The 42,974-nt window shown below is 72.5% G+C and carries 19 protein-coding genes and 1 pseudogene; 16 read left to right on the top strand and 4 right to left on the bottom strand.

Features of this window, described 5'->3' with window-relative positions:
* Positions 1-803: 803 nt before the first annotated feature.
* The 3 genes from GWK61_RS21585 to GWK61_RS21575 are packed head-to-tail and all read left to right on the top strand — an operon-like array spanning position 804 to position 2,901.
* Positions 804-1,067, top strand: coding sequence for an acyl carrier protein (locus GWK61_RS21585; RefSeq protein WP_194910785.1), 264 nt, complete (start codon positions 804-806; stop codon positions 1,065-1,067).
* A 32-nt stretch (positions 1,068-1,099) separates the two neighbouring features.
* Entirely contained in the window at positions 1,100-2,068 is a 969-nt protein-coding gene (locus GWK61_RS59640; protein WP_194910784.1) for a 3-oxoacyl-[acyl-carrier-protein] synthase III C-terminal domain-containing protein, read from the top strand.
* The gene (locus GWK61_RS21575) at positions 2,065-2,901 is read left to right on the top strand and encodes a hypothetical protein (RefSeq protein ID WP_194910783.1); all 837 of its coding nucleotides are present in this window, start codon (positions 2,065-2,067) and stop codon (positions 2,899-2,901) included. Before GWK61_RS59640 ends, GWK61_RS21575 begins: the two co-directional genes overlap by 4 nt.
* A 144-nt stretch (positions 2,902-3,045) precedes the next feature.
* Here GWK61_RS21575 and GWK61_RS21570 read toward each other — a convergent pair whose 3' ends face one another.
* Positions 3,046-4,173 carry a helix-turn-helix domain-containing protein gene (locus GWK61_RS21570; RefSeq protein ID WP_194910782.1) on the bottom strand — a complete coding sequence of 376 codons (1,128 nt, stop codon included), beginning with the start codon at positions 4,171-4,173 and terminating at the stop codon, positions 3,046-3,048.
* Positions 4,174-4,397: 224 nt separating this feature from the next.
* On the opposite strand from GWK61_RS21570, the gene GWK61_RS21565 reads away from it, so the two are divergent.
* Genes GWK61_RS21565 through GWK61_RS21550 form a run of 4 tightly spaced genes read left to right on the top strand, consistent with a single transcriptional unit; the run spans position 4,398 to position 7,857 of the window.
* Positions 4,398-4,676, top strand: coding sequence for a phosphopantetheine-binding protein (locus GWK61_RS21565; RefSeq protein WP_194910781.1), 279 nt, complete (start codon positions 4,398-4,400; stop codon positions 4,674-4,676).
* Positions 4,669-6,264, top strand: coding sequence for an acyl-CoA ligase (AMP-forming), exosortase A system-associated (locus GWK61_RS21560; protein WP_194910780.1), 1,596 nt, complete (start codon positions 4,669-4,671; stop codon positions 6,262-6,264). The genes GWK61_RS21565 and GWK61_RS21560 overlap by 8 nt, the downstream gene beginning before the upstream one ends.
* Before the next feature lie 2 nt (positions 6,265-6,266).
* Positions 6,267-7,100 carry an ABC transporter ATP-binding protein gene (locus tag GWK61_RS21555; RefSeq protein WP_194910779.1) on the top strand — a complete coding sequence of 278 codons (834 nt, stop codon included), beginning with the start codon at positions 6,267-6,269 and terminating at the stop codon, positions 7,098-7,100.
* The gene (locus GWK61_RS21550) at positions 7,090-7,857 is read left to right on the top strand and encodes an ABC transporter permease (RefSeq protein ID WP_194910778.1); all 768 of its coding nucleotides are present in this window, start codon (positions 7,090-7,092) and stop codon (positions 7,855-7,857) included. The genes GWK61_RS21555 and GWK61_RS21550 overlap by 11 nt, the downstream gene beginning before the upstream one ends.
* A gap of 8 nt (positions 7,858-7,865) precedes the next feature.
* Here GWK61_RS21550 and GWK61_RS21545 read toward each other — a convergent pair whose 3' ends face one another.
* Together GWK61_RS21545 and GWK61_RS21540 are read right to left on the bottom strand one after the other, a co-directional pair.
* The gene (locus tag GWK61_RS21545) at positions 7,866-9,962 is read right to left on the bottom strand and encodes an AfsR/SARP family transcriptional regulator (protein WP_194910777.1); all 2,097 of its coding nucleotides are present in this window, start codon (positions 9,960-9,962) and stop codon (positions 7,866-7,868) included.
* 46 nt (positions 9,963-10,008) lie between these two features.
* Complete coding sequence (locus GWK61_RS21540) at positions 10,009-11,241, bottom strand: pyridoxal-dependent decarboxylase, exosortase A system-associated (protein WP_194910775.1); 1,233 nt, start codon at positions 11,239-11,241, stop codon at positions 10,009-10,011.
* Between the two features lie 476 nt (positions 11,242-11,717).
* On the opposite strand from GWK61_RS21540, the gene GWK61_RS21535 reads away from it, so the two are divergent.
* From GWK61_RS21535 to GWK61_RS21500, 8 genes and pseudogenes are all read left to right on the top strand, one after another.
* Complete coding sequence (locus tag GWK61_RS21535; RefSeq protein ID WP_194910773.1) at positions 11,718-20,108, top strand: type I polyketide synthase; 8,391 nt, start codon at positions 11,718-11,720, stop codon at positions 20,106-20,108.
* Positions 20,109-20,164: 56 nt separating this feature from the next.
* A pseudogene (locus GWK61_RS21530) lies at positions 20,165-25,591 on the top strand (type I polyketide synthase); the annotation flags it as partial.
* Between the two features lie 39 nt (positions 25,592-25,630).
* The gene (locus tag GWK61_RS21525) at positions 25,631-34,150 is read left to right on the top strand and encodes a type I polyketide synthase (protein ID WP_194910759.1); all 8,520 of its coding nucleotides are present in this window, start codon (positions 25,631-25,633) and stop codon (positions 34,148-34,150) included.
* Positions 34,151-34,227: 77 nt separating this feature from the next.
* A complete protein-coding gene (locus tag GWK61_RS21520) occupies positions 34,228-35,073 on the top strand; it encodes a 3-hydroxyacyl-CoA dehydrogenase family protein (RefSeq protein ID WP_194910758.1) in 846 nt (281 codons plus the stop codon).
* 19 nt (positions 35,074-35,092) lie between these two features.
* Positions 35,093-35,347, top strand: a complete 255-nt coding sequence (locus tag GWK61_RS21515; protein WP_194910756.1) for an acyl carrier protein — start codon at positions 35,093-35,095, stop codon at positions 35,345-35,347.
* Between the two features lie 10 nt (positions 35,348-35,357).
* On the top strand, positions 35,358-36,581 hold the full coding sequence (locus GWK61_RS21510; RefSeq protein WP_194910754.1) for an acyl-CoA dehydrogenase family protein: 1,224 nt from the start codon (positions 35,358-35,360) through the stop codon (positions 36,579-36,581).
* On the top strand, positions 36,578-37,651 hold the full coding sequence (locus GWK61_RS21505; RefSeq protein ID WP_194910745.1) for an HAD-IIIC family phosphatase: 1,074 nt from the start codon (positions 36,578-36,580) through the stop codon (positions 37,649-37,651). The genes GWK61_RS21510 and GWK61_RS21505 overlap by 4 nt, the downstream gene beginning before the upstream one ends.
* Positions 37,648-38,424 (top strand): thioesterase II family protein, encoded by a 777-nt coding sequence (locus GWK61_RS21500; protein WP_323747678.1) that lies wholly within the window; start codon positions 37,648-37,650, stop codon positions 38,422-38,424. The genes GWK61_RS21505 and GWK61_RS21500 overlap by 4 nt, the downstream gene beginning before the upstream one ends.
* Positions 38,425-38,477: 53 nt before the next feature.
* Here GWK61_RS21500 and GWK61_RS21495 read toward each other — a convergent pair whose 3' ends face one another.
* Entirely contained in the window at positions 38,478-41,639 is a 3,162-nt protein-coding gene (locus GWK61_RS21495) for a polyketide synthase (RefSeq protein WP_194910743.1), read from the bottom strand.
* 383 nt (positions 41,640-42,022) lie between these two features.
* Here GWK61_RS21495 and GWK61_RS21490 point away from each other — a divergent pair.
* Positions 42,023-42,974: RsbRD N-terminal domain-containing protein (locus tag GWK61_RS21490; protein ID WP_194910742.1), on the top strand; the 952-nt coding region annotated here is incomplete at its 3' end.

The raw sequence follows: 42,974 nt of genomic DNA, 5'->3' as shown, positions 1-42,974 counted from the left end.
TGGCTGGACCTGGCCGAGGCGCTGGCCGCGGGTGCGATCGCCGATGGTGAGCGGATTCTGATCGAGGTGCGCACCCCGTTTCGCGAAGGCTGGGTGCTGATTCGCGCTGAAGCTGTCGCGGATGTGCGGGTGGCGCGCGTTGGGGAGTTGGAGTTGGTTCGGTAGCTGGAGCTGGAGCTGGAGCTGGAGCTGGAGCTGGAGCTGGAGTCGGTTCGGTTCGGTTCGGTACGCGTGCGCGGGACGCCGGCGGTGTTCGTGTCCACGACCGCGCACAGGTCCGAGTCACTGCGCACACGTCATGCAGGCGGCCGCCTGCCGCGTTTAGTGGGCACCGAAGATCAAAGACAGGTGCCTCCGGCGGGCACTCGAGACTCTGAGGGATCCCCAAGCCCCGCCGACAGCGACAGGGTCCAGGACGCTAAAGCTGCGTGTAAGAAGGATCCACCGAACCACACCACCAGCCCGGCTGCCCCGTCACCACCCGAGGTCGCCAAAACCAGCCAGAGGCCTGTCACCGAGACTGGCAGCGCGGCGCGGCACCGGCTCGGCTACCGTGTCGCCGCCGCCCGCCGCCCGCCGCCCGCCCGAGCGCCTGCGTGGAGGCTCGCAGCGCCGCGCGGCCGTGTTCGCGCGCGGTGTCGGGCGCCAGCTCAGGCGGGGGGCGCCGCAGGGGGTGAAGGAGCGGCAGAAAGCTGTCAACGGCCTGGTCATTGACGGTGTGTGGGGCGTGCTGGCTAGATGAGGACGGGCCCGCAGAACTGCACGAGATCGGCCTGTTCGCCTGTCGAGGGGAGTGAGTTGTGATGGACCGTGCCGAGATTCTTGTCCGGCTGCGCGGCAGCCTGTCGGAGGTGCTGAATCGGGAGGTTCCTGAGCTGGGGGAGGATGCGCGGTTGTTCGAGGATCTGGCGTTGGACTCGACGGGGGTCATCGAGTTGCTGATGGTGCTGGAGGACTCCGTCGGGTTGGAGATCGATCCTGAGGAGTTGGGGCCCGAGGTGTTCAAGACTGTCGGGAGTCTGGCCTCGTACGTTGCGGCTGGGCTTGCCAAGACCGCGAAGGTCTAGCGGCCGTGCCGGGTCAGGCGTGTGCCGGTGCCGTGGGTTCGGCTGCGGGCGTCGGGCTGTCCCGGGTCACGGTGCGGCTGCCGGGCTGTGTCGAGTCGGTGGATGGGATCCTGGAGCGGACCGGTAGTGGGCCGCGGGAGCGGCGGATCTTCGCCAAGCTGCACGGGTTGCGCGACAGTCCGACGCTGGCTGAGGGTGAGCGGCTGGAGGACCTGCTTGTGCAGGCCGGCCGTGACGCGCTTGACGGGCGGGCGGCCCAGCTCGTGCTCTACGGACACACGCTGCTGGTCAGCGAGTTCGAGCTGTCCGGTGCGTTCCGGGACCGGTTGCGGGAGCGGCTCGGCCTGCCCGGCGCCTTCCTGTCCGGGGTCTCGCACGTCAACTGCACCTCGGTGCTGCGCTCGGTGGAACTCGCCCGCCGCTTCCTGGGCCGGGCCGGTGCCGATCCCGCGGAGCGGGTGCTGGTGCTCGGCGGGGATCAGGGCAGCCGGCACGAGCGGGCGCGGGTCGTGCCCGGGCTCACCGTGGCCGGGGACACTGTCGCCGCCGTGGTGGTGCAGGGGCCGGGTGCCGGGCGTCCGCGCTACCGGTACCTCGGCGGCGCGCAGGTGCGGGACGCTCGGTTCCACCGCAACCTGCGGATGTCGTCGGCGGAATCCGCGGCCTTCGCCGAGGCCGTGCGGATCCAGATCGTGCACTGCGTTCGCGGCGCGGCGCGTGCCGCGGGTCTGGACCTGGAGCAGCTCGACTGGGTGATGCCGCACCTGTCCAACCGGACGATGTGGCGGGGCTTCAGCAACGACGCGGGGTTCGCCTGGGACCGGATCTGCCTGGACCTGGTCGCCGAGCGCGGGCACAACTTCGGGACGGACGCGCTGATGGCCCTGGAGCACGCGGACCGCATCGGACGGCTCAGTCCCGGCGACCGGTGCGCACTGGTGGCAGTCGGTCAGGGTATGTATATTCAATCACTGATTGTCGAAGTTCTGGAGGACTCGTGAGTGGCGGCGAGCCGCAGTACGCCGCGATCGCGAGGGCGGGTCTGAGCGTCGAGGCGATCAGCGCGGCGGCGCTTCCGTTCGAGAACTACCTGCCGCTGGACGCCGTCCCGCCGGACCTGGTCGTGCTGGCCCGGCTGGAGCTGGAGCACGGCATCCCGCCCGAGCACGTCCTGGTGCTCTCCCCGCAGGATGCGGATGGCACCGGGGGCGGCACCGGGGACGGCACCGGGCACGGGCCCGGCGTGAGCGCGCTGGCGCTGGCCGGCCTCGGCGTTCCGGCGGTGGCGCAGCCGCTGTTCCTCGTGCGCTCCGATCCGCTGCGCGAAACGATGGTGGCGGCGCTGGCCGAGCTGGTGCACGGGTCGGGCTGGGCCGGCGAGGACGTGGGGCTCACCTTTCTCGAAGAGCTGAGCGGGACCACCGTCTTCGAACTGCTGGAGTGGGCCGTCCCGCCGGAGACCGGGGCGACCGTGGTGGTCTGCGACGAGCCGCTGTTCGTCGACGCCCGTGTGCCGGGCCGGTTCAAGGCGGTGGGTCTGCGGCTGCGCCGGGGCTCCGGTCCGCTGCGCGTCCTGGGCTGCGGCGAGGGCTCTCCGGGTGCCGGCCCCGGCCGGGCGGAGCACCGGTTCTCCGGCCGCGGCCCGTGCGACGGCTGGCTGGGGTTGCACGCGGCGCTGGCGGCACGAGCGGTGCGGGACGGGGAATGGGTGCTGGTGCACGTGCGCGGCCCGCTGCGGGAGGGCTGGTTGCTGCTGGAGGCGGCGGATACCGAGTCCGTGCGGCTCGGCGGCGATGGTGGGGGATCGGCCCCGAGCTGTGACCAGGAGCTGTGACCGGGAGCTGTGACCGGGAGCTGTGACCGGGAGTCGTGACCAGGAGCTGTGACCAGGAGCTGTGACCGGGAGTCGTGACCAGCTGCGTGGACGCCGGCGGTCTGTGTGCTCGATCCACACCGCCGGCGTCCGCGAAGGCAGCGCTCAGGCCGTGGTCGGCCCGCTGATCGCGAACCGGCCGGCGGCCTGGACGCCGGCCTGGAACCGGCTGACCGAGTCCAGGTCGCGCAGCAGTGCCGCGATGTGGCGCCGGCAGGTGCGGACCGACATGCCCAGGCGCCGCGCCACGACGTCGTCGGTCAGGCCTTCGGCCATCAGCCGGGCGATGGACTGGTGCAGGCTGTCGGTGACGTCGGCGTAGCCGGGCTCGGCCACGGCGAACGGCGCGGCGCCCTCCCACAGCTGGTTGAACAGATCGACCAGGTACCGCACGACCTCGCCGTCCCGGATCCGGCGGGCGGTGGGCGGCTCGCCGGATCCGGGCAGGGTGAGCATCACGGCCAGGGAGTGGTCGAAGACCACGGCCGCCTGTGGGAGATAGCTGACTGTGCGGATCTGCGCGCCGTCCTCGATCAGCCGCTTGGCTTTGGCCCGGGAGGCGAATCCGGCCCGGCTGCGGTGCGGGCTGACCATCCGGACCTCGACGCCGAGGCCCAGCGTCCGGTAGCAGGGCTCGAGCAGGTGGTCCAGGAGGTCCTCGTCCTCATGGCTGGGCCGCTGGATCAGCACCTCCTTGCGGCAGGTTTCGCCGACCAGCTTGAACAGGCCGCGGATCTCCGCCGCCCCGTCGAGGCCGTCGATGGCGCCGACCGGCGCCGCGCCGCCCGGCGGCCGGGCGATGGCCTCGATGCGGTCGCGGAGCCGGTCGGCCAGCTCCCGCCGCTCGTACATCGCGCGTTCGACGGGGGAGACCAGCGCGGCGGCCGCCGCGCCCGGATCCACCGGCACCAAGCGGTGTCCCGCGGTGTCGTCGGTGCGCAGCAGGCGCAGTTCGATCAGCCGGTTGATCGTGGCGAACATCTCGGTGACCGGCAGGCCGAGCAGGGTCGCGGCGTCCTCGAGCGATTCGATCGCACCCTGCTGGACGGCGTGGCGGTAGACGTCGGCCTCGGGCCCGTCGTCGTGCGCCAGGACCAGCCGGGCGAGTTCGACGGGCTCGACGAGTCCGACGAGTCCGACGAGTCCGACGAGTTCGATGGGCTCGACGGGTTCAGCGGGCTCGATGGCGACAGGTGCGGCCTCAGCGGGCAAGGCCGGCATGGTGGTGGGCACGCTGCCTCCGGTAGGAGTGAGATGTCTTCAGATGCCTCGGTCGGAGTCACCGTGACAGAGCGATCCCTCAACCCGCTATCGAGCCGGCCACGGTCGACCCGTGGTCCTCTCATTCCGCTCTCGTGGCGGCCTTTCTCCTCTCATCCGGTCGATAGCGGTTCGAGGGCTGATCGAGTGCGGGCCGTGGTGGACTGCGTCGCAGACAGGTGACGAAGCCCGAGCCCATGGAGATCACGTTGACCACGAACATCCCGGTCGCCTTCCGCAAGACCCTGCTGGCCCACCTCCCCTATGCCGACGGCGCCGAGTTCGCCGCCACGGACGATCTCGCGGCGCTGGGCCTGAACTCGATGGGCGTAGTCCAGCTGCTGACCGATCTGGAGGAGACCTTCGGTCTGGAGCTGCCCGATGAGCTGATCACCGAGGAGACCTTCGGGACGGTCGGCTCGCTGTGGGACGTCGTCGGCCGGCTCGTCGGAGCCGACCGCTTCGCCGATGTCTGAGCAGGCCGGCCGTCGGCCGTCCGCGCCGGTCCGGCTGGACCACGTGCTCGGCGGCGGCGACCCCGGGCGGCCGGCGCTGACGTTCGGGGACCAGACGCTGACCTACGCGCAGCTCTCCGATCGGGTGGCGCGGGTCGCGAACGGCCTGCACGCCCGGGGCGTACGCCGTGGCGACCGGGTGGTGGTCTACGCGGAGAAGCGGATCGAGACGGCGGTCGCCCTGCTCGCGATCGCCGCGGCCGGCGCCGTGCTGGTGCCCGCCAACCCGCTGCTGCGGACGCCGCAGTTGGCTCATGTGGTCAAGGACTGCGCTCCCCGGATGGTGATCACCACCGCCCGGCGGTGGGAGACCGTCAGCGCGGCGCTGACCCCGGACGTTTCCGTGCGCTCCGCCGTGCTGATCGGCGCCGACGGTCCGGGACCGGCGGGGGCGCAAGGCGTCCAGGTGTCGCTCTGGGGTGAGGTGGAGGCCGCCGAGCCGAGCCCCGTTCCCGACGGCGCCGCGGTCATCGACCAGGACATCGCAGCCCTGATGTACACCTCCGGCAGCACCGGCAGTCCGAAGGGCGTGGTGCTCTCGCACCGCAACATGCTCACCGGCGCCGCGAGCGTGGCCGGCTACCTGGGGCACCGGCCGGACGACGTGGTGCTGGCCCTGCTGCCGTTCAGTTTCGACGCCGGGTTCAGCCAGCTCACCACCGGGCTGATCGCCGGCGCCCACGTGGTGCTGGCGAACCATCTGGTGGCTGCCGACGTCGTCCGGCTCTGCGAGCGGCACCAGGTCACCGCGCTCACCTGCGTGCCTCCGCTGTGGCTCCAGCTCGTCGCGCAGGAGTGGCCGCGCGAGGCGACCGCGCGCCTGCGCTACTTCGCCAACACCGGCGGCCGTATGCCGAAGGCGGTCCTCGCCCGGCTGCGGGAGATCTTCCCGCAGGCCGCGCCCTACCTGATGTACGGGCTCACCGAGGCGTTCCGGTCCAGCTATCTCGACCCCGCCGAGGCACACCGCCGTCCGGACTCGATCGGCAAGGCCATCCCGAACGCCGAGCTGCTGGTGGTGCGGCCGGACGGAACGCTGTGCGACCCGGGGGAGCACGGCGAACTGGTGCATCGCGGCGCGCTCGTGGCCCAGGGCTACTGGCGCGACCCAGAGCGCACCGCGGCCCGCTTTCGTCCGGTGCCGGGGGCGGATGGCGCGTTCCCTCCGGAGATCGCGGTCTGGTCCGGCGACACGGTGTACCGGGACGAGGAAGGCTTCCTGTACTTCGTCGGCCGCGACGACGAGATGATCAAGACCTCCGGATACCGGGTCAGCCCGACCGAGATCGAGGAGGCGGCCTACGCCACCGGTCTGGTGCGGGAGGCGGTGGCGCTGGGAGTGCCGGACGAACTGCTGGGCCAGCGCGTCGTGCTCGCCGTCGCGATGGCTGATCCAGCCGCGCTGTCCGAGGCGCTGTCCAAGGCGCTGGCCAAGGAGCTCCCGGCCTACATGCTGCCCACGCACGTCGAAGTGCTCGAACAACTGCCCAGGTCGGTGAACGGCAAATTCGACCGGGTGGGGCTGCGCCGGATTCTGGAGGAGGAGTGACCGTGCTGCAGGCAACCGACCTCACTAAACGCTACGACGACGTCCAGGCCCTGGACGGCTTCAGCCTGGAGGCCGCGGCCGGGGAGATCGTCGGCCTGGTCGGCCACAACGGCGCCGGGAAGACGACCTTCGTCGAGATGGTCTCCGGGCTGCTCAAACCGGACGGCGGCGAGATCCGCATCGACGGGCGCACGCCGGCGAAGGCCCGCGACCGGATCGGGATATCGCCCCAGCACATCGCCCTCTACCGATCCATCACGGTGCGTGAGCACCTGCGCTTCTACGGCAGGCTCGCCGGACTGCGCGCGCCCGCGCTGCGCGCCCGGATCGACGACCTCGCCGCCGAACTGCGGATGACCGGGTTCCTGGACCGGCCGGCGGGCCTGCTCTCCGGCGGTCAGCAGCGGCGCGCGCAGGCGGCGACCGCCCTGATCCACTCCCCGGGGCTGCTGCTGCTCGACGAGCCGACCGCGGGCGCCGACCCGGAGACCCGCCAGGCCCTGCTCGAGGCGGTGAAGCGGCGGGCGGGGGAGGGCGCCGCAGTCGTGTATACGACCCATTATCTCCATGAGCTGAGCGAGCTCCAGGCCACCATCGCGGTCGCCTCCCACGGCCGGATCGTGGCCCGGGGCAGCGCCGCGGAGCTGCTCGACGGGCTGCCCGGCGAGGTCCTGGTGGGCGCGGCGGACGGCGACCTGAAGGTCACCACCACCGACGTCACCTCGACGCTGCTGGAGCTGCTCGGCACGGTGCGCGGGCCGGTCGAGTCGATCGAGCTGCGGCCGGCGAACCTCGACGATCTCTACCGATCCCTGGCGGTGTCCGATGTTCGGTGACGTCCCGTATCGCACGGGTGCGCTGGTCAAGCACAACCTGATCCTCCGGCTGCGCGACCCGGGCCAGCTGATCAGCTATCTGGTCACGCCGATGGTGTTGATGGTGCTGCTGAAACCGCTGTACACCAGGGCGTACTCGGACACGCGCAACGGCGGCGTCGTCCAAGCGGTCACCGGCCAGATGGTGATGTTCTCGGTCTTCGCCATGGCCATCGTCGGCAACTCCATCTTCATCGAGCGCGAATGGCGGACCTGGGACCGGCTGCGGGCGAGCCGGGCGACGAGGGGCGAACTGCTCGTCGGCAAATCGCTGCCGGTATACGGGGTGCTGATGCTCCAGCAGATCGTGCTGATCTACTACGGCTGCCTCGTGGTCGGGATGCCCGCTCCCAAGTCGGTGGCGCTGTTGGTGCTGGCCGTGGCGGTCTGGGGCTTCGCGCTGATGGCGATGGGCTCCGCCCTGGCGACGCTGGTGCGCAGCCGCGGCGATCTCATGATGGCCTCGGACGTCGGGTCCATCGCGGTGAGCGCGCTCGGCGGGGCCCTGCTGCCGGTCGGTCTGATGCCCGGCTGGGCGCGGGACATCGCGCCGTTCTCGCCCGGCTACTGGGGGCTGCGCGTGATCCAGGCGGCGGTCGACGGGCAGACGGGCGAGACCGCGCGCGCCGCGCTGGTCTGCCTCCTGATCGGGCTCGCGACCGGAGCGGTCGCCGCTTACCGGCTGGCTCGCGGCTGGGGCCGCAGCCGGCTGGCTTGACCGGGTCCTCAGCCGGAAGCGCCCATCCCGTTCCGGAAGACGCACTCGCGGGCGAAGACGCGGACCAGTTCGTCCATGCGATAGTGCGTGGCGGTACCGGTCCTGATGACGATGTCCGCCAGCCGCGCGTCGACCAGGCTCTCCAGCGCCTCGCTCGCCAGACCCGCGTCCGGGGCGAGCAGTTGCGCGGCCACCTGTGCGCTGAAGGTGCTGGACTTCAGCAGGCCGAGCTGGGCGAACAGGTGCCGCGCGACCGGGGACAGGCCGAGGCAGCTGCGCCGGAAGGCGTCCCGGATGTCGAACCCCCGGCTGTCGAGCTGGTCGAGGCGGCCGCGGTCGTCCCGCAGCAGCGCCACGAAGGCCCCGATGGTCCAGTGCGGGCGCGCGACGAGCCGGGAGGCGGCGCTGCACACCGCCAACTGCAGCCCGCCGCAGTACCCGACCAGCTCGACCGCCGCCGGGGTCTCCGCGTCGATCCGCTCCCGGCCGATCATCGCGGCCAGCAGCTCGACGCCTTCCTCCGGGCTGAACACGTCCAGCTCGAAGACCGCCGAACCGAGCAGCGGGGCGGTCCGGGCCCGGGTGGTCACCAGCAGCCGGCAGCTGGACGTGCCCGGCACCAGCGGACGCAGCAGCGCCTCGTCGGCGACGTCGTCGACCACGGCCAGCATCCGGCGTCCGGCGATCGCGCTGCGGTAGACGGCGGCGCGGTCGTCCATCTCGGCCGGGATCTGCTCGGGCGCGAACCCGAGCGCGTAAAGGAACTGCTTCAGGACCTTGGAAACGTTCTCGGTCCGGTCCCCGCCGGCCGCCATCCGCGCGTAGAGCTGGCCGTCCGGGAACTCCTCGGCCACCTCGTTCGCCGCCTCGTTCGCGACCGCCGACTTGCCCACTCCGCCGCGCCCGGTGATCACCGTCACCAGTCCCGCGCCCGAAACCTGGTCTTCCACCAGACGGGAGCACAGGATCTTGAGGAGTTCGTCGTGGCCGGTGAAGTATGGGATGCGGGCCGGCAGCATGCGCGGCACCGGAATCGACACCGACACCGACAGCGGAACCGGCGCCGGCACTGGCATCGGCACCGGCACCGGTACCGGCTCAGGAACCGGCGTCGGCACAGCCGCCGGCTGCCGGGGTTCGCCGAGCCCGTGCCGCGCCGGGGGCGCCTGCTCGTCGGCCGGCGAGCCGCTCAGGATCTCCTGGTGCGCCCGGCTCACCAGGTGGCCGGGTTCGAGCCCCAGCTCCTCGACGAACCGCTGCCGCACGTTCCGGTACACGGCCAGCGCCTCGGCCCGCCGGCCGCACTGGTGCAACGCGGTCATCAGCTGTTTGACGAGCCGTTCGCGCAGGGGGTGTTCGGCGACCATCGTCGAGATCTCGCCGACCACCTCGTGGTGCCGGCCGAGCTGGAGCTCGGAGTCGATGCACTCCTCGATCGCCTCGACCCGCCGCTCGCCGATCCGCAGCTTGTGGGCCTGGATCGCGCCGCTGTCGACACCGGCCAGCGGTTCGCCGCGCCACAGCGACAGGGCCTCGCGGAAGGCGGCACGGGCCTGCGCCGGACGGTTCGCGGCGGCCGCGGTCCGGCCGACGGCCATCAGGCGCTCGTAGACGAGCAGGTCGAGTTCCGCCGGGCCGACGGCGATGTCGTAGCCGCCGCCCCGCAGCTGGATCCGGTCGCCGAGGCCGACCCCGAGCAGCGCGCGGCGCAGCGCCGAGACGCAGGTCTGCACCTGGGCGCGGGCGGTCGTCGGGGGAGCGCAGTCCCAGAGCGCGTCGACCAGGGTCTCCACCGGCACGGTCCGGTTGCCGTTCAGCAGCAGCAGGCCGAGCACGATCTGCTGGCGGCGGGCCGTGATCGGGACCGGCCGGTCGCCGCGCACCTGCAGCGGTCCCAGGACGCTGAAGCGCGGTGGCTGTGTCGGGAACTGCGCGGGGAACTGCGCAGGGAACTGTGTGGGCGACTGCACCGGCCTGTCGGCCGACGACTGCGGGGACGGCGGGGACGGCACGGACGGCACGGACGGCACGGACGGGACGGACGGGACGGACGGGACGGTCGCGATAGCCGGAGTGCCGGTCGCCGCTTGGAGTGTGGTCTGCATTCTGACCTCCGCTTGGGGACTGGCGGGCATCGCGTCGTTCCGTTCGTCAGACCAGGACCTCGGCCGGTGCCGGATGGCCGAGGAACGCGGTCGGACTGGCCGTCAGCCCGTACGCGCCGGCGCAGAAGATCGCGACCAGGTCGCCGATCCGCGCCGCCGGCAGGCTCACGCGGTCGCCGAGCAGGTCCAGCGGCGTGCACAGGCACCCGACGACGTCGACCGTCTCGTTCGAGGCGTCGCCGGTCCGCGCGGCCAGCTCGACCGGATAGTTGCGCCGGATCTTCTGGCCGAAGTTGCCCGAGGCCGCGAGCTGGTGGTGCAGGCCGCCGTCGACGACCAGGTAGGTCCGGCCGCGCGATTCCTTGCGGTCCACCACGCGGGTCAGATACACCCCCGCCTCGCCGACGAGGTACCGGCCGAGCTCGATGACGACGCGCGCCGAGGGCAGCTCGGACCGGATCGCGGTGTCCATCAACGTGGCGAGGTTCGCGCCGATCGGGGTGAGGTCGAGCGGCCGGTCGCGCGCCGCGTACGGGATGCCGAACCCGCCGCCCAGATTCAGGTAGCGCACGGGTCCCGGCGCCGCGGCGGCGAGCTTGACGATCAGCTCGACCGTTCGGCGCTGGGCCTCGCAGATGCTCTCGGCATCCAGGTTCTGCGACCCCGCGAAGACGTGGAAGCCCTCGAAGCCGAGCTCGGCGTCGGCCACCGCCGCGAGCACCGCCGGTATCCGCTCGGCGTCGATGCCGAACTGCTGCGGACCGCCGCCCATGTGCATGCCCGCGCCGCGCACCGCGAAGTCCGGGTTGACCCGGAGGGCGACCCGGGCCCGGACGCCGAGCAGGTCGCCGACCTCGCGCACCCGGGCGAGTTCGTTCTCGGACTCCACCTCGACCGTCACCCCGGCGGCGACCGCCTGCCGCAGTTCCGGCGTGGTCTTGCCGGGGCCGGCGAAGGTCACGTGCTCCGCGGGCATCGTGCTGTTCAGCGCCTCGCGCAACTCCCCGGCGGAGGCCACGTCGAAGCCGTCGACCAGCCGGCTCAGGTGCTGGAGCACCGCGGGCATGGGATTGGCCTTGACGGCGTAACTCAGCCGGATGCCCTCGGGCAGCGCGGCGCGGACCGCCGACACCCGCTCGCTGATCAGGGTCCGGTCATAGGCGAAGAACGGTGTCGTCCCGACGCGCTCGGCCAGCCGGTCCGCCGGGATTCCGCCCACGAGGAGGACGCCGTCGTCGCGCTCGAACGGCACTGTCCTGTCCGGGATCGCATTCGTCATGGGAGGCCCTTGTGTCGGGAAGCGGATTTGTTGGAAACCGAACTACTCGGTGGGACTGGGGTTAAGCTCGACGGACCTGGACGACGTCGGCTGTGGTGGCTTGTCAACGCATATCGAAGAACGCTGATTCGGACAGCAGGAAGGCTAGCCTCCGCCCGCCGATCGCGCCTCGTCCGGCGCGGACAAGTCGCCGGGTGCAACCTGTCCCGCGCGGCTAAGTGCACGCCCCGGTTGGCGCATTCTGCCGAAAATGGCTGCGCCGGAATGTGTATCGCATTTTCGACGTCGGCGGAAAACGCCCGGCAAACCCGCCTCAGAGTATTGCCACTGGCAGCTTCCTGCCAGCCGTAATGTGCCATCGGCCTGCGGCTTTGTCTGCCTTGACGGTGGATCGAATGTTCAACAGGATTTTTTTGGGCCCGTCGGCCCACTTCTCCGACCGGTTTCGAAGAACGAACTGCGACGGTGGGTGTTCTATGTCTTCCCGGAAGAGCGGGCGAAGCGGCACGCCGGTGCGCGAATCGGCGTCCGCGGCGCAGATAGCGGTGATTGGCATGGCCTGCCGGCTGCCTCGCGCGTCGGACCCCGAAGGGTTCTGGACGCTGCTGCGCGACGGCGTGGACGCCGTCGGCGAGGTGCCCGCCGGGCGCTGGCCGGAGGGCACCGCGGCCGGGTACCGGCGCGGCGGGTTCCTGGACCAGGTCGACCGGTTCGACGCCGGCTTCTTCGGCGTCTCCCCGCACGAGGCGGCAGCGATGGATCCGCAGCAGCGGCTGATGCTGGAGCTGGCCTGGGAGGCCTGCGAGCATGCCCGGATCGCGCCGGACCGGCTGCGCGGCAGCGACACCGGCGTGTTCGTGGGCGCCATCGCGGCCGACTACGCCGCCCTGGCCGACCGGCTCGGCGCCGCCGCGCTGAGCTCGCACACGCTGGCCGGCGTGCAGCGCGGCATCATCGCCAACCGCGTCTCCTACGTGCTCGGCCTGCGCGGCCGCAGCATCACCGTCGACACCGGCCAGTCCTCGTCGCTGGTGGCCGTGCAGAGCGCCTGCGAGGACCTGCGCCGCGGCGACTCGCGGATCGCCCTGGCCGGCGGCGTCAACCTCAACCTCCTGCCGGAGACCACCGAGGCGATCAGCCGCTTCGGCGCGCTCTCGCCCGACGGCCGCTGCCACACCTTCGACGGGCGCGCGAACGGCTACGTCCGCGGCGAGGGCGGCGCGCTCCTGGTGCTCAAGCCGCTGCCCGACGCGCTGGCCGACGGCGACACAGTGCACTGCGTCATCCTCGGCGGCGCGGTCAACAACGACGGCGGCGGCGCGGGCCTGACCGTCCCGGACGCGAACGCGCAGCGCGAGGTCATCCGCAGCGCTTGGCGGCGGGCCGGGGTCGGCGCGGCCGAGGTGCAGTACGTGGAACTGCACGGCACCGGGACGGCGGTCGGCGACCCGGTCGAGGCGGCCGCGCTCGGCGGCGCCCTGGCCGAGGGACGCGACACTGCTGAGGGTTCTGATAGCGCTGAGGGATGTGACAGTACCGAGGGACGCGATGGCGCCGACCCGCTGCTCGTCGGCTCGGTGAAGACGAACATCGGCCACCTCGAAGGCGCCGCCGGCATCGCCGGGCTGCTCAAGGTCGTGCTCAGCCTCGCGCACCGGGAACTCGCCCCCAGCCTCAACTTCACCACCGCCTCGCCGCGGATCCCGCTGGCCGAGCTGAGGCTCGACGTCGTGCGCGAACCGCGGGCCTGGCCGCGCCCGGACCGGCGGCTGGTCGCCGGGGTCAGCTCCTTCGGCATGGGCGGCACCAACTGCCACCTGGTCCTCGCCGAAGCGCCTGCCGAGGCGTTCGCGGCGGTGGCCGAGCCGGTCCCCGCGGCGACCCGCCCTGGCGCTGTGGTGCTCTCCGCGCGCTCCGCCGATGCCCTGCGGGGCCAGGCGCGCAGCCTCTCCGACCGCCTGGATCCCAGTTCGAACACTGACACTGACACCGACGCCGAAACCGCCGACGTGGCACTCTCCCTGATCCGTACCCGGACCCGCTTCGAACACCGGGCCGTACTCCTCGGCACCGAGCGCAGCGCGCTGAAGGCAGGCCTCAATGCGCTGGCAGAGAACCGGCCTGATCCCGCAGTGGTCACGGGACGCGCGGCCCCGGGCGGGGTCGCCCTCGTCTTCCCCGGCCAGGGCTCGCAGTGGCCCGGCATGGCCCGCGGCCTGCTCGACGGCTCCTGCCCGGTGTTCGAACGCCGCCTCGACGAGTGTGCCCAGGCGCTCGAACCGCATCTCGGCTATGCGCTGCCGGACGTGCTGCGCGAGCGTCCGGGCGCCCCGGACCTGTCCCGGGTCGAGGTGGCGCAGCCCGCGCTGTGGGCGGTCACGGTGGCGCTCGCAGAGCTCTGGCGCTCCTGGGGCGTGCGGCCGGACATCGTGATCGGGCACTCCGAGGGCGAGATCGCGGCGGCGACCGCGATCGGTGCGCTCAGGCTGGAGGACGCCGCTCTCGTCATCGCGCAGCGCTCCCTGGCACCGGAGGAGAAACTGCTCGCGGCCCTCGCGTCGATCCGGCCGAAAAGCGTGCCGACTACCTTCGTCTCCTCCGTGACCGGCGAGCCGATCGACACCGCCGAGCTGGATGCCGATTACTGGGTCGGAAACCTGCGCCAGCCGGTTCGCTTCGGCGAAGCCGTGCGCCGGGCCATCGCCCTCGGTGCCGGACTGTTCATCGAGTCCAGCCCGCATCCCGTGCTGGTCGCGGCCGTCGAGGAGGCCGCGGAAGCGGACGGCGTCGCCGTGGTCAGTACCCTGCGCCACGAGCAAGACGGGCCTGATCGGCTACGCCTTGCCCGCGCCGAGGCCTTCGTCGCCGGGGCCGACATCGTCTGGGACGAAGACTGCGCGGTCCCCGGAGCCCGGCTCGTCGACCTGCCCACCTACGCCTTCCACCGCGAGCGCCACTGGCTCGCGGGTGTTTCGCGGCCGGTCCAGCCGGCCGCCGCCCCCGCCGCCGTCCGCAGCCGCACCGAGGTCCGCGAGCTGGTGGCCGACAGCGCGGCGCTCGTCCTCGGGCACGCCGACCGCCGCGCGATCGACCAGACCCGCAGCTTCAAAGACCTCGGATTCGACTCGGCGGGCACCGTCGAACTGTGCCAGCGGCTGCGTTCGCTCACCGGCCTGAGGCTGACCACCTCAGCGGTCTACGACTTCCCGACCCCGAAGCGGCTCGCCGACCATCTGCACACCAGACAGGCTGAAACGGCCGGCCGCGCCGAGCCGGGCGCGTCGAGTGCATCCAGCGTGTCGAGCCTGCTGAGCGCGTCCAGCACATCGAGCACATCGCGCGCATCGATCGCCCCGCCGGTCCACGACCTCCCGGCACCGGCGGACTCCGACGCGATCGCCGTCGTCGCGATCGGCTGCCGCTATCCCGGCGGCGTCGAATCGGCCGCCGACCTGTGGCGCCTGGTGTCCGGCGGCACCGACGCGATCACCGCGCTGCCGGCCGACCGCGGCTGGGACCTCGACGCGCTGCTCGGCTCCGGCCCGGACCGTCCGGGCACCTGCGCCACCGGCTTCGGCGGCTTCCTGCACGGCGCCGACCGCTTCGACGCCGCGTTCTTCGGCCTGAGCCCGCGCGAGGCGCTGGCCATGGATCCGCAGCAGCGCCTGCTCCTGGAGACCGCGTGGGAGGCGCTGGAGCGCGCCGGCCTGGACCCGACCGGGCTCGAGGGCTCGCCGGTCGGCGTGTTCGTCGGCGCGATGGCCGCCGAGTACGGCCCCCGGCTGCACCGGCCCACCGGCGTCGCCGACGGCCACCTGCTCACCGGCACCGCGCTCAGCGTCGCCTCCGGCCGCATCGCCTACACCTTCGGGTTCCAGGGCCCCGCGCTCACCGTCGACACGGCCTGCTCCTCCTCGCTGGTGGCCGTGATGCTCGCGGTCCAGGCGCTGCGCCGCGGCGAGTGCCCGCTGGCGCTGGCCGGCGGGGTCACGCTGATGGCGAACCCGGGCCACCTGGTGGAGTTCAGCCGGCAGAACGGCCTGGCCCCCGACGGCCGCGCCAAGGCGTTCTCGGCCTCGGCCGACGGCACGGCGTTCGCCGAAGGCGCCGGCATGCTGCTGCTGGAACGGCTCGGCGACGCCCGCCGGGCCGGCCACCCGGTGCTCGCCGTCATCCGCGGCGGCGCCGTCAACTCCGACGGCGCCAGCAACGGCCTGACCGCACCCAACGGCCGGGCCCAGCAGGACGTGATCCGGCGCGCGCTGGCCGACGCCGGGCTCGCGGCGCACGAGGTCGACGTCGTCGAGGCGCACGGCACCGGCACCGCGCTCGGCGACCCGGTCGAGGCGCACGCGATCGCGGCGACCTACGGCCGCGCGCACTCCGACGCGGCGCCGGTGTGGCTCGGATCGGTGAAGTCGAACATCGGCCACACCCAGGCCGCCGCGGGCGTCGCCGGCGTCATCAAGATGGTGATGGCGATGCGGCATGAGCTGCTGCCTCGCACCCTGTACGTCGAAGAGCCCACACACGAAGTGGACTGGGACGCCGGCGGCGTCCGGCTGCTCGCCGAGGACCGTCCCTGGCCGCGCCAGGACCGGCCCCGGCGCGCGGCCGTGTCCAGCTTCGGGATCAGCGGCACCAACGCGCACCTGATCATCGAGTCCGTCGACGGGGAACCGTCGCAGACCCTCGCCGAGGCCGAGCCCGCCGGCGATCCGACCGTCGCCGGGCCACTGGTGTGGATGTTCTCGGCACGCAGCGCCGCATCCCTGCGGAAGTACGCCGATCGGCTCGCGGCGTTCGCCAACGACACCGGCGACGATGATGACGCCGACGACAGCACCCTGATAGCCACCGGCCCCGCGCTGGCGCGCCGTACCCTGTTCCCGCACCGCGCGGTGGTCGTCGCCGGAGACCGCGCGCAGCTGTGCGCCGCGCTCGAAGACCTCGCCGCCGAACGGCCGAACCCGGCCGCCTGGACCGCGATCGCGTCCCCGCACGCCGAGCCGGTGTTCGTCTTCCCGGGCCAGGGCTCGCAGTGGCACGGCATGGCCGCCGAACTCGCGCGCACCGACGAGGTCTTCGCCGCGAACCTGCGTCGCTGCGACGAGGCCCTGGCCCCGCACACCGGATGGTCGGTGCTCGACGTTCTGCACGGGGCCGAAGACGCCCCGGCGATGCAAGGCTCCGACGTCATCCAGCCGGTGCTGTTCGCGGTCACGATCGCGCTCGCCGCACTCTGGCAGGCGGCCGGGATCCGGCCCGCAGCCGTGGTCGGGCATTCGATGGGCGAGATCGCCGCGTCCCACCTCGCCGGCGCGCTGAGCCTGGCCGACGCCGCGAAGCTGGTGGCGGCGCGCAGCCAGGTCATCGGCTCGATCGACGGCACCGGCGCGATGCTCTCCGCGGTCTCGTCGGCCGCGCGGATCCACGAATTGCTCCAGCCGTGGGCCGACCGGCTGTGGATCGCCCTGCGCAACGGCCCCAACAGCACGGTGATCGGCGGTGATCCGGACGCGGTCGAGGAGTTCACGCAGCGCTGGGGCGAGAGCATCCAGCTGCGCCGGGCCGCCCTCGCCTACGCGGCGCACACCCCGCACATCGCCCGGGTCCGCGACGAGCTGTACCGGAAGCTCGGGGTGATCACGCCGTCCGGCGCCGACATCCCGATCCTGTCCTCCTACCTCGGGGGCCGCGTCGATCCGGCCACGCTCGGCACCGACCACTGGTACGAGAGCCTGGCCTGCCAGGTCCGGTTCGACGAGGCGGTCCGCGCCGCTTCCGCCGGCCTGGAGTCGCCGCTGTTCATCGAGGTCAGTCCGCACCCGATCCTGTGCGGCGACGTCGAGGACATCCTGGCCGAGGCGGGAGTGGACGGCGCGGCCGTCGGCTCGCTCCGCCGCGATTCCGGCGGCCGACGCCAGTTCCTCGCCGCGGCCGCGCAGGCCTGGGTCCGAGGCGCCGCAGTGGACTGGCATGCGCTGCTGGGTTCCGCGGACCGGCACCGGCACGTCGAGCCGCCGGCGTACGCGTTCGACCGGCAGCGTTTCTGGTTGGCGAGCACCGAGGGTACCGAGAGTACCGATCACGCATCGACCACGGCCCCGCGGCACCCGCTGTTCGACTCGATCGTGGCGGTCGCCCAGGACGACCGGATCCTGCTGTCCGGCCGGCTGTCGCTCCCTGCGTCGCCATGGCTCGCCGAGCACACCATCGGCGGTGTCGTGCTCCTGCCCGCCACCGGGTTCGCCGAACTCGCCCTACAGGCCGCGGACGCGGCAGGGGCCGAGTGGATCGAGGAGCTGACCCTGCACACCCCGCTGGCGCCGCGGGAAACCGGGGCGATGGACGTCCAGGTCACGGTCGGTGCCGCCGATGCCTCCGACCGGCGCTCCCTGTCGGTACATTCCCGCCCCAGCGACGACCCCGGCGCCGAGTGGACCGCGAATGCCAGCGGACAGCTGGGCACCGGGGACCGTGCTCCTGCTGCGGAAGCGGTGCTCGCGGCCTGGCCGCCCGCCGACGCCGTCCCGGTCGATCTCGAAGACCTCTACCCGCGACTGGCCGACACGGGCTACGAATACGGGCCCTTGTTCCAAGGACTGCAGGCCGCATGGCGCACCGAGGACGGGTTCTGCGCGGAGGTGCGATTGCCCGCAGGCGCCGTGCCCCACGCCGGTGCGTTCGCGCTGCACCCCGCACTGTTCGACGCCGTCCTGCACATCCTTGTGCTTGACGCGATGAGCGCCGCGCCTGACGCCGGTCTGCTGCTCCCGTTCTCCTGGTCGGGTCTGGACGTCGCCGTCACCGGCGCCGAGAGCCTGCGGGTGCGCCTGACCGGGCGGTCCGACAGCGCGGTCACGCTGGATCTCTTCGACTCCGCCGGTCGTCGCGTCGGTGGTGTCGAGAGCCTGGCGCTGCGTCGCGTCCCGGCTGATCGTGCCCTCGGCGGGTCCGCCGCCTCCGGTCTGTACGACTTCACGTGGTCCCCGACCCGCTTGAGCGAAGCAGAGCTCGAAGGACGCCACTGGGCCGTGCTCGGCGACGGCGCGGAATCCGCGGCGATCACCGCCGCGCTGAAGGAATTCGGCGCCGATATCGAGCACTTCGACGACCTGTCGGCTCTGGCATCGGCGCCCCGCCGGGAGCTGCCCGCGGTAGTGATAGTGCCCTGCGCGGCAGACGCTGTCCGCGAAGCACTCCTACCTATGCTCGAACTCGTCCAGCAATGGGCTGCCGACGAGCGCTTCACCGAACCGCAGCTTCTGGTCCTCGCCGACCGGACCACCCCCGCCGGCGCAGCTGTCTGGGGCCTGATGCGGTGCGTGCAAGCCGAGTACCCGGGACGCTTCGTCATCGCCGACCCCGGCCTGCTCGGCGGTCAGGTCCGCGACCGCGCGGCCTGGCGCCTCGTCGCCGCCGGGCTCGACGCCGCCCAATCCCAGTTCGCCGTGGACGGTGGACAGCTGCTCACTCCGCGCCTGGCACGGCATTCCGCGACGGTAGCCCCGGCAGAGCTTTCCGAAAGTACAGATCTTTCCGAGGGCACCGTCCTGGTCACCGGAGCGACCGGAGGCATCGGCGCCCTCGTCGCGCAGCGGCTCGTCACCGACCACGGGGTCAGGGATCTGCTTCTCGTCTCCCGCACCGGCGACGCGGCACCCGGTGCGGGGGACCTGGCTGCTCGACTCACAGAACTCGGCGCGCGGGTCAGGATCGAAGCCTGCGATGTCGCCGACCGCGCGGCCCTGATCGCCCTCCTCGACTCCGTGCCCGCCGACCGGCCGCTGGTCGGCGTGGTGCACGCGGCCGGCGTGCTCGACGACGCGCTCGTCGCGGGGCTGACCCCGGACCGGTGCGTGACCGTCCTGCGCCCGAAGGCAGACGCCGCATGGCTGCTGCACGAGCTGACCGCCGACCTGCCGTTGCGTGCCTTCGTGCTCTTTTCCTCGGTCGTCGGCGTGCTCGGCAACGCCGGACAGGCGAACTACGGCGCGGCGAACGCCGTCCTCGACGCGCTGTCCGCGCACCGGCGCTCGCTCGGCCTCCCGGCGATCGCGATCGCCTGGGGCCCGTGGACCGTCGGGATGACCGCGGGCCTGACGAAAGCCGACGAGGCACGCTTCGCCCGCTCCGGACTCGCCGCGCTCGACGCCGCCGCAGGCCTCGAACTGTTCGACGCCGCACTGGTTTCCAGCGCGACCGGCGTCGTCGCGGCGAAGTGGGACCGCGAGGCGCTACGGCGTGCCGCCGATCAGGGCACAGAGATCCCCGTAGCCGTCCGTGCACTGCTGCCGACCCGGCGCCGCGCTGCCACCTCGCCCGACAATCCCGAAAATCCCGGCGCGCCGGCCACCACCGCCGACCGGCTCACGGGCCTGAGCCGCCCCGAAGCGCTGGAAGTGCTGCTGGACGTCGTGCGCCGGAACGTCGCCGTCGCCCTCGCCCACGACAGCGCGCAGGCCGTCGATGTCGAGCGTCCGTTCAGCGACCTCGGATTCGATTCTCTCTCCTCGGTCGAACTGCGCCGCGCCCTCGGCGAGGAGATCGGCCGCCGGCTGCCCGCGACCCTGTTGTTCGACCGCCCCACTGTCGCCGCGGTCGCCGAGTACCTGGCACAGGAGCTGGCGGCCGACGACCCGGACGTCGAACCGGCCGTCGAGGACCTGCTGCGCGACGCGCTGGACCGGGCCCTGGACCGGCTCGGCGCCGAGGACGCCGGCCAGGACCAGCGCGCCAGAGTGGCCGCGGTACTGGACGCCGCCCTGGCCCGGCTCGGCGGCCCGCAGCGCGCCGGCGGCGGCGCCGACCGCTTCGACGGCGTGTCGGACGAAGAGATCTTCCAGTTCATCGAACAGCTCTGACATCTCAGACAGTCCAGAAGGGGTGAACATCCATGGCGGGTGAAGACAGACTGCGGGAGTACCTCAAGAAGGTGACCGCGGATCTGGCGGACGCCAAGAGCCGGATGGCCGACGCCGACGCCCGCCGCCACGAGCCCGTCGCGATCGTCGGGATGGCCTGCCGCTACCCCGGCGGGGTCGACACCCCCGAGGGCCTGTGGCGCCTGGTCGACGAGGGCCGCGACGCGACCTCGGAGTTCCCCGGCGATCGCGGCTGGGACACCGAGGCGCTCTACGACCCCGATCCCGAGGCGATCGGCACCTCCTACTCCCGCCGAGGCGGCTTCCTGGAGGCGGCCGGCGAGTTCGACGCCGCGTTCTTCCGGATGAGCCCGCGCAACGCCCTCGGCACCGACCCCGGCCACCGCCTCTTCCTGACCTGCGCCTGGGAGGCCTTCGAGCGCGGCGGGTTCGACCCGACCGCGCTGCGCGGCAGCCGGACCGGCGTCTGGGCCGGGCAGATGTACGACTACTACTCCACGCGCTTCCTCGCCGCGAGCCCTCCGGCGCTTGAGGGCCTGCTGGCCGTGTCGAGCACCGGCAGCATGCTGTCCGGCCGGGTCTCCTACACCTTCGGCTTCGAGGGCCCCTCGATCACCGTCGACACGGCCTGCTCCTCCTCGCTGGTGGCCGTGCACCAGGCCGTCCGGTCCCTGCGCAGCGGCGAGTGCACCCTGGCGCTGGCCGGCGGCCAGACCGTGATGCCCACCCCGACGCTGTTCGTCGAGTTCTCCCGGCAGCGCGGCCTGGCCGCCGACGGCCGGTGCAAGTCCTTCTCCGCGGACGCCGACGGCACCTCCTGGGCCGAGGGCGTCGGCGTGCTCGTCCTGGAACGCCTCTCCGATGCCCGGCGCAACGGCCGGCGCATCTACGGCCTGATCCGCGGCACTGCCGTCAACCAGGACGGCGCGAGCAACGGCCAGACCGCGCCCAACGGCCCGGCGCAGGAGGCGGTCATCCGCCAGGCGCTCGCCGACGCCCGGCTCGACCCGCGCGACGTGGACGCCGTGGACGCGCACGGCACCGGCACCCAGCTCGGCGACCCGATCGAGGCGCAGGCGCTGATCGCGACCTACGGCCGCGACCGCCCCGAGGACCGGCCGCTGTGGCTCGGCTCGCTGAAGTCGAACCTGGGCCACGCGCAGGCCGCCGCGGGCGTGGCCGGCGTGATCAAGATGCTGATGGCGATGCGCAACGGCGTGCTGCCGCGCACGATCAACGTCACCGAGCCGACTCCGCACGTCGACTGGTCGGCCGGCACGGTCCGGCTGCTGACCGAGCCGCGTGCCTGGGAGCACGCCGGAGACCGGCCGCGCCGGGCCGCGGTGTCCTCCTTCGGGATCAGCGGCACGAACACGCACGTGATCCTTGAGGAGCCGGACGCCGCGGACGAGCCGCAAATCGCGCGCGAGCCCGCACCCGAGGCGCAGCTCGCACCCAAGACACAGCCCGGTCCCGAACCGCTGCCGCTGCCGCTGCCGCAGGCCTGGATGCTCAGCGCCCGCAGCCGCGCGGCGCTCGAAGGCCAGGCCCGCCGGCTGCGCGCGTGGGTGCGGGCTGAGCGGACCGGCGAGGCGATCCGCCCCGTCGACGTCGCCCGTTCGCTGGCGACCACCCGCTCCCGCTTCGACCACCGCGCCGTCGTGGTCGGCGCCGACCGGGACCGGCTGCTCGCCGGGCTCGACGCCCTCATCGCCGGCCGGGACGACGCGCCGGTCGCGCTCGGCACGGCTGAGTCCGGTGCACGCGCGGCGTTCGTCTTCAGCGGACAGGGCAGCCAGCGCCCCGGGATGGGCCGCGACCTGCACCGCGCGTTCCCGGTATTCGCGGCGGCCTTCGACGAAGCCTGCGACGCGCTCGACGCGCACCTGGAGCGTCCGCTGCGCGCGGTGATGTGGGCTGAGCCGGACACCCCGGACGCGGCCGCGCTGAACGAGACCGAGTACACCCAACCGGCCCTGTTCGCCTACCAGGTCGCCGCGTTCCGGCTGCTGGCTTCGCTCGGCCTGGAGCCGGACGTCGTGGCCGGCCACTCCGTCGGCGAGATCGCAGCGGCGCACGTCGCAGGGGTCTGGGATCTGCCCGACGCGGCCCGGTTCGTCGTGGTGCGGGGCCGGCTGATGCAGGCCCTGACCGAGCGCGGCGCGATGGTGGCGATCTCAGCCACCCCGGAGGAGGTACTGCCGCTGCTCGCGGGCCGGGTCGGCATCGCTGCGGTCAACGGCCCGGCCGACGTGGTGATCTCCGGCGAGGAAGAGGCCTGCCTCGCTCTCGCGGCGCAGTTCGAACAGCGGGGCCGGCGGGTCCGCAGGCTCACCGTCAGCCACGCGTTCCACTCGCCGCTGATGGAGCCGATGCTCGCCGACCTTGCCGCGCATCTGGCGACCATGACCTTCCACGCTCCGAAGATCGCAGTGCAGACCGACCTCGGCCCCGAGCGTTCCTGGAGCGAGCCGTCCTACTGGACCGACCAGGCTCGCGAGGCCGTCGGCTTCGCCCCGATGATCGGTCGGCTGGAGTCCGCCGGCATCGGCGCCTATCTGGAGATCGGCCCGCAGCCGGTGCTCTCCGCCATGATCCGATCCTGCCTTGCCGCCGCAGACACGCCGGTGACCTCCACTGCTGGCAAGCGGCTGCCCGAACTCGACGGATTCGTCCTCGGCCTCGGCGCGGCCTTCGCCGCCGGTCTGAACGTCGACTGGACCGCGCTCACCGAGGGCGGCCGTGTCGTCGAACTGCCGACCTACGCCTTCGAGCGCGAGAACTACTGGCTGCTGCCGCCGACCGTGCCCGCCGACGTCGCCAAGGCTGGCCTGCGTGCAATCGACCATCCGCTGCTGAGCGCCGCTCTGGATGTGGCCGAGGGCGGCCCGCTGGTCGCCACCGGCCGGGCCAGCCTCGCCGACCTGCCCTGGCTGGCCGATCACGCGGTGGCCGGCTCCGTGGTCGTGCCCGGCGCCGCGGTGCTTGACCTCGTGATCGAAATCGGTCGCCAGGCTGGCTTTGAGACCGTTGCAGAGCTCGCCTTCGAGGCGCCGCTGGTGTTGCCCGCCGAGGGCGCGCTGGCGTTGCAGGCGGTCGCGAATCCCGCAGACGGCTCGGTCCGCGTGTTCGCCCGCGCCGAAGACGACGCCGAGTGGACCTGCCACGCCTCCGCGCGCCTGGACTCGGCCGGGTCTGCCGGATCGGCCGGATCCGCGGCCCCGGACACGGGCTGGGCCGCGTCCTGGCCGCCCGTGAACGCGGCGCCGATCGACTTCGACGACGCCTACGAGCGGCTGGCGGACCTCGGTTACGCCTATGGCCCGGCCTTCCGCGGCGTCGTCGCGGCCTGGCGGCTCGGCGACGACCTCTACGTCGAGGCCGAGCTTCCGCAGGAGGCTGACACCACCGGCTTCGGACTGCATCCGGCGCTGCTGGATACTTCTTTCCACCCCTACATCGCCGAGAGCGGCACCGCCGAGCTGCGCGTGCCCTTCGCGTTCCACGACGTCCGCCTGCACGCGACCGGAGCCACCGGCATCCGTGTCCGGATCCGCACCACGGGGGACGATCGACTCTTGCTCGACGTCGCCGACAGCGCTGGCCTGCCGGTGCTCACCATCGGCGAGATGCGGGTCAGAGCCCTGACGGCCGCCGCGCTTCCCGGCGGCTCCGGCCCGGCCGGCTATTGCGGCGTCGACTGGATCGAGCACGCCCCCCGGACGGAGCACACCCCGGCAGGGCTCGCAGACGGGTCGCAGTGGGTGTCGATCGCCGACCCTGCGACGCACCCGATCACCGGAGCCCGCACCGTCTTCCGCGAAGTGCTCGATGCCCTGCGCGCCTGGACCGCCGAACCGCGCGACGCCGGAGCCCGGCTCGTCGTGGTCGCGGACCCGGATGTGCCCGCGACCGCAGTCGCCTGGGGCCTGGTCCGCGCCGCGCAGATCGAGAACCCCGGCCGCTTCATCCTGGTCGGCGGCGACTTGGACGCGACGACGCCAGCCCGGGTGGCCGCGGTGGTGGCCGCCGGCGAGGACCAGTGCCTCATCCGCGACGGCAGAACCCTGGTTCCCCGCGTGACGCGCCGGACGCCGGTCCTCGCCGAGCCGGTCGAGCTGTCCGACGGAACCGTGCTCGTCACCGGAGCGACCGGCGAGCTGGGCGCGCTGATCGCCGAGCGGCTGGCCGAACGTCACGGCGCCCGGCACCTGCTGCTCGTCTCGCGTCGTGGCGCGGCAGCCGAAGGGGCCGCGGAGCTGACCGCACGCCTGAAGGGGCACGGAACCCAGGCGCGGTTCGAGGCCTGCGACGTCGCCGACCGCGCCGCGCTGACCGCGCTGCTCGCCTCGATACCCGCCGACCGCCCGCTGATCGGCGTCGTCCACGCCGCCGGCGTCTTGGACGACGCGACGCTCGAAGGCCTGTCGCCGGAGCGGATCGAGAAGGTCTTCCGCCCCAAGGTCGACGCCGGATGGCTGCTGCACGAGCTCACCCTCGACCAGCCGCTGCGCATGTTCGTGCTCTTCTCCTCGATCGCCGGGGTGATCGGCAACGCCGGGCAGGGAAACTACGCGGCAGCCAACACCTTCCTGGACGCGCTCGCCGTGCTGCGGCGCTCGCTCGGCCTGCCCGCCGTCTCGGTCGCGTGGGGCCTGTGGGCCACGGCCTCCGGCATGGGCGCCGGGCTGACCGCGGCCGACGAGGCTCGGCTGGCCCGCATCGGGATATCAGGGCTCAGCGCTGAGCAGGGCTTGGCGCTGTTCGACGCCGCGCTCGGCGACGCCGCCGCGCCGCCGCTGGTCGTCGCCTCGCGGTGGAACACCGCGGGCCTGCGCGCCCGCGTCGAGAGCGGCGAGGAGCTTTCCGGGATGCTGCGTGCCCTCGTGCGCGCCACTCCGCGCCCGCGCGGTGCGTCTGCCGCGGCCCCGGCCGCGCGCGGCGGAGCCCCGCTCGCCGACCGGCTCGCCGGGCTCCCCGAGGAGGTGGCGCGCGAGAAGATCACCGAACTGGTCCAGGGACACGCGGCCGCGGTGCTCTCGCACGGCTCGGCCGCAGCCGTCGACGTCGGCACGTCGTTCAGCGAGCTCGGCTTCGACTCGCTGACCGCGGTGGACTTCCGCAACCGCCTCAACGCCGACGCCGGGCTGCGGCTGCCGGCCACGGCGGTGTTCGACCACCCGAGCGTGACCCGGCTCTCCGAGCACTTGTTCGGCCTGGTCGTCGGCACGGCGCCGAGCGTGCCGGACCGGCTGCGCGCGGCCCTGGCCGAGGTCGGGGGCCTGCTCCAGGCGCCCGAGCTCGACGCCGCCGCGCGGGAGCTGGCCGCGGCTTCGCTTCAGGCGCTGCTCCGGGCCACCGGGGCCGCGCCGCTGGAAGCGCTGGAGCCGGACGCCCCGGCGGCCCGGCTCGGCGAGGCCTCCGACGAGGAGATCTTCGCGTTCATCGACGGACAGCTCTAGAGCCGGCTAGTCGGCACCGATCACGACAGGGGTTCTTGCATGGCCACCGAGGACAAGCTCCGCGAATATCTCAAGCGCGCGACGGTCGACCTGGCCGACGCGCGCCGCCGGCTGGCCGAGGCCGACGCCGGCCGCCGCGAGCCGATCGCGATCGTCGGCATGTCCTGCCGGTTCCCCGGCGCGCCGTCGGTGCCGGAGTACTGGCGGCTGTTGAGTGAGGGGCGCTCGGGCGTCCTGGACGGCGTCCCGGATGGACGCTTCGAGCTCGGCCCCGAGGCCGACGCGCTCGGCGTCTACACCCGGCGCGGGGCGTTCGTCGAGGACGTCACCCGCTGGGACGCGCGCTTCTTCGGCTTCCCGCCGCGTGAGGCGCTGCGCATGGACCCGCAGCAGCGGCTGCTCATGGAGCTGGCCTGGGAGGGCATGGAGGACGCCGGCGCCCCGGCCGCGAGCCTGGCCGGCACCCGGACCGCCGTGATCGTCGGCTTCTCCGACGTCTTCCAGTACGGCCGGATCGAGGACGAGCGGGTCGGACCCGAGGTCTTCACCGACCCCTACACCGGACAGGGCTCCTCGCCGAGCGTCGTGGCCGGCCGCCTGGCCTACCACTTCGACCTGCGCGGCCCGACGCTCGCGCTGGACACCGCCTGCTCCTCCTCGCTGGTCGCCGTGCACCTCGCGAGCGAGGCGCTGCGCCGCGGGGAGTGCGACACCGCCCTGGTCGGCGGCGTGTTCCTGGCCCTGCACCCGGACATGTACGTGCACGGATGCGCGACCTCGATGTTCTCCCGGTCGGGCCAGTGCCGCACCTTCGACGCGGGCGCCGACGGCTACGTGCTCGGCGAGGGCGGCGGCCTGGTCGTGCTGGAGCGCCTGTCCGACGCGCTGCGCAAGGGCCGCCGCATCCACGCGGTGGTCCGCGGCTCGGCGGTGAACCAGGACGGCCGCAGCAACGGCCTGACGGCGCCGAACCGCGGCGCGCAGGTGGACGTCATCCGCCGCGCCCTGGCCGCCGCCCAGGCCGACCCCGCGGACCTGAGCTACGTCGAGGCGCACGGTTCGGGCACCCCGCTCGGCGACGAGATCGAACTCGGCGCGCTGGGCGAGGTGTTCGGCGGCCGCGCCGCGCCGCTGCCGATCGGCGCGGTGAAGACGAACATCGGCCACACCCAGGCCGCGGCGGGCATGGCCGGTCTGATCAAGACCGTGCTCGTGCTCGAACACGGCCGGGCCCCGGCGAACCTCAACCTGACCGAACCGGCCGAGGCCGTGCTGGCGAGCACGGCGGTCCAGCCGTGCGCGGCGCCGCAGGACCTGCCCGGCGGCGAGCGGCCGCTGGTGGCCGGGGTCAGCTCGTTCGGCTGGTCGGGGACCAACGCGCACGCGATCCTGGAGGCGGCGCCGGCGGTTGAGGCCGAGCCGTCGCAGGACACGGAGATCACCCGGCCGGAGCTGCTGATGGTCTCGGCGGCGTCGCCCGACGCGCTCAGCATTTCCCTGAAGCGCCTCGCCGACTATCTGGGCAACGCTGGAGACGTGAGCCTCGCCGAGGTCGCGTACACGTTGCGGACCGGACGGACCGAGCTCGACTTCCGGCGCGCGATCGTCGCCACGAGCCTTCAGGACGCGGCTGCCAAGCTGGCTGCTGCTGCTGAGGTGCCCGGCGCACGCCGCCTGAAGAACCCCCCGCGCGAGGAGTTCGTGTTCCCGGGTACTGCGAACGCGGGCTCGGCCCAGCAGGCAGGGCAGCTCTGGGAACTCGGCGGCGGTGTGGATTGGTCTGCGCTGGACACCGGCGCGCGCCAGCCTGTGTCTCTGCCGACCTATCCGTTCCAGCGCGAGCGGTACTGGGTGGACGTGCCCGGAACCGACCGAGTCGAGCTGCTCACTCAGAGCTGGGACGCGGTCGAATCCCCATCCGGCAGTGACGCGCCGCACCCCGGACGCTACATGCTCTACCGCGATGCTTCCGGCGTCGCCGAGGCGCTTGCCGACCTGCTAGGCGTGAGTGGCGCAGAGGTCGTATTCGCCGATTCCGAGTCCGACCCCTCGGGTATCCCCACGACGATCGTCCACCTCGCATCGCAGGACGAGACCGACGCGGTCGTCTCCGTCGCGAATGCGATCGCGACGTGGGGTGAGCGTTCCGGCCCGGCCCGAGTTCTCATCGTGACCCGTGCCGCGCACGCCGTACTGCCCGCAGACGTAATGTCGGCGACGCAGGCCGCAGTCGCCGTCCTGCCGATCGTGGCGAACCAGGAGTATCCGCACCTCGACTGCCGCAGTGTCGACCTCGACCTGGCATACAGCGCGCAGGCCGCGGCAAAGGCGATAGTCGCCGAGCTTCATCAGCCTTCTCATTCGGTCATCAGCGCATATCGCGCCGATCGCCGATACGCTCCTGTGTACGCGGCCGTGCCCTCCGCGCCGACGCTGCCGGTCGTACGAGCAGGCGGCACCTATCTGATCACCGGCGGACTCGGCGAGATCGGCCTCGTCATCGCCGAGCACCTGGTGCGCCAGGGTGCTGATGAAATCCTGCTGACCAGCCGCAGTGGCGAGCCCGCCGATCCGCAGGACCCGCGCGCCGTCGCCGTCCGGCGGCTGCGTGGGCTCGGCGCGAAGATCGCCGCTCCGCGCGTGGACGTCACCGACCCGGCGGCGATGCGCGAGCTGTTCACCTCCGCCGGTCGCCGGATCGACGGCGTGGTGCACGCCGCCGCGGACGCCGCCCAGGACACCTTCCGCCCGCTCCGGGACCTGGACCGTGAGTCCGCCGCGCGGCACTTCGGCGCGAAGGTCGAGGGCGCCCGCGTCCTGGCCGGCGTCGTCGCCGAGCTGGGCCGGGACCGGTCCCCGGACTGGTGCATGCTCTTCTCCTCGACCTCCGCGCTGCTCGGCGGCGTGACGTTCGGCGCCTACGCGGCCGCGAACGCCGCGCTCGGCGCGATCGCGCAGACCGGGAACGACCACGGCCCGACCCGGTGGATATCAGCGGTCTGGGACACCTGGGCCTGCACGCTCGGCCGGCTGAGCGGCGGCATCGGCGCCAGCCTGGTCGCGCACTCGATGAGCGACGAGGAAGCGCTGACCGCCTTCGACCGGGCCGTCGGCCACGGCACGAGCCCGATCGTGATCGCCGCGGGCGGCCTCGGCGACCGGCTGCCGCGCCCCGCCTCCCGGGCCGCCTCGGCCGCGGCCGCCCCGGCGCGCGCCCGCACGACGATCCGCCACCCCCGGCCCGACCTGCCGCAGCCCTACGCCCCGCCGCGCACCGCGACCGAGCGCACGATCGCCGAACTGTGGAGCGAAGAACTCGGCGTCGAGCCGGTCGGCATGGGGGACAACTTCTTCGACCTCGGCGGCACCTCGCTCGTCGTGCCCGGTCTGCTCGCCGCGGTCAACGAGCGCTGCGCGGTCCTGCTGCCCACGGTGGCGCTGTTCGAGGCGCCGACGGTGCGCTCGCTGGCGGCCGTGGTCGACGAGCGCGGTACCCGGAACAGTGCTTCGGAAGCAGCCGCGCCGCGCACCGAGCCGACACAGAACATTGAGTCACCCCAGAACACCCAGGATCAGATACCGATCCCGCACGCGCCGGCGTCTCCCGTCGTCTCGCAGCCCGCACAGCCTCCGCGGCTCGCACCGACCCCACGCCCGCTCCCGGTCATCGAACCGATTCGGCAGCCCTCGGCGGCACCCACCGCGCCGGTTGTCGAGCCGACCGAAGCGGACCGCCGCGTCGCCATCGTCGGCATGGCCGGCCGCTTCCCCGGCGCCGGCGACGTGGAGACGTTCTGGAACAACCTGTGCGGCGGCGTGGAGTCGATCTCCTTCTTCGACCGCGAGGAGCTGATCGCCGCCGGTGTCGCCGCGGAGCTCGTCGACGACCCCTCCTACGTGCTGGCTCGACCCGTCCTGGAGGACATCGCAGGCTTCGACGCCGCGTTCTTCGGCATCAGCCCCCGGCAGGCCGCGATCACCGATCCCCAGCAGCGGCTCTTCCTCGAAGTCTGCTGGGAGGCCCTGGAGCAGGCCGGCTACGCCCGAGCCGACGAGAGCCGCGGCAGGGTCGGCGTCTTCGGCGGCACGCACCTGAGCACCTACCTGCACGGCATCCAGGAACAGCTCGAAGCCGACGGCGTGAGCATCTTCGAACTCGCCATGGGCAACGAGAAGGACGCGCTGACCACGGTCGTGTCGTACCTGCTCGACCTGCACGGCCCCAGCGTCGCGGTGCAGACCTTCTGCTCCACCTCGCTGGTGGCGGCCCACCTCGCGGTGCAGAGCCTGCGTGCCGGTGACTGCGACATGGCTTTGGCCGGCGGCGTCTCGATCCGGATCCCTGACAAGTCGGGCCATCTCTACGTGCCCGGCGGCATGGAGTCGCCCGACGGCCACGTGCGCACCTTCGACGCCGAGGCGCGCGGCAGCATGTTCGGCGACGGCGCCGCGGTGGTCGCCCTCAAGCGGCTGTCCGACGCCCTGCGCGACGGCGACCACGTCTGGGGCGTCATCCGCGGCTCGGCGATGAACAACGACGGCACGCTCAAGGTCGGCTACACCGCCCCGAGCGTCGTCGGCCAGTCCCGGGTGGTGGCCGCGGCCATGGCCGACGCGGGCGTCACGCCGGAGGAGATCGGCTACGTCGAGGCGCACGGCACCGGAACCGTGCTGGGCGACCCGATCGAGGTGGCCGCGCTGACCCGCGCCTACGGCCCGACCACGCGGCGGCAGTACTGCGCGATCGGTTCGCTCAAGACCAACGTCGGCCACCTGGACCGGGCGGCCGGCGCGGCCGGGCTGATCAAGACCGCGATGGTGGTGCGCGAGCAGGTCATCCCGCCGACGCTGCACTACACCAGCCCCAACCCCGGCATCGACTTCGCCGACAGCCCCTTCTACGTCGCCGCGGACCTCCAACCGTGGCCCATCGGGGGAGTCGATTCCCGCGCGGCCGGTGACGGCCCGCGCATCGCAGGCCTGAACTCGCTCGGCATGGGAGGCACCAACGTGCACATGATCGTCGAGGAGCCGCCGCAGCGCGGGGCCGACGGCCCGGGGTATCAGGACCCGGATCCGGCCGTGAGCCGCCGGGTGCAGATCCTGCCGGTCTCGGCGCGCACCGGCGACGCCGCGGACGCCGCCTGCCGGCAGCTCGGCGAACACCTCGGCGCGAATCCGGGCACCCGCCTGGTCGACGCCGCGTACACGCTCCAGTCCGGGCGCCGCACCTTCGAGCACCGCCGGGTCGCTGTGGTGTCAGGGGTCGATGACGCCATCACCTCGCTCACCGACCCCGGCGCCGCGCGTCCGCCGATGCGCCGCACCGACTCGACGCAGCAGCGCCCCGTCGCGTTCCTGTTCGCCGGGGTCGGTGAGCAGTACCCGGGCATGGTCGGCGAGCTCTACCGCCGCGAGCCGGTCTTCCGCGAGCGGCTGGACGAATGCCTCGCCCTGGTCGGCAAGGCCCTGACCGCGCACGGCCAGCTCGACGCCGATCTGCTCGACCTGCTTACCGGGGCCCGTGGCGGCGCCGGAGGCGACCTGGCCGCGCTGCTCGGCCGGCGCGGCGCCGCGGACCCTCGGGTCGAGGCTCTGGAACGCACCGAGATCATCCAGCCTCTGATGTTCGCCGTCGACTACGCGATCGCCGGAACGCTGATGCGGTGGGGCGTGCAACCGACGGCGATGCTCGGCTACAGCCTCGGCGAGTACGTCGCCGCCTGCCTGGCGGGCGTGCTCTCGCTGGAGGACGCGATCGCCCTGGTCGCCTATCGGGCCGCCTTGATCGGCACCGCCGAGCGCGGTGCGATGGCCGCCGTCCCGCTCTCCGCCGACGAGCTGCGCAACCGGTTCGCGCTCGACGAGCTCGGCCTGGACATCGCCGCGGTCAACGGCCCCGCCACGACCGTCGTCGCCGGACCCGCCGACGCGCTCGACACGCTGATCGCCCGGCTGCGGGAGCAGGAGATCCCGGGCCGGCCGTTGCAGACCACGCATGCTTTCCACTCCCGGATGCTCGCGCCGCTCGCCAAGGACCTCACGGCGTGGGTCGCCGCGAACGTCACGCTCAACGCGCCGGAGCTGCCGTACCTGTCCAACGTCACCGGCGGGCCGGCCGAGGCGGAGCTGGTGTGCGACCCGGGCTACTGGGCCCGGCACATGTGCGCGACCGTCCGGTTCTCCGACGCCGCCGGCGCGCTCCTGGCCGATCCGGACCTCGCCGTCGTCGAGATCGGCCCCGGCCGGTCTCTGGGCACCCTGATGCGCGCGGCCGGCTGCCCGCCCGAGCGCTGGCCGCTGATCTGCGCGACGCTCCCGGCCGCGAGCGACCCGAGCGCCTGCGACGAGACGCTGAGCGAGGGCGTCGCACGGCTCTGGCTGGCCGGCGTCGAGATCGACTGGGACGCCTACCACGGCCGCGAGGTGCGGGAAGGCACGGTCCTTCCTGTTGACGCTCCTGGCCGTATCCCGCTGCCGACCTACCCCTTCCAGCGCCAGCGCCACTGGATCGAGCCGACCGGGACCGCACGCTCGCACCGGGCCGCCGCCGCATCCGCCGTGCCCTTCGAGGCGACCCGCCTGGAAGACCTCGATCTACTGCCCAAGCTGCCCGAGGAGCAGTGGCTGAACGTGCCGGTCTGGCGGCAGATCCCGGCCGCGCCGCCGGCCGCCGTGCAGCCCGCTTCCTGGCTGGTGTTCGCGCGCGACGGACTCGCTGAGCAAGTCCTCGACGACCTGCGTTCCGCCGCCTCGGTGAGCGGTGCTGTGGTGACCGAGGTGCGGCCCGGCGACGGGTACGCGGCCGGGCCCGACGGCGGCTACACCGTGCGGCCGGGCAGCAGCGAGGACATCCTCGCGATGCTCGAAGACCTGCGTCGCAAAGAGATCGGCCTGGAGCGGGTCGTGCACCTGTGGGCCCTGGACGAGTGCTCCGAACTGAACGAGAAGACCGCGCTCTCCCTCGGCCTGCACTCGCTCGTCGCGCTGTGCCGCGCCGCCGGCGAGGCCGGATCGACGCACTGGGCGCTGGACATCGTGAGCGCCGGGGCCTTCTCCGTGCTCGACGGCTCCGAGGTCCGGCCCGTCGCGGCCGCGCTGCTCGGACCCGCGCTGGTGATCCCGCTGGAGTACCCGTCGATCTCCGCGCGGCTCATCGACGCCGAACCGGCCACCGACGCCGCGGCGATCGCCGCCGAGCTGCGCCGGGAACGCGCCGAGACGCCCGTCGCGATCCGCGGGACCCGGCGCTGGCTCGGCGGTTTCGAGGCGGTGGTGCCCGCGGACCTCGACGAGGCCGGCCAGGCCCTGCGGCCCGGCGGCGTGTACCTGATCACCGGCGGCCTCGGCGGCATCGGCCTGGCGATGGCCGAGCGCCTGGTGCGGGCCTGCGGCGCGAAGCTCGTCCTGCTGGGCCGCAGCGGCCTGCCGCCGCGCGAGCAGTGGGACGCGGTCGTCTCCGGCGCGCAGGCCGCCGACCCGGTGCTGCGCGGCCGGGTCGAGCGGGTCCGCGATCTGCTCGCCCACGGCGGCGAGGTCGAGATCGCGGTCGGCGACGTCGCGGACCCCGCTGATGTGCGCCGCGCCGTCGAACTCGCGCAGCGGCGCTTCGGCGCCCTGCACGGCGTCCTGCACGCCGCCGGCGTGCCCGGGATCGGCCTGATGCAGTTCAAGGGGCCCGGCGACAGCGACGTGGTGCTCGCCCCCAAGATCGACGGGGTCGGGGCCCTGGCCGAGGCGCTGCGCCTGGACCGGCCCGACGAGGTGCCGCTGGACTTCCTGGTCCTGTTCTCCTCGATCGTCTCCAGCACCGGCGGCGGCCCCGGCCAGGTCGACTACTGCGCGGCCAACAGCTACCTCGACGGCTACGCGGCCAAGCTCGCCGCCACCGGCCGCCGGGTGGTCTCGGTGGACTGGGGCGAGTGGGCGTGGAACGCCTGGGAAGGCGGCCTGAACGGCGTCGACGACGCGACGCGGGCCTTCCTGCGCAAGCACCGCGACGCCTTCGGCCTCACCTTCGACGAGGGCTGGCGGATGCTGCTGCGGGCGCTGGCCGCCGGCGAGCCGCGGGTCGTGGTCAGCACCCAGGACCTGCCGACGATGGTGCGCTGGGGCCGCTCGTTCACCGTGGACCTGTTCACCGCCCCGGCCCCCGCCGAGGGCGCCGACCAGACCCGGCACCCGCGCCCCGAGCTGGTCACCGCCTATCAGGAGCCGTCGACCGAGGCCGAGCGGAGCATCGCCGGGATCTGGGGCGCCGCGCTCAAGGTCGACCGGATCGGCGTGCTCGACAACTTCTTCGAGCTCGGCGGCAGCTCGCTGCTCGGCATCACCCTGCTGGCCGCGGTGCAGCGCGAGTTCCCCGGCGCGCACCTGCCGCCGCACATCCTGCACGAGGCCCCGACGGTCGCCGCCCTGGCCAGGATCGCCGCGGGCACCGCCGAGGACACGCCGCCCGAGCGCGGCGGCGAGGTCCGTGAGGTCCGGGAGGCCCGGGAGCTCGCCGAGCTCCGCAGATCCGGACTCAAGGCCGCCGCGGCCCGCCGCCGGCGCGGCTGAGGCGCACACCAGCAAGCACACGCGAGCAAACGCGAGCGAACGCACACCCCTGAAGCGCACCCGCGAAGGAGAGAACTGTGACCGTAGTCGGAGTCGTCGGCGCCGGCGTCATGGGCGTCGGAGTGGCCCAGAACCTCGCCCAGGACGGATACGACGTCGTCCTGGTCGACCTGGACGAGCAGACGCTGGCCGCGGCCCGCGCCGAGATCGTCCGCAACTGCCGGCTGAGCCAGCTGATGGGCGGCCCGGCCCTGGACCCGGACGAGGTGCTCGCCCGGATCACCTGCGAGGTCGGCGTCGAGGCGCTGGCCAAGGCCGAGTTCGTGATCGAGAACGTGACCGAGGACTGGGAGGCCAAGCAGGCCGTGCACCGGCGGCTCGACGAGGTGTGCGGCCCGGAGACCGTGTTCGTCGCCAACACCTCGGCCATCCCGATCACCCGGATCGCCTCGGTCGGCCGGCACCCGGAGCGGGTCGTCGGCGTGCACTTCATGAACCCGGTGCCGTCCAAGCCGGTGGTGGAGCTGATCCCGGGCGTGCACACCTCGCCGCGCACCCTGGAGCTCACCCGCGAACTGCTCGCGGGCATGGGCAAGAAGCCGGTCGAGGTCAAGGACTCCAGCGGCTTCGTCTCCAACCGGGTGCTGATGCTCACCGTCAACGAGGCGGCGTTCCTGGTTTACGAGGGCGTCGCGACCGCGGCGCAGGTCGACGAGGTGTTCCGCGGCTGCTTCGGCCACCCGATGGGCCCGCTGCAGACCGCGGACCTGATCGGCGTGGACACCATCCTCTACAGCGTCGAAGTGCTCTACCAGCACTACGCCGACAGCAAGTACCGGCCGTGCCCGCTGCTCAAGCAGATGACCGACGCGGGGCTGCACGGGCGCAAGTCCGGCCGCGGCTTCTACACCTACTCCAGCTGACTCAACCGAGGGGACGACCATGGCTGAGAACACCGCCGAGAAGATCACGAGCTTCATCCGCGAGCGCTTTCCGGAGGCGGACATCACCGAGACCGAGGACATCTTCTCGCTCGGCTACATCAATTCCCTGTTCGCCATGGAGCTGGTGATGTACATCGAGAAGACCTTCGGCATCACCATCGGCAACGAGGACCTGCGCATCGACAACTTCCGAACGGTCGCGGCGATGACCGGGCTCGTCGCCAGGCACGTCACGCCCGCCCCGGTCGGTTAGGCGGCACGGGATGACCACCGCCCTGATCGAGCCGATCGCCACCGCCACCACTGAGCCGATCGCCACAACCACCGCTGCCGCGCTGCCCGCGCCGGACCGCGACAGCGCCCGCGCGTTCGTCGACAAGCACGTGGTGCCGAACGCCGAGGAGTACGACCGCCTCGGGGCGATCCCCGAAGACCTTCTCCAGCAGGTGGCGGCCGAAGGGCTCTGGGCCCCGTTCCTGAGCCCCGAGTTCGGCGGCCGCGGCCTGGCGATGACCACGCTCGGCGAGATCCACGAGGAGTTCGGCCGGGGCTGCTCCTCGATGCGCAGCCTGCTGACCGTGCACACCATGGTGTCCTGGGCGCTCCAGCGCTGGGGCAGCCGCGAGCAGCTCGAGCGCTGGGCGCTCGGGCTGGCCGCCGGCCGCGTCCTCGGCGCCTTCTGCCTGTCCGAGCCGGGGGCCGGCAGCGACGCGGCCGGCATCGCCGCCTCGGCCGCCGAGCGGCCCGGCGGCGGCTGGATCCTCAACGGCGTCAAGACCTGGATCACCGGCGGCCTGCGGGCCGACCTGTTCCTGGTCTTCGCCAGGGCCGGGCAGAGCATCGTCGCGCTGCTCGTCCCGCGCGACACCCCGGGCGTCGAGGTGGCGCCGATCCACGACATGCTCGGCACCCGCGCGTCGCTGGTCGCCGAGGTGCGCCTCACCGACGTGTGCCTGGGACCCGACGCGCTGCTCGGCCCGGGCGCGTTCGCCTCCGGCATGGTGCTGACCGGGACGCTGGACCTGGGACGTTTCTCTGTCGCCTCCGGTTCGGTCGGCATCATCCAGGCCTGCATCGACCTCAGCGCGGCGCACGCGTCCCGGCGCACCGTCGGCGGGCAGCAGCTGCGCGACCTGCAGCTGATCCAGGCCAAGCTCTCCGACATGGTCACCGACGCGCGCGCGGCCCGGCTGCTGTGCGCGGAGGCCGGCCGGCTCAAGGACGCCGGGGACCCGGCGACGATCATGGCGACCTGGATCGCGAAGTACTTCGCCTCCACCGCCGCCGCCCGGCACGCCTCCGAGGCCGTGCAGATCCACGGCGCGCTGGGTTGCAGCCCCGGCCACCCTGCCGCGCGGCTGTACCGGGATTCCAAGGTTATGGAAATCATCGAAGGCAGCAACGAGATCCAGCGGATCACGATCGCCGGCGAGGCGTATCGGGACCGGCTGCCGACGACCGAGACGAACAAGGGGCGGGCACGGTGAGCACGACGACGGAACCTGGACTCACGGCGCCGGTGAAACCGGTGCAGGGCCGGATCAAATGCGTGGTCTGGGACCTGGACCACACCCTGTGGGACGGCGTCCTGCTCGAAGACGAGCAGGTCCGGCTGCGCCCCGCGATGGTTGAGCACATCCGCAGGCTCGACGGCCTCGGCGTGCTGCACTCGATCTCCAGCAAGAACGACCCCGAACTCGCCACCGCGAAGCTGCGCGAGTTCGGGATCGAAGACCTCTTCCTGTGCCCGCAGATCGGCTGGGACGCCAAGTCCGAGTCGATCCGGCGCATCGCGACCCGGCTCAACCTGGGCCTCGACGCCTTCGCCTTCGTCGACGACCAGCAGTTCGAGCGGGCCGAGGTCGAGTTCACCCTGCCCGAGGTTACCTGCGTCGACGTCCTCGACGTGGACGAGGTGCTGCACCGGCCCGACTTCCACCCGCGGTTCGTCACCGACGAGTCGGCGCAGCGCCGCGGCATGTACCGCAGCCAGTTGCAGCGCGAGGAGATCGAGTCCGACTTCAAGGGCACCGACGAGCAGTTCCTGGCCAGCCTGGGGATGACGTTCACCATCGCCCCGGCGCGGCGCGAGGACCTCCAGCGCGCCGAGGAGCTGACGATCCGTACCAACCAGCTCAACGCGACCGGCCGCACGTACTCCTACGACGAGCTCGACGCGCTCCGGGAGTCGCCCGACCACCTGCTCCTCGTCGCCTCGCTCACCGACCGGTTCGGCTCCTACGGCAAGATCGGGGTGGCCCTGGTGGAGAAGGGGCGGCCGGACTGGCGGCTGAACATGATGCTGATGTCCTGCCGGGTGATGTCCCGCGGCGTCGGCTCGGTGCTGCTCAACCACATCATGGGCCGGGCCGTCGCGGACGGCGCCGGGCTGCTGGCCGACTTCGTGGAGACCGGCCGCAACCGGATGATGCAGATCACCTACGCGTTCAGCGGATTCCGCGAGGTCTCCAGGGACGGCGCGCACGTGGTGCTCGCCGCGGACACGAGTGCGCTGCAGGACCCGCCGGCCTACGTCGTGCTGGAGGTGGAGCAGTGAGCGTCGCCGCGGTCGAGCACGCGGCGGTGGACCCCGCCGCGTGCCTGCCGTTCGGTGTGCCGGACGGCGAGACCGTCCTGTACTGCCTGCCGCACGCGGGCGCGTCGGCGTCCGTGTACCGGTCGTGGACCGGGCAGCTCGGCACGGTCGCGGTGGCGCCGATCCAGCTGCCCGGCAGGGAGACGCGGATGAGGGAGGCTCCTTATACGCAGATGGCGCCGCTGGTGGACGAGCTCGCGGACGCGGTACTCGCGCAGCAGCCGGCCCGCGGGGCTTACGCGGTGTACGGCCACAGCCTCGGCGCGCTGGTCGGCTTCGAGCTGGTCCGCGAGATCCGCCGCCGCGAGGGTACGGCGCCGGTCCACCTGATCGTCTCCGGTTGCGGCGCCCCGGACGTGCTGGGTGGGGACGACAGCGACCGTCCCGTGTGGGAGATGAGCGACGACGAGGTGGTGGGCCTGCTCCGCCGCCTCGGCGGGACTCCCGAGCCGATCCTGGCCGACCGCTCGGTCCGGCGCCTGATCCTGCCGCCCTTCCGCGGCGACCTGACGGTCCGTGACAGCTACGGCTACCAGCCGCAGCCGCAGCTGGACGTGCCCATCACGGCGATCGCCGCCACTTCGGACCCGCGGGCGAGCGTCGCGAAGATGCGGGGCTGGGGCCGGCACACCAGCCGCAGCTTCCGGATGCACCTGCTCTCCGGCGGCCACTTCGCCGTGTTGGAGCAGGCTGAGACGACGCGTTCCTTCATCTGCGGCGCGCTCGCCGGTTGAGGCGGAGGGAAACAGCCGATCGCCCGCATCCTGTTGAGGATGCGGGCGATCGGCTATTCGGCGTCGCGGATGGAGGAGGCGAGGGTGCGCACCGTCGGGTGCTCCACGACGGCCGTGGCCGGCAGCGTCACGGACTGTTGGGCTCCGATGCTCGCGGCCAGCTGCACCGCGGTGATGGACCTGCCCCCGAGTTCGAAGAAGTTGTCGTCGGCCCCGATGGGCTCCACGTTCAGAACATGGATCCAGGCGTCGGCGATCGCGCGTTCGAGTCCCGCGTCGGGCTCGACGTAGGTGACCGCGAGAGCGGGCCGGGCACCCCGGCCTCCGGCGGCGGCTGTTTCGGCCGGGCGTGACAGGAGCTTGCGCTGCGGTGAGCCCTTCGCGATGACGATGTGGGCCACGTGGTCGCTGACTGCTGCGGCGCCCTCGACGAAGCTCAGAGCCATGGCCAGCGCGGACTCCTGGTCATCGTCATCGACGATTGATGTGTCCCAGGACAGCGTGAGCCATCTGCCTTGTCCCCTCTGGCGAGTGGCGTGTGCGCGAGCCGCGAGCAAAGCGCCGTCCGCGGAATCAGGGCATAGCGCGATGAGGCGGCAGGCCTCTTCATCCGAGGCTTCGGCTGGCTGGAGGTCGATGCTCTCGACGTCGGTGATCACAACGATCTGGTCTTTGAACGATGTGGATCGGTGCCGACTCGGAACGTCGAGGTCGATGAGCTCGTGGTCGCGCACCCAGACGTCGGCACCGCGAACAGCCGTGGGGCCTTCGTATCCGTACACCATCGCCGCGAGCGTCTGGTCGACGTCGGCATGCGCGTCGGTGTCGATGTGACGACCGCTGACCTGCGCCGCGAACGCGCCGATCGGAGCCTGCTCCGGGTGTGTCAGGTCCGCGCCGCTCACGCCGACGGCTTGTGAGGTGAGGAAAACCAGGCCGGGCGTCGGCGCCGGGAGTACTTCGCGGATCGCGTCCACGAACTTCACCGCGCCGTCGATTCCGGCTTGGTGGATGACACACATGAGCGGCGCGACGATCAGATCCCTGAGATCCGCCTCGGGTTGAACGACCTCGGCGCCCGCTATCAGCAGTCTGCGTTCCAGCGGCCTCATCACGGGATCCCCGCCGACCAGCAGCCAGGGTCCCGCAGCGCGCAGGCGCGCGTCGAGGTCCGCGACGGGCCGGGGGAGCGGGCGCCAGATCGACACGTATGGACGAACCCGCAGGTCGGTGTCGCTGCTCGCCGCGACTGTCCGGGCGTCGGTCCAGTCGATCCAGTGGTGCTTGCGCTGGAACGGATACGTGGGGAGTTCGACACGCCGACCAGCGCCCTGATGCAGCGCCTTCCAGTCGATCTGCGATCCCGCGAGCCACAGCCGGCTCAGCGCCGCCGCGATCCACTCGGCCGCGCCGCCCGGCGCGGGGGCCGCCGCGAGTTCGACGGTTTCCGTGGAATCCTCGCGCACCAAAGACGCATGGTTGACCGCGAGTTCGACGGTGTTCGTCGAAACCAGTCGGGCGATCTCCTCGCCGAGTTCCGTCCGCACTGCCTCGGGAAGGTCTTCGGGAACGACGAGGCGGACCCGCGGGTCGCGGCGCTGCGTCAGGCCGTCGATCCACCTCGTCGGGTCGCCCAGAGCGTCGATCGCGTCGTCGAGGTCACGGCACACCACGGCCCGGCGCAGCGCGAACCGCCCGCGCGAGACCTGGAGCGTGAAGGCGATGTCCGCGAGGCTCACCGATTCCTCGCGGCCCTCCGAGACGCGCCGGAGGTGGCCTCGTAGCCGCTCGGTCAGCTGGTTCAGCGCCTGCTCGTCCGCTGCGGAGAAGGCCAGCAGCTGCGGGCCCTCGGCGCGCGCCGCCGAGCGTGGCTCGCGAGCGGGTGCCTCCTCCAGGACGAGGTGCGCGTTGGTGCCGCCGACGCCGAAGGAGCTGACCCCGGCGCGGCGCGGCTCGGGGCCGGCCGGCCAGGGCCGGTCCTGCGTCAGCACGGTGAACCGGCCTTCGGCTGCGGCCAACGCCGGATTGGGCATCTGGAAGCCAGGTATCGCGGGCAGCAGCGCGTGCCGCAGGCAGAGCGCGGCACGGATCAGGGCCGTGACACCCGACGCGGCGTCGAGGTGCCCGACGGCCGGCTTCACCGAGCCCAGGACACGGGTTCCGGCCGGGTCCCTGAAGACCCGGCCGAGCGCGGCCAGCTCGATCGAGTCGCCCAGCGGCGTGCCGACGGCGTGGCATTCGACGTAGCCCACCGACTCGGGTTTGATTCTGGCGACGGCCAGCGCGGCCTCGATCACCTCGGCCTGGCCATCGACGCCCGGCGCGCTGTAGCCGGCGCGGTCGCGGCCGTCGTTGTTCACCGCGGATCCGCGGATCACCGCGTGGATGACGTCGCCGTCGGCCAGCGCGTCCGCCATCCGCTTGAGCGCCACGACGGCGACCCCGGAGCCCGGGACCGTGCCGTTCGCGTCCGCGTCGAACGGACGGATCCGGCCGTCTGGCGAGTGGATCCCGTCGGGCCGGCAGACGTAGCCGGCCGGTTGTGGCAGCGGCAGCGAGGCGCCGCCGGCGAGCGCGAGGTCGGTCTCGTAGGTCAACAGGCTCTGGCAGGCCAGGTGCACGGCGACCAGGGAGGTCGAGCAGAAGCTCTGCACGGTCACGCCGGGCCCGCGCAGCCCCAGCTTGTAGCTGACCAGCGAGGTCAGCGAGTCGCGCTCGTTGCCGGCCGCGAAGGACTTCGCCGCCTCCGGGTCCTTCGCCAGGCTCAGGTTGCGCAGCATGTAGTCGGGGAACGAGCAGCCCGCGTAGATCCCCACCACGCCGTCCGGCTCGGTCGGGCGGTAGCCGGCGCTCTCCAGCGCCTCCCACGCGCACTCGAGCAGGAGCCGGTGCTGCGGCTCCATGATCTCGGCTTCCCGTTCGGTGAAGCCGAAGACCGCGGCGTCGAACAGCTCGATCCCGGCGACCGGCCCGCCGACGCGCACGTAGCCCGGGTCGGCGGTCACGGCCGGGTCCAGACCCGCCGCGATCGCCTCCTCGTCCTCGATCGGGCGCAGGCCGAGCTCCCCGCGGGTGAGGTTCTCCCACAGCTGCGCGACCGTGGACGCGCCGGGGAAGCGCCCGGACATGCCCACCAGGGCGACCGCCGAGTCGTAGTCGGCGTCCGCCTCGGTCTGCTCGGCGTGATCCTCGTCTTCGATACCTTGGATCTTCAAGGTGTGATCTCCCTGTGAAGATTCCCGCTTGCACTCCGGTGCGGACTGGCTCGCAACGATCGTCGCGTGCGATCACCGCGCCCGGAAGCGGCCCGCGGTGGCCTGTTGTGGCGGGCACATCGCTGCCACGGGCGCTGCGGAGGCGGCAGCCACGGCCGGCCGCGATCGTGACCGCACAAATACGGTATTGACTAATATTTCTTTGTGGTTTCATGACCGTGCGTGGGACTCCGAACGCGGCACGTCGCGAGCGGACGGTCCTGCGTGATCGGCTGCGTTGTCCGTGTACCGCCGAGAGTTCTTTGAGGCTTGACCGCTTCCCCTGTTACCCAGGCGTTAGAACCATCGAAATCTCACCGACAGTTGTGCCAGGAGCGGCAGCGATGGAACCCAGGCTGTTAGAGGCTTACACCGGCGCCGTGACTCCGGGCCCGGCGATCGGAAGACATGAGGGCGTCGCGGCCCTCCTGCGGGAGCGCGTCGACGCGCTGGCAAATGAGATGGTGCGTGCTTATCAGGTCTATATAGGCGAATACCGCGAGATCACCGATGAATCGTTGCTCAACGACGTGCGCGAGGTGTCGGCGGCGACGGTTCGCTGTTGCCTGCACGCGATGCAGACCGGCGAACTGCACGACGAGGACTTCGTGCCGATGATCGAGGGCGCCAGGCGCCGGGCCGTGCAGGGCATCGACCGCGAGGCGGTGCTGCGCGCCTACCGGGTCGGCGTCCAGGTGTTCTGGCGGGAGGTCACCGGGACCCTCGCCGTCGCCGGCACGACCAGCGAGCACGACCTGGCGTCGATGGCGGCGTTCGTGCTCGAGTTCGCCGACCGGATCAGCACCGAAGTGGCCGCCGCCTACGCCGACCAGGCCCTCCGCGGCGGCCCGATCATGGAACAGCGGCACCGCACCCAGCTGTTCGACGCGGTCCTCGCCGGAACCCTGACCGAACACCACCGCGGAGCCGACGCCTTCGCCGCGAAGCACTGCGTGGCCGTGGCCGAAGTACAGGGCAGCGCACCCCTCGCCGACCTGGAGGAGGTCGGCAGGCTGCTGGTGAACCACGCCGGCGCCCTGTTCTGGACCGTACGCCACCGCAACGTCATCGCCGCCATCGAGCTGCCCGGCCGAGGCCGCGACCACCTGGTCCGCAGCCTCGCCGCACTACCGGCAGCCCAGATCGCCGGCATCGGACTGGGACACGTCGCCGACGACGCCGGCCAAACCCGCCTGAGCTACAACGAGGCCCTCGACGCCCTCCGCGTCGGCCTCGGCAGCACCGGCACCGCCGCCGCCCCCCGTCCGGTCTTCGACCACCACCAATGGGCACCCC

Source organism: Catenulispora rubra (genome assembly GCF_015356825.1).
Taxonomy (GTDB): Bacteria; Actinomycetota; Actinomycetes; order Streptomycetales; family Catenulisporaceae; genus Catenulispora; species Catenulispora rubra.
The sequence above is the reverse complement of the archived record's forward strand: the minus strand, read 5'-3'. Positions and strand labels throughout refer to the sequence as shown.

Excerpts from the sequence above, each read along its gene's own strand:
- GWK61_RS21510 (WP_194910754.1), top strand. The coding sequence starts at position 35,358 with ATGACCACCGCCCTGATCGAGCCGATCGCCACCGCCACCACTGAGCCG.
- GWK61_RS21560 (WP_194910780.1), top strand. The coding sequence starts at position 4,669 with ATGTCTGAGCAGGCCGGCCGTCGGCCGTCCGCGCCGGTCCGGCTGGAC.
- GWK61_RS21545 (WP_194910777.1), bottom strand. The coding sequence starts at position 9,962 with ATGCAGACCACACTCCAAGCGGCGACCGGCACTCCGGCTATCGCGACC.
- GWK61_RS21515 (WP_194910756.1), top strand. The coding sequence starts at position 35,093 with ATGGCTGAGAACACCGCCGAGAAGATCACGAGCTTCATCCGCGAGCGC.
- GWK61_RS21565 (WP_194910781.1), top strand. The coding sequence starts at position 4,398 with ATGGAGATCACGTTGACCACGAACATCCCGGTCGCCTTCCGCAAGACC.
- GWK61_RS21585 (WP_194910785.1), top strand. The coding sequence starts at position 804 with ATGGACCGTGCCGAGATTCTTGTCCGGCTGCGCGGCAGCCTGTCGGAG.
- GWK61_RS21535 (WP_194910773.1), top strand. The coding sequence starts at position 11,718 with ATGTCTTCCCGGAAGAGCGGGCGAAGCGGCACGCCGGTGCGCGAATCG.
- GWK61_RS21550 (WP_194910778.1), top strand. The coding sequence starts at position 7,090 with ATGTTCGGTGACGTCCCGTATCGCACGGGTGCGCTGGTCAAGCACAAC.
- GWK61_RS21540 (WP_194910775.1), bottom strand. The coding sequence starts at position 11,241 with ATGACGAATGCGATCCCGGACAGGACAGTGCCGTTCGAGCGCGACGAC.
- GWK61_RS21525 (WP_194910759.1), top strand. The coding sequence starts at position 25,631 with ATGGCCACCGAGGACAAGCTCCGCGAATATCTCAAGCGCGCGACGGTC.